The organism is Sphingobacterium sp. WOUb80 (genome assembly GCF_050058145.1).
Lineage (GTDB): Bacteria > Bacteroidota > Bacteroidia > Sphingobacteriales > Sphingobacteriaceae > Sphingobacterium.
The window spans coordinates 4671392-4729062 of the sequence record NZ_CP165617.1 but is presented as its reverse complement, the minus strand read 5'-3'; the positions used below and the strand labels follow the sequence as shown (position 1 = coordinate 4729062).

The window sequence follows — 57671 nt, the reverse complement described above, 5'->3', positions numbered from 1 at the left end:
TGTTGTGCAATCGGCAGAAAATGAGGTTTTAAGAGAATGGAAGTCGTCAGGTTTTTTCCGGGTTCGCTGATCCAGGTACTCCCTCGTTGCCCCTTGCCTTGGAATTGTTCTTCTGCTAAAATGGCAGTCCCTTCTGCTAGTGGCTTGAAATTTGACAATAATTCTCTAAGATAATCGTTTGTAGAGGCGACTTTGTCAAGATATATTGTATTTTGACCGATGATAAGTCCCGAAATATTGTTATTTTGCAAACTGAAAGTATTAAATAAATATTAAGTCAAAACTATCACATTTTTTAATGAGTAAAAATAAAAGTTCAGAATTGTCCCAACGTCTATCAGAAATTATCGTTTACGGTATGCAAGAAAAGAAAGCAAACGAGATCGTTCGCTTGGATTTAAGAGATCTTCACAGTTCTGTTTCTGATTATTTTGTGATTTGTCATGCCGATTCTAACATTCAGGTCAATGCGATAGCAAAGAGTGTCGAAGAAGAAGTCTATAAGGCATTTGGTCAAGAACCCCAATTTAAAGAAGGACAATCAAATGGAGAATGGTTGATTTTGGATTTTGTGGATGTGGTTGTACATATCTTTAAGACCGAAAAAAGAGCGCACTACGGTATCGAGGATTTATGGGGAGATGCAGATATACAGCATTTCCAAAGCGCTTAATTGCCCTCAATTAAAAATTTATAAAGAAAATATAATTACGATATAATGAAAAAAATCCCGAGTAGTAAGGTAAGCCCAAAACCGCCAAAATTTAATTTTGTGTGGCTTATGATTGCCATGTTTTTAGGTTTTTTTGCCTTACAATACGTTTTTGGAGAAAGCCCAGCTAAGGAAGTTAGCTATAGTGATTTTGAAACACGCATGTTGAATACAGGCTCTGTAGAGCGCCTTGTCGCTTACAAGAAGAATGACCTTGTAGAGGTGGAGGTTTATCTAAAAAAGGGCTGGAAAGATAACCCAAGTTTTAAAGATGCTACAAAAACCGCTGATCCGCTTCCAAGTCTATCAGGACAAGAGGATAAGGGGCCGCAATATATTTTTAAGGATGCTTCTCCTGACGTTTTAGAAAAGAAATTAGCAGCGTCGCAAGCGGAGTTGACTCCCGGAACACCAAAGGTTCAATTGACCTATGATGACCGCTCTAACCCATGGGCTAGTTGGTTTGTTACGTTTATGTTGCCATTGTTGGTATTGGCAGCGATCTGGATTTTCTTGATGCGTCGTATGGGCGGTGGTGCCGGCGGCGGCGGCGGTGCAATCTTTAATATAGGTAAATCTAAGGCTCAGTTATTTGATAAAGAATCGCAGATCAATATCACATTTAATGATGTTGCAGGTCTTGAAGAGGCAAAACAAGAAGTTATGGAGATTGTGGATTTCTTGAAAAATCCACGTAAGTATACAAATCTGGGTGGTAAAATTCCGAAGGGCGCTTTGCTTGTAGGGCCTCCAGGAACAGGTAAGACTTTATTGGCTAAAGCTGTAGCCGGTGAAGCTCAAGTGCCGTTTTTCTCATTATCCGGATCTGACTTTGTAGAAATGTTTGTCGGGGTGGGAGCGTCGCGTGTTCGTGATTTGTTTAAACAAGCTAAAGAGAAAGCTCCTTGTATCATTTTTATCGATGAGATCGACGCTATTGGTCGTGCTCGTGGTAAGAACTCGATGATGGGAGGAAATGATGAACGCGAAAATACATTAAACCAGCTATTGGTTGAAATGGATGGATTTGGTACTGATTCCGGGGTTATTATTTTAGCTGCGACAAACCGTATCGATGTATTGGATACAGCGCTATTGCGTCCTGGACGTTTCGACCGTCAAATTTCTATTGATAAGCCAGATTTAATTGGTCGTGAGCAAATTTTTAAAGTGCATCTAAAACCATTGAAGTTATCTGCTGAAGTCGATGCAAAAAAATTATCTGCACAGACTCCTGGTTTTGCCGGTGCGGAAATTGCGAATGTATGTAATGAGGCGGCTCTTATAGCGGCTCGTAAAAATAAACCTGAGATTGATATGCAAGATTTTCAGGATGCGGTTGACCGTGTGATCGGAGGTCTTGAGAAAAAGAATAAAATCATCTCTCCAGAAGAAAAGCGTATTGTTGCTTATCATGAGGCTGGGCACGCTATTGCCGGCTGGTTTTTAGAGCATGCTGATCCGTTGGTGAAAGTTTCCATTGTGCCACGGGGCGTTGCTGCTTTGGGATATGCACAATATCTTCCTCGCGAGCAGTTCTTATATACTACTGAGCAGCTTATAGACAGCTTATGTATGACGATGGGTGGCCGTGTAGCTGAAGATATTACTTTCGGAAGAATATCAACAGGTGCTCAAAATGACTTAGAGCGTATCACACAGCTTTCTTACGCGATGATTGCCATCTACGGTATGAACGATAAGGTTGGAAACGTTTCTTTCAGAGATAGTTCTGAAGCATCTTTCCAAAAGCCATATTCTGACAAAACGGCAGAGTTAATTGATGCTGAAGTTCGTAACTTGATCAACGATGTCTATGCACGCACCAAACAGTTATTGTTGGATAAACGCGAAGGACTGATCAAAATAGCTGAAAAGCTGTTGGAGAAAGAAATTCTTTTTCAGTCTGATCTAGAAGAGATATTGGGTAAAAGGCCATTTGAAACGAAGACTACTTACGAGGAGTTTGTGAATGGTGCCGATGGTGGAGGTGTACCTCAGACTGATCTGCCGCTGGATGTCCATCCTGACGAAGCGAGATCCAGTGAAGGTCATAGTTCGGAAAATCCGTCAAATAATTTGAATTAATTTGAATGTTGCAGCGCTAGAGCCTTCTAGCGCTGCATTTATATACTATTGCGCCATGAACGTGAAGAACGCAACTGCGAAGGAGGTAATGTTAAAACGGGTACGTCAGGCATTACTGCAAAAGAATGATAATCCACATCCCAATTTCAAAGAAACACCCCTTTATAAAGAAGAGGATGAATTGGTGGATATTGTTTTTGTTCGCGAATTGACTGCTGCGGGTGGTAAGTTTCTTTATTGCGATGGTGAGATCGGTCTGATTGAAAATTTGATTTCACTGACTGAGGCAAATGATATTAAAAATATATACGCTTGGGAACAAGGTGTGCAAAATCTGCTCAGTCCATATGGTTTTCCTTTTTTAAAAACGGAGAAAGATTTTGAATTGGCAAATGCTAGCATTACATCATGCGAGGCATTAATTGCACGCAACGGCAGCGTGATGGTGAGTAATGCAAATGCTTCCGGACGTAGGTTGAGTATATATCCTCCAATCCATATTGTCATTGCTAAAGCTTCTCAATTGGTTTGGGATCTCAAAGATGCTTTAGCTTACATGCAAAAGCGTTATGGTCAAGAAATCCCGACAATGATCTCTACGATTACTGGTCCCTCTCGGACAGCAGATATTGAGAAAAGATTAGTCTTGGGCGCACATGGGCCAAAGGAACTTTACGTTTTACTTTTAGAAGATAGATTCTAGGAATACTTATGTTATTATTTTATTTACAACACATGCCTGTGGCGAGTATTATTTTCGTTCTTACCCTCGCTACCAGTATCTATACGTTTTCACATGAGCAACTTTTCGGCAAGCTAATGCTGCACCCTTATAGCATTGCCCGTAAACGGAATGTATATACCATACTGACCAGTGGTTTTGTTCACAAGGATTGGGGGCATCTGTTGTTTAATATGCTGACCTTCTATTATTTTGCATTTGGTTTGGAGCGTATACTCGCTGAGGCAAGTCCCTATGGACATCTCTTATTTGCCGTCATCTATATAGGTAGTTTAATATTGAGTGATATACCAACAATTATTCAGCAGAAGAATAATCAGGGCTATTACAGTTTAGGCGCCTCCGGTGCTATTTGTGCTGTTTTGTTTAGCTATATCCTTTTTGATCCGAAAGTGACTATTGGAGTGATGATGATTATACCTATGCCAGCTTACCTGTTTGCATTTTTATTCTTAGGCTATTGCATCTGGGCATCCAAAAAAGGACAAGATGGTATAAACCATGATGCCCATTTCTTTGGCGCTTTATCGGGACTAATTTTGACGATTATCTGTTTTCCTTGGGTTATTAAACACTGTTTGGCGCAGTTCTAAAATTTTCCGCCCCAAGTTTCCCTATCTAAATTCCTGTATTGGATTGCTTCTGCGATATGGTGATTTGCGATGGTTGCACTCTGTTCCATATCGGCGATTGTGCGTGCTACTTTTAATATTCTGTCGTACGCTCTTGCGGAAAGGCTCAGGCGTTCGATAGCCGTTTTAAGCAACTTTCTTCCAGAGGCATCAATTTGACATATTTCTCTTGTTAATTGTGTGCTCATTTGCGCGTTGCAATGAATGTCGGGAAAGGAATTAAAACGTTCTTTCTGAATTTCACGTGTTTGAATGACCCGTCTTCGTACAGTGCTGCTATCTTCGGCCATACGCTTGGTGCTCAGCTCGTCAAATGGTACTGGAGTGACTTCGACGTGCAGGTCGATACGGTCTAAAAGTGGTCCTGATATTCTGCTTAAATAGCGTTGCACAGTATTGCTTCCACAGATACATTCTTTTTCGGGATGGTTGAAATAACCACAAGGACATGGGTTCATGGCGGCTACAAGCATAAAACTTGCTGGATAATCTACTGTAAGTTTTGCTCTCGAGATAGTAATCTGGCGTGATTCAAGCGGCTGTCGCATGACCTCAAGAACACTCCTCTTAAATTCCGGCAATTCATCAAGAAATAATACACCATGATGGGATAAAGAAATCTCACCTGGTAAAGGATTGGAACCCCCACCTACCATAGCTACATCCGATAGTGTATGGTGCGGAGCACGAAATGGGCGTGTAGTCAGCAAGGAATCTTTAGCTTTCAGGTTGCCAGATACCGAGTGTATTTTGGTGGTTTCCAATGATTCGGTCATGTTGAGCGGGGGCAGTATGGTGGGTAACCTTTTTGCTAACATAGTTTTCCCTGCTCCTGGAGGGCCTATCAAGATCAGGTTATGACCGCCTGCCGCCGCAATTTCCAGTGCTCTTTTAATGTTTTCCTGTCCTTGGACATCGGAGAAATCGACATCATAGCTAGTGGCATCGGCCTGAAAATAGGATTGGATATCAACTTTTGTTGGCTGAATAGCAGTTGTGTCATTTAGGAATGTAATCACTTGGGTCAGATTTTCTACGCCGATCACATCGATATCCGTTACAATAGCGGCCTCTTTTGCATTTTCTTGGGGCAGTATGAGCCCTTTAAAGCCCTCCTTGCGGGCTTGTAAGGTGATCGGTAAAACCCCGCGTATCGGCTTAATGCTTCCATCTAACGATAATTCCCCCAAAATAAGGTAATCTTCCAGGTGTTTGCTTGTTACTTGTCCGGAGGAGGCTAATATGCCTATTGCAATTGATAAGTCATAACTTGAGCCCTCCTTTCGCATGTCTGCAGGTGCCAAGTTGACAACAATCTTTTGGCGTGGCATGTGAAGCTGACAGGAAGTAATGGCACTTTCGACACGTCTTAGGCTTTCTTTTACGGCATTGTCAGGGAGTCCTACAATATAATAATGCAGACCTGTGGACACGATCACCTCAACGGTAATTGTACATGCATTGATTCCATAAACAGCGCTGCAATAGGTTTTATTAAGCATAATTCTTATAATAGGTTGATTTAAAGATACTAAAAAACCCGATGGGTTAATAATCGTTTGGTGAATTATTGAGAGTCAATCGAAGTTTGTCAAAAAATGATTATATTGTAAGATGTAGTTTCTCGTAAATAATAGATTAAAAGCAGTATTTGGCAAACGATTTGCTTTGTTAATTGTATTATTAACGAGGGCTAGATTCATCGTAATAGAATTAGAAATTAAAACGAAAAAGAAATGAATGACACAAGTAAAGTAGCTTTGGCGTTGTTAGCGGGTCTTGCTGCAGGTGCAGCTCTAGGAGTTTTATTTGCTCCAGACAAGGGGTCGGATACGAGAGATAAAATCAATGATTCGTTAAGCGATTTGAGTGATGCTATTCGTGAGAGAGCGGAAGAACAGTTCGATCAATTGAATGATTTTAAAGAGAAGATTGTTTCTACATTGAAAGGAAAATTAAATCAGACCGAAGAAGTGCTAGATGATGATATCATCGAACATGCATAATTCGCAGATTATTCAGATGAGTAATTGGTGTAGAATACATATCATCAGGCTATTTCTAGGTATAGCTGTTTTACGATAATTGATCTCTCCTCATAATGTTGAGTGTGGAGAGATGTGGGCATTAAGCTGCAATATAGTTCGTTTTTAAGCTAAACGTTGAAATAGCCTGAATAATTTTAAGATGCATGGAAGAAGAAAAATTTTCACTTAGCGGTACTTTTCAAAAAACCAAAGAGTACATTGACTCCCAATTTAAACTTGTCAAATTAAAGACAATCGAACGATCGTCTCGATTGATAGCAAGTCTTGTCGTTGATGCGACAAAGTTGATATTCACTTTATTTGTCCTGTTTTTTTTATGTTTGGCTCTGGGCTTTTGGCTCGGTGAGTTATTAGGAAGCTACTCATTGGGCTTTTTGGCAACAGCAGGTATTTTTTTAGTGATTATTATCTTAATACGGGTATTTGAACCTATGCTGGAATCCAAATTTATGGATCTTTCTATTCGTCGTTTTTTGGCTAAATGGAACGATGAGATCGAGGAGGAAGAAGAAGAATTGCATAAGGACAAACTTGATAGAGAAAGGGCTACAAATGAACAATAAACAGACTAAAATACGTAATCTCCAGGAGCTGAAAGCTGAAATATCCCGTTTAAAGGCGCTTAAGAATGAACAGGAAGTATACCTTAAGACCCAATTTACGTTATTAAATAATAAAATTGAGGCTCCAATTCGATTTTTTAATTCATTAAAAGACAATATCCCTGGGGTAAATATTATTCAACAGCTATTCTCCAAAAGTAACAATCCAGATTCTGACTGGCTGACGAAGACTTTACGTATTGGTGTGCCTTTTATTATGAATAGACTGTTTTTAAAAAATACCGGAGTTCTCAAGAAGGCATTAATGTTACTCTTGTCGGAACGCGCTGTCGGTCAAATCAATCAAGATAAAATTAGCGGCCTAATCAGTAAACTGACAAGCTTTATTCGGCCCAAAAAGAAGAAGAATAAAGGTGCACAAACTGAAGCTGCTATTATAAAGGACGAGGTAAATGAATATGGAATTCCTTCCTATAGCGAAACCTATTAGTCTTGTCCTATTAAGTTCAGTCAGCAGCACTTGCTTCTTTTTTCAAAAAATCCTCGTAAGCTAATTGAATACCTTCGCGGAGATTAACTTTATGTTTCCAACCCAATGCATGTAATTTTGTTACATCCATGAGTTTTCGCGGTGTTCCGTCTGGTTTGGAGCTGTCGAATGAGATTGCTCCTTTATAACCAATGACGTCCCTAATCAATTCGGCAAGGTCCTTAATGCTTAAATCTTCGCCAATGCCTATGTTGACAAATTGTTTCTCGTCATAATTATTCATTAAAAAGACGCAGGCATCTGCCAAATCGTCGGAAAAAAGAAATTCCCTTAAGGGAGTCCCTGTTCCCCAGATAACAACCTCAGGAAGCTGATTGACTTTTGCTTCATGAAATCTCCTGATCAATGCTGGTAAGACATGTGAATTCTGTGGATGGTAGTTGTCGTTTATTCCGTACAGATTCGTCGGCATAACGGAAATATAGTTGCAGCCATATTGATCACGAAAAGCTTCTGCCATTTTTATCCCTGCAATTTTGGCAATCGCATAAGGTTCGTTTGTTGGCTCAAGTGTGCCGGTAAGTAGCAAATCTTCGTTCAAAGGTTGTGGTGCCATTTTTGGATAGATACAGCTTGAACCTAAAAACATTAATTTTTTAACCTTATTATCGTAAGAAGATTTGATGACGTTATTCTGTATAGCCATATTCTCATAGATAAAATCAGCGCGATAGGTATTGTTCGCCATGATCCCTCCAACTTTGGCTGCGGCTAAGAAAACATAGTCCGGTTTTTCCTGATCGAAAAAATCAGCGACCGCTTGCTGGTTACGCAAATCTAATTCGGAGGATGTGCGTGTGACAATATTGTCGTACCCAAGCTCCGATAATTTGCGATAAATTGCCGATCCAACCATTCCGCGATGGCCAGCTATATAGATTTTAGCGTCTTTCTCCACGATAAGTTATTGATTCCTGCAAACTTAGATAAATTGCTTTTTATATGCAATATAATTCGCCCTTATGGATGCTATTTATTCATTCATATGTGTGCTATTGGACTTCGGATTGTTCCGTAATAGGGGGTATTGGTGCTGTCCTTCAGATTTATTTTTTTTAGCGGGAATATAAGATTATTTTTGCGGGATATTTATTAAAAAATGGGAAAGGACAAACTACGTAAATTTGCTGAAGTTGCTACTTTTGAAAATGTAATCCAACTCGACGCAGGCAAAGAATATAAAGGAAAATGGGCTGAGAAGCAATTTGGTAACAATAATCCAGTTGTTTTGGAGCTTGCTTGTGGTAAAGGTGAGTATACTGTTAATCTAGCGAGGTTGTTTCCGGAGAAAAATTTCATCGGTATCGATTTTAAGGGTAATCGTATTTGGCGTGGAGCCAAAACAGCTTTGGAGGATGGAATTCGGAATGTTGCTTTTCTTCGGATACAAATTGAGACTATCCTTGAACATTTTGCGGAAAATGAAATTGATGAAATCTGGATAACCTTTCCGGATCCACAACCGCAAGATAGTCGTGAGAAGAAACGATTGACTGGGCCGAAATTTTTGGACCGTTATAAAATCATTATGAAGCCTGAGGGAATGATGAATTTGAAAACAGATAATGATGGTTTCTATGCCTACACACTGGAGCAGATTGGGATACAGAATTTAAAGAAATATAAAGAGACAACCGATCTTTATCATTCAAACTTGGTTGATAACGTTTTGTCTATTAAAACATACTACGAACGGAAGTATCTGGCGCATGACAAGAACATTAACTATGTGAAGTGGAGCTTCGAAAAAGCCTAAGTGTCAAAATTTTTGTTTTAGTAATGAGCCCAAACTTTCGTTTGGGCTCATTTGTTTTTTAGCAGGTGAGGATACTAAAGCTTTGATCGCTCGGTTTAAGCTTAGTTGGCAACGGTGCCTATTAATAGCTATTCTTTTGTTTTAGTTATGCGAGGAAGTTGTCGTATGCTTCCAGTATTGTTGTCGTATTGTTGCATTGTGGATACAGTATCCATGTAAAATACTAAATAGGTGCTTGATGAGCTAAGAGATTACCTTAAAATTTCCTTTGAATCCCTCGGTTTAGCGGTCTTTCTATCGCTATTAGGTGTCTTTTATGATATGTTCACTCGTGTTTTTTTATTTTGATATGTAGTTTTAAATAATTTCGATTTATTTCGTTTTTTAAAATATTATTAATTATTTTCGATTTGAAAATAAAAAATAACCAAAGAAAGATCGCTTTAAAGCGTGCCTAATGCGTGATAATCCCTTCAAAGTGGACTACAGAGCATTTTATTAAAATTTGAAACCGTAATAGTGTGACTAAAGGAAATGCTATTCGAAATAATTGTTAACAAAAAGAAAACATTAAGTTAAAGCAAACTTTTTGTTAGGGATATATTTTTGTGCCAAATTGAAAATTAACAATTTACACCAATAACTATGTTTAGTATTAACCCTATCCAAATTAATCTGAGGCACTCCTCCTCGAAAGTGCTATTTGCAGCATTATTAATTGCCTGCAATATGGATGTAGCTGGGGCAGCGGTTCCATTAGAACAGGGCCACGGCGTTTTTCATTATTTTAATCAAGGGAAGATTAAAATCAAAGGACAAGTTGTAGATAATAAAACCAAGGAGCCACTGGCTTCAGTATCGATACTTTCAGGCGGAGTGACGAAGGGTTCTACGGATCGGAACGGAAATTTTGAAATAGATATCGAAGTCGGCGGGAAAATACGCTTTCAGATGATTGGTTATGAGGCTCAAACAAAGACTTACGAGGCCGCTCAAGCCAACGTTCATATTGGGTTAAATCCGACATCTGAGGCGCTTGATGAGGTTGTTGTGACGGCACTAGGGATTAAAAGACAAGGGAAGGAACTGGGATATAGTGCAACTGTTGTAAAAGGCGAGCAATTGACAGATGCTCTTTCCAATAACTGGAGCGATGCGTTATCAGGAAAAGTAGCAGGGTTGAATCTGATGCGTTCAAATGCAGGTCCCACTGGTTCGACCAAGATTATATTGCGAGGGGAAGCTGACCTTAATGGAGATAAAGGAGCTCTGATTGTTGTAGATGGTGTTGTTGTAAATGATGGTAGTGGACGGCGAACAGCTAATCTGGGAGAGAATACTTATGGTACTGGTTCCGATAATATGCCCGCTGATTATGGTTCGGGCATTGACGACATCAATCCGGAGGATATAGAGAATGTGACTGTACTAAAAGGTGCGAGTGCGGCAGCTTTGTATGGACAACGTGGGGCAAATGGCGCTATTATGATTACGACCAAGTCCGGTGCCAAAGGGAAAAAGGGAATAGGTGTTACTTTTAATTCAAATACCTCACTGGAAGCCATCAATCGGATGCCTGATTTGCAATATGAATACGGACAGGGATTGGCTGGCTCAAATTATTACTCTTATGGAACCACAGAAGATGGTGTTAGTACATCTGGAACAAGTTCGGCCTATGGACCTAAATTTGATGGACAATATTTCTATCAGTATGACCCTGCTACGCAAAAAGTTGGAACGGAAAGAACGCTTTGGCGGCCATATGATAACTTGAAGTCTTTCTTCGATGTCGGAAAAACATTTACCAATTCGGTCAGTATTGATGGTGGAACGGATAAAACAACCGCTCGGTTCTCGGCGACGAACGTCAACAATACTTGGATCGTTCCCAATACAGGATATAAACGTAACACAGTGGCCTTGTCGGTAAACTCTAAGGTTAGCGACAAGTTGCAAATCAATGCGAAAGTGAACTACACCAATAAATGGTCTGACAACTTACCTGGGGCTGGATATGGAAATCAGTCGCTAATGTATTGGTTTATCTTTTGGCAACCGAATGCCGATATGAATTGGTTAAAAGATTATTGGGTTCAGGGCTCAGAAGGACAGAAAATTAAATATCCATTCTCTTCTTATCCTGAAAACCCGTTTGCTATATCACAAGAATTTATCAATGGCATGAATAGAAACGGAATAACCGGAAATGTTCAGGCAAGCTATCAATTTAATAAAAATTGGAATTTGATGTTGCGTAGTTCCATGGATATGGCCTATGAAAATCGAGAGCAAAAACGTCCTTATGATGCCGGTGCAAAAATGCCCTTTGGTAGTTACCGTACGCAGTCAATCTTTTCTCACGAAACGACCTTAGATTTTTTATTAAAATATGATAAGGAAATCAATAAAGATTGGAAGGTTTCAGCAACGGCAGGAGGTAGTACGAACGACAATCGCTACAATAAAGATGAGATGCGTGCGGATTCGTTAACTTATCCAGGAGTTTACACCATGGCCAATGCAAAAGGGCAAGTGCTTAGCCTACCTAATAAGAGTCATGAACAACGAAATGGTATGTATGGTTTGTTTACTGCCGCATATAAAAATTTTCTATTTGTGGACGGAACCTATAGGATTGATTGGGCGAGTACATTGGCTTCAGCTCTTGCTCCCGATAAAAAGACTTATTTTACATATCCTTCCCTAAATGCAAGTTTTATAGCCTCTGAAATATGGAGATTGCCTCGTGTTATTAACTATGCAAAACTGAGAGGTTCCATATCCGGTGTTGGAAATGGGGGAAATAGACCTTACTTAATTGATGCATCCTATGAAACTTCGGGACCGCAGTATCCAGGTGGGTTACAGATTCCTTCGTTGATTGTAAATCCCTATTTACAACCTTTAAGAACGCGTTCAGTCGAATTTGGAACAGAGATACGCATGTTTAAAGACCGTTTTGGCTTTGATTTAGCAGTTTATCAAAGTAATACATCCAATCAGCAACTACAGCGCGTAGTTGATGCATCCACAGGAGCACGGTACAAGATGGTAAATGCAGGTGAGGTACGGAATAAAGGAATTGAACTCGCTGTAGATGGTATGCCGATCAAAATTAAAGATGGATTCAGCTGGAAGGTTTTTGCAACATTTTCCATGAATCAGAATAAAATTATGTCTTTAGCGGACTCTTTGATGGTTCTGCAAACTGGTCCTGTCGCTGGCGGACAGCTTGTTGCTAAAGTTGGTGGATCCATGGGAGATTTGTATGGCATTGGATATAAGCGATCGCCAGATGGGCAAATCGTTTATGACGCGAATACCGGTGTTGCATTATCGACTGATGAAGTTGTCTATCTTGGAAATACCATTCCCAAAGGTAAACTAAGTCTTGGACACGAATTTAGATATCAAGGTTTCCGGTTGAACTTATTGTTTGATGCGCAATTTGGTGGGGTGGCACATTCATTGACTCATTATAAATTGGCTGAGCAAGGAAAAACAAAGAATACGCTTCCTGGGCGTTATAGTGGAATTATAGGAAATGGAGTTGTCCAAAATGCAGATGGAACTTATCGGAAAAACGATGTTATTGCGACGGATATTGATGAGTACTACCGCTCTCACTATGGGCAGGATAATGCGGAGGGGAATACCTTTTCCACTAATTTTATCAAATTTAGAGAGGCCCGATTTGATTATTCTTTTTCCAAAGCTTTTGTTAATCGTTTAAAATTACAAAAAGCATCTGTTGGCGTATACGGTAGAAACCTTGTGATCTGGTCTAATTGGCCAAATTTTGATCCTGAATTTGGAACATTGTCAGGATCAGATATTGTCAAAGGGTTTGAAATTGCCCAATTCCCTTCAACTCGTACCTATGGTGTTAACTTAATTGTCGGATTTTAGTTCAAAGTCATTATGAAATCAACTATAAAACTTTTTGGATTAGCTTGCCTTTTCCTTTCATTAACAGCCTTACTGCAATCCTGTGATAGGAACTTTCAGGAAATCAACACGAATCCCAATAATAGTACAAAAGCTTATCCTTATCAGTTTATGCAGGCTGCATTTAGGGATGCGGTAGCCTCAAATATGTCACGAAATCGTTCGTTGAACAATGAGTTAATGCAGGTAAGCGTGAATATTGGCGACGGTGAATACCGCATCTTCCGTTATGATATTAGAAATACCGTCGCAGACGGGCCATGGAATTCTTTATATATTGAACTGAATAATATTAATGAAATTTATAAGCTTGCGGATGGTGGTATGAATGATAATGCCTCCTATAGGGGGATATCATTGATCATGAAGACATGGATATTCTCTATATTGACAGATACTTATGGAGATATCCCATATAGTGAAGCATTAAGAGGACAGAGCGATGAAATTATCGAACCGAAGTTTGATTCACAAAAGGATATTTACATGGATCTTTTCAGACAGCTTGATACTGCGAATGTACTTTTGACTAAAAATACGGGTATAAAGGGAGAGTACGATCCTATTTATGCAGGCAATATCAGTAAATGGCGGAAGTTTGGCAATTCACTTTTCTTAAGGTTATTACTACGGGTATCGGGGAAACAGGATGCCGAAGTAGCTAACTATGTGAAAGCCAAAATTTCCGATATTTTAGTTGATAATGCATCTACTTATCCGATCATGACAAGTAACGATGATTCGGCTGTATTGAGATGGACCGGAACTATTCCTTTTGTTTCTCCATTTATGGATGTGCGGGCGCAGGATTTTAGAACACCTTCTTTAGGTAGTTTCTTTATTGATAATCTGGTCGCATGGAATGATCCGCGTATAAATATTCCTACTTACGGTTCCAATGGTGTCAATCGACTGGGTATTGCCCCTGTGAGTGGAAATTTTGTAGGGGTTCCAAGTGGATATGCTCCTGGTGAGGGATGGGAAAAACAATCTTACTTTTATTCTTACGATCAAACCGTCAATAATATTGCAGTTAGAACGATGATGAATGAGCCTTTGACAGGTATGATTATGAACTGCGCAGAGATGCAATTTATTAAAGCTGAATTGGCTTTAAAAGGTTTCTATACGGATAAACCGGGAGATCTTTATAAAGATGGGGTGATGAAAGGGATCACAACTTGGCTGCCTACTTATACAGAGTCTATTGAAGATTACTTAAATAATGGCGATATAAATTGGGATGACAGCTATAGTTTTGAGAAAAAGATGGAAATGATTCATTTGCAGAAGTATTATGCCCTATTATTTGTAGACTGTCAGCAATGGTTTGAATTTAGAAGAACTGGCTATCCTAAATTGCCTAAAGGAACAGGCTTGAAAAATAATGGTGAGATGCCGGCAAGACTAAATTATCCGATCTATGTTCAGTCGGCAAATCCAACGAATTATAAGTTGGCTGTGCAAGCACAAGGTCAGGATGTCATTAGTACGAAAGTTTGGTGGCAAAAGCCATAATAGGATTCACAATTTTAATGCGTAGATAATGAAAAAATATATTCTTTACATAATAACGGGATTCATGGGCGCTTTAACCCTTGGTTCTTGTAACAAGGACGGAAATTATCCAGGTGGGGTAGTTAGTTCCTATATCGGTCTTTTTGATGTCAGGAGCATTTATAAAGGACAGCCTGTACAAGTTAGTCAGGATAATTTGGACGGATCTACAACAATTGCTGGTGTCGTTGTTTCCGATCATCGCGAAGGAAACTTTCCTGAGGGATACTTAGTCATCCAAGATCGTAGGCGCTTGAACCAGCTGCGTGGTATAACAATACCTTTGGGAAAGGCTGCTGAAAATTACGTGATAGGGGATTCGTTGGAAATCAATATTGTTGGTAGCGAACTAACAAGGGAAAATGGCATTCTTCAGCTGAAAAACGTTGCTGAATCAAATATCGTAAAGATCGCTTCAGATAAGCCAATCCCCAATAATCGCGTGACTGCAAAAGATATTTTGGCAAATCCAGATAAATATGAAAGTACGCTGGTTGCGATCGTAAAAGGTGGTTTTAATCCATTGCCTGCTGCTGGAGACATTTTAGAGGGACAGAAAACCCTGAATGATGGGTTCGGAAATTTAAATTTGGAGACCAAATCATCAGCAAAGTTTGCTAAGAGAAATCTAAGTGTTTTGGCCAATTATTTTGGCGTGATCTTTAACAAACAGGATTCAGAGGGAAAACTTATCCCTTATGAGGTTTTGCGTAAAGAATCGGATATTCAGGAATTGAGTTCGGTGATTGAGCACACCCCTGTGGCTATTTCTGGTTTTGCCAGCGATGTAAAAGGTGGGGATGGAAACTATGAATATATTCAACTTTTAGCCATTGAAGATATCGATTTTTCGAAAACTCCTTATGCTGTTATTGTTAGTAATAATGCGAATGCATCTACGCCAACAGGTGTTCCTGCGAAAGGCTGGGCGACAGGTGGAATGCGAACTTATAAGCTGAATATTACTTCTGGAACTGTTACAAAAGGCCAGTATTTCTATGTAGGCGGAAAATATAAATTGATCAATGGCTCGAGCTCAACAGATATTTCGAATGCAAAATGGGTCGTTAATTATGATTATGTTGCCAAGGATGGTTTCGATGGTATTGGGACCAAAACCGGTGGACTCATGGCTAATAGTGGTAACGCATTTGGAATAGCGGTATTTAATACGACGGCCGTGACAGAAGCAACAAAACCTGTGGATGTTATGTATATCTCTGGTGGCGGTGCATTGACAGATGGAACGAAAGGTTACCGTATTACAAACAATGATTTTTATGATGTTATCGATCCACTATCCTTAAAGTCACAACCTTTTTTTATGGCGGGAACCAATAATATCTTCTTAAAATATAATACAGCTGATGTAGGTTATTTTGTTAGTTTAGGAGGGGTGTATAACACATCTTTAGCACGATGGACTTCTGCTCGATCTCAGAATAATATCGAGATGACCAAGGCTTCCACGCTGAGCGAAATCGAAAATGAATTATCAACGAAAATTGAACAATAGATTATATCAATAAAGGGGCTGCGGCCCCTTTATTGATTATATTGATGGTATGTCGGTCTCCAAAAATTGGTAAAGCTAAAACATATTTTTATTATCTTCATTATATAACTATAAACGAAGACTTATGAACTTAACAGATTTAGTTACAGGTGGAGTAGGCTCTAAAGCGATAGAGACTATTTCAAAAATTACTGGTGTCAGTGAATCTAAAGCAAAATGGATTGTAGCGGCAGCAGTTCCTTTGATGATTGCAGCATTAAATTACAATGCGAAAAACAAAGGGCAAGCGGAAAATATTGACAATGCTATTGATCAGCATAGTAACAGTGGTATACTCGATAAAATTGGCGATCTATTCGGACAGGGAGGAGCTGATCAAGCCGGTTCTGAAGACGGGAATAAGATTGTCAACCATATGTTTGGTCAAAATACCGAAGTAGTAACCCAGAATATTGCGGATAAAGCAGGCTTGAGTTCCTCACAGGTAACAGGGGTACTGGCCACACTGGCTCCTATCGTCATGGGATATTTAGGGCAACAAAAGCAGGCTTCAAGTGGCGGTGGTATTGGCGATCTGATCGGTTCTGTGCTAGGAGGTGGAACACAACAGAATGCAGGTGGCGGTATGTTGGGGGGGATTTTAGGCTCTTTTTTGGGCGGTGGTCAAGAAGAACAAGCGCAAACAACGGAGCAGCCCACAGCGGGAGGTAGCATTACGGACATGTTGGGTGGACTAGCAGGCAGTTTTTTTGATAAAAATAACGATGGACAGGCGAAGGGCAATATTCTTGATTCAATCGCCGGTATGTTTGGAAAATAAGCTGTGTTAAGCTATTATTTGTTTTGGAAAAGCGAGCATGAGCTTAAGCGGAGATGATACAGATTCTAAAAAGTATGAGGTCGGAAGTTCTACACTTCCGACCTCATACTTTTTGTCCAATTCTTATTAATCTTCAACCGATACTTTCGGAGGAAAATTTTTATGTTTTCTTTTGCTGATTTTATCAATATTGACAGGTTGAGGAACCTTAACATAATATCCTGTACCGTCATATTCACGTTTATTGGGATTTTCTTTACATGCTGGCGAACAGCATCCATCCATCTCCCAACCACACTCATCACATTGCGTGAAATGTTCATTACAAGTTGGGTTGGCGCAATTGATCATTTTGGTGGTTTGCTTGCCACAGTTAAAACAAGTTGATACCACGGATGGGTTGACAGAATTTACATCGACAGTAACACGATTGTCGAAGACGTAGCATTGACCTTCAAAATCTTCGCCACCAGCTTCTTTTCCGTATTTGATAATTCCGCCATGTAGCTGATATACATCCTCGAAACCTTCTTTTAACAAAAGAGCAGAAGCTTTCTCACATTTGATACCGCCTGTGCAGTACGTCAATATTTTTTTTCCTTTATATTGTTCAAGCTCTTTGATTTTCTCTGGGAACTCGCGGAAATTTTCAATATCTAGAGTAACGGCATTTTTAAAATGACCAACATTGTGCTCGTAATTTGAGCGTACATCCAATACAACCACATCCTCCTGATCTTTCATCGCTAAGAAATCTTTGGGTTCAAGGTGCACACCGGTTTGACGGTTGGGGTCAATTTCTTTTGGATCTCTCAAGCCAGAGTGAACGATTTCGGCTTTGTAACGGCAATGCATTTTAATGAATGACGGTTCATCTACAGCGTCAATTTTGAACTCTGTTTTATTGAAACGACCATCGGCATAAATGGCATCCATATAGCTTTTACAAGCCTCTACAGTGCCCGAAACAGTTCCATTAAGACCTTCATCAGCGACAATGATACGGCCAACCAAGTCCAGAGATTTACAAAATTCTAAGTGATCTGATGCAAATTTTTCGGCATCCTCGATAGGGCTGTAACAATAGTACAGCAAAGTTTGATATTGTGTCATGATATTCATTGATACCGCTGCAAACGGCGTTTAATGCTAAAAATAAATTTAGTGCAAAGCTACAAAAAATAATAAGTGGAATAAAATGACCTTCGTCACCTTTTCTTCAAAGGTTCGAGCAGGTATTCTAAGCCATTAAGCTTTATTTCATAGAGTGTCGCTAACTGCTGGCCTAGCTTTCCCTTTGGAAAGCCTTTTTGGTTATACCACACAAGATAGGGCTCAGGAAGGTTACATAAAGTGTAGCCCTGATATTTGCCAAAGGGCATCTTGACTGTAACAAGCTCGGTTAAAATTTCAGGATTCAACATTAGTCTTGAGGTTTTCCATAATTAAGACGGTACCAAACCGCTTTTAGCGCAATGATGCCATGATTGAATACATTGGGAATGGTCCCATAGTAGTGTTTGAAAATAGCAAAGCGCTCTTTCAAGGATTCCTTATGTCTTTGTTTTGACATCCCGCCCACAAGATACCGGGCAACATATTGCTGTGCATTGACCGTTTTTTTTGCCTTTTTGGCACAACGAATAACCCAGTCAATATCAGCACATAGTTTATAATTGAGATCGTATGGCTCGGCAATTTCCCGCTTGATATAGATGGCCTGATGGCATATATTCATACCATAGCGAAAGCTTTTCCAGTCGAAATGAGCCGGAACTTTATGCCTACGTTCACCAATAATATTTCGATTGTCATCTACGAGGATAGTTTCACCGTAAAGAATATCGGCATCATCGCTCAGTTTGGCGAGGTTCTCAATGCTGTTGAGATCATAGATCTCATCTCCGGAATTTAGAAAAAGAACATAATCACCTGTTGCTAATGCTAATCCTTTATTCATGGCATCATAGATCCCCTTATCCTTTTCGGAGAGGATGACGGCGATTTTATCCTTGTATTTTTGGATGATCTCTAATGTTCCGTCGGTTGATTGTCCATCAATGACAATATACTCTATATGATCATAGCTCTGATTGACAACAGATTTCAGGGTGTGTTCTATGTCACGCACATTGTTGTAAACGACAGTTATAATCGAAAATTTAGGATGAGCAGACATACTTTATTTGTTGAATTCGTTAATTTTCTTTTTGAGGAATCGGATGCCACGATTGAATAAAGATCCTTTCCGATGTGCATAGAAATACTTGATGGCTTCGTAAGCTTGTTTGTTTTCCGAAATTTCCGCTGGAAAATAACTTACCGGATTTTCCGCTAGTGTAACCTGATATGTAGCTTCTGCAGCTGTATGTGTACCCGAACCATCGTTGCCAATATTCTGTGTCATCGAATTCCTTGGATACAAAACTAATCCATTTTTTTTGAATACAGAAGCATACCAGCGTATCGCCCAAGAGTTGATCTTTCCGGCCTTAAATTCCTGCACTTGTTTCCAGAAGTTTTCTTTTCCTTCGATACTAAATTGATGAATTTGTTCTGCTGTAAAGTCTGACACGAGTTCATCAATATTAGGATTAAAATGTTTCCATGCACGATCCCAGGTTGCCCAGCCCCAGCTATTGGCAACTCTGAAAAAGAATGTTTCAGGCAGCTTATTTAAGTCCTTCAATGGGTAACCGTATCCACTGATCTCCATGACTTGATCTTCATCTTTATAATGCGTGAGGGCTTGATTGAAATAATCCAGGGCAAACGCAGAAGTTTCCAGGTCATCTTCTAAAACAATAATCCTCCCATGTTCATTGACCACTTTTGTAACACCATCGATCACATTGGCGGCGAGACCCCAATTTTCCGCTCGTTCTACGATGACAACCTGCTTGAAGTCCCAGGGTTTATGGATAATTTTCCGGACTTCGGCAACTGCATCGATGGAGTTTTCGTTTTTCGCTGCGTCCGAATAGATGTAAAGTGTCGTTTGGTCTGCCTGTTTATTTTTTTCTAAGGCTGTAAGCGTTCTTATCGTATGATCGGGACGATTATATACAAAAAGTATGACTGGAGCAATACTGTTCATGTGTCAAAATATTTTGTTGAATGCTTTTTTGTTGGCTTGTCGAGTGCGATAAACAGCGCTTGTTTTAACCAGCAGTCTAAAGGCAATGCTGAAGTAGCTTTTTGCTTCAAAAGTATGGCCTTTCAAAAGTGAAGAGCACATTTTTTTTAAACTTGCCAGTACCGCCATCGTAAAAGCTTTTACAAAAGTATAATTGATATTGCAATATTCAGTCAGATGATAGACAAATTCGCTTTTCAGAAAAGCTTTGCGGTCTGTTTTGCGCTGCTGCCTATCGTGATAGGCCTTGGCTTCTTCGGCCAGAACAATGTTTAAACCATAGTAGTTGATGCGGTTAGCATAGTCCTTGTCTTCCCCATAATGAAAAAAGATCGGCGCGAAACCGCCTACTTTTCGGATGACAGGATTGGGCATAAACCAGAATGCAGCATTTACGAATGAACAAATCCGATAGGAATCTTCGGTACGGGCCTGTTTGGTATATACAGCAAAACCATGGTCCAGTGTTGTTTCGGTTCCATCGTAGTGAATCGGTGAGATAATTCCGATATTTTCCGCGTTAACTTTCATTAAATTGGCAATACAGTCCCGATCCAGCCAGGCATCCTGGTTGACCAAAAAAGCATAATCATATTCTTCCTTCAAAACGATGTCAAGTCCGATGTTGTTGGCCTTTCCAAAACCCAAATTTTCGGAACTTTCTATTAGTCTTACTGTCGGATATGTTTCTTTTATGATCTGTGTAGTATTGTCTCCCGAATTGTTGTCGACAACTAAAATATCTGTTGGATAACTCGATTCCAAAAGGCTGGGTAAGCACTTGTGGATCCAAGGCTCAAAATTATAAGAGACGATTATGGTGAGAATCCTGGCCATCTATTTTTTTCGGATAACTGTTAGGAAATAGTGGAATAATTCCAACAAAATGCTGGGTTTAAAGATTCTATTGACAATGATATATGCGCATATAGCCACTCCAATTGTACTTGCAAACCGAAGATAGAGATTAGCGATAGCTGCGGTGGCATAATGGGCTGATAAGCAACTTATAGCTGCCAATAGCGCATAAGCAAAAATATCTGTTAGAAGATAACGAAATGAATAGTTCATATAAGGTTTGGCTGATATGTACCAAACGAATATCCAGAGGGCATTTAAAGCCGAAGTTAATCCTATGAGTAGTTCTAAGCCTAGTGATTTGCCAAAGAAAAGAATAGCGATTTGGAGCAGACCAAAAACAATGATATTCCTCATGTAGACTTCGGGCTTTCCTTTGCTAATAATTAAGTTGGAAAAAACATTGCTAACTGAGTCGAATGCGGCTCCAATACAAAATATTTGGAGAAATATGGCGCTTTGTGCCCATTTATCGGTGATTGCAATGGTAATGAAATCCTGCGCTACCGTGGTTAAGCCAAATAACATTGGAAAGGCTAAAAAGGCTGTAAAGGAAATCAGTTTGCGAAAAACCCGAACTTGCCTATCCTTATCGTCTTCTATTTCCTTTAAAATCGGTTGAGTCACATTATTGACCATATTCGTCAATATATTTTGGGCCATGATGCTCCAACGATTAGGATTCACGGTATATCCCAGCTCTTCAGCGGTATAATGCCGGCCTAAGATTGCTGCATATATATTTTTGTTGATGTTGATAAAAATATTGGTGACTAGTATTTTACTGCTAAATCCTAAAATGTCACGAATAGGTTTAAAATCGAACTGGAAAGTAGGCCTGAATTTGGAAAAATACCAGAATCCGAGCATATTGAAACCACTATAGGAGACAATTTGGATCGCATATGCCCAATAGGCATAGTCCTTATAAGCTAAATAAACTCCGACTATATTGGATGCAATCAGAGCAAACGTGCCTGTGATGACTCTTTCTTTGATTTTTAAATTCCGGAACAGGTAAGCGTTGTGTGCAATGCCAAAGCTGCCTAACCAAAAGGATAAAAAGGTAAATCTGCTTAGCTCTACAAGTACTGGTTGATTATAGTATAAGGCGATAAGAGGAGCTGCAAAAAATAAAACGATATAAATAAATGTTCCAATTCCTACGCTTGTCCAGAATACCGCGTTATAATCTTTATGTTCAACTTCTTTTTTGTTAACAATCCCATACACAAACCCACTTTCTTGGAAAGCAGAAGCGAGGACAGAAAAGATGGTGATCATAGCTACTAAACCATAATCTTCAGCTGTTAGCTTACGGTTTAGTAGGATGCCGAACCCAAAGCCCAAAAACTGCTGGATGATACTGGCCATACCACCCCATAGCAGTCCTTTTGTTGTTTTTGATTTTAAAGAGTCATTTTTCGTTTGCGATGACATGCTAAATTAAATGAGCGGCAATATTAAAGTATTGCAATTGTATTCGCAAATTCTTTTAGGGAAACATCAGTTGGATTGACATCGGTAATCAAATATGAGATATCACGTAACGGTACGACTTTCATTTTTTGAACTGAATTAAGTTTTTCCGCAATACTCAGAATAGCTACTTTTTTTGAGCATTTAATCATTGCACGTTTGATTTGTACCACTTCCCAGTCGGAGTCCGTCACCCCATCTTCTACCGAAAGCGAGTTTGTTCCCAACAGACAAAGATCGACTTTAAGATCTGCCAATTCATTGGCTACTTGGGCACCAGACACAATGTTTGTGTTACGCGAAAGTTTTCCGCCAACTAAAATGACTTCAAGATTTGGCTTTTCGGCCAATTCTAGTGCAACTAATGGACTTATAGTGAAAAATGTACACTGCAGATGATCAGGTATTGTTCTTGCCAATTCAATTAAGGTTGTTCCACCTCCGACCAAAACAGTCATACCGTTTGAGATTAAAGTGCTTGCTTTCTTGGCAATTTCTTTTTTTGCCTCTTTGGCATACACGTTCCCATCCTGGAAGGGGAATTGAAAAGATTTTGATAATGCCCCACCATAAACTTTTAACACTTTACCGTTCTCGGCGAGTTCATTTAAGTCGCGTCTAATTGTATCTTCAGATACATTCAGCTGAACACTTAGATCAGAAGATAAAACTTTGTTATGTAGGTTAATCTGATGTATAATGAATGCTTGTCTTTCTTCCTTTAACATTGGCTTGTGGTTTTTAATCGGAATTTAAAATTAATTGAAAAAAATCAGTCTAAATGTAGTGAAAATTATTCTTCCTTTTTATCAATTTTTGTGATGCCCGCCTTGAACCGTGGTCTGAAGCCTGTTGGTTTGTTGGTAACAGGTTCTTGGGGATCCGAATTGTTATTTTCTGGTTCAGCGTTTATAGTTGTTTCTGAACTGATTTTCTCTATTGGTGCGGCCTGCGGCACTTGTTCGGAAGTTTCTGTTTTCGTCACACCTGCTTTAAACCGTGGTTTGAAGCCTGTTGGTTTGTTGGCAACAGGTTCTTGGGTATCCGAATTGTTGTTTTCTGGTTCAGTGTTTATGGTTGTTTCTGAACTGATTTCCTCTATTGGTGCGGCCTGCGGCACTTGTTCGGAAGTTTCTGTTTTCGTCACACCTGCTTTAAACCGTGGTCTGAAGCCTGTTGGTTTGTTGGTAACAGGTTCTTGGGGATCCGAATTGTTATTTTCTGGTTCAGCGTTTATAGTTGTTTCTGAACTGATTTTCTCTATTGGTGCGGCCTGCGGCGCTTGTTCGGAAGTTTCTGTTTTCGTCACACCTGCTTTAAACCGTGGTTTGAAGCCTGTTGGTTTGTTGGCAACAGATTCTTGGGTATCCGAATTGTTGTTTTCTGGTTCAGTGTTTATGGTTGTTTCTGAACTGATTTTCTCTATTGGTGCGGCCTGCGGCACTTGTTCGGAAGTTTCTGTTTTCGTCACACCTGCTTTAAACCGTGGTTTGAAGCCTGTTGGTTTGTTCGCAACAGGTTCTTGGGTATCCGAATTGTTGTTTTCTGGTTCAGTGTTTATGGTTGTTTCTGAACTGATTTTCTCTATTGGTGCGGCTTGCGGTGCTTGTTCGGAAGTTTCTGTTTTCGTCACACCTGCTTTAAACCGTGGTTTGAAGCCTGTTGGTTTTGGCGCTGATGGAGTAGTTTCGTCAGTCACTTCTTCGGATGCAGGAGTAGTTGCTGCTGCGTCAGGAGCTTTAGTGACTCCGGCTTTGAATCGTGGCTTAAATCCTGTTGGTTTTGGCGCCGATGGAGTAGTTTCGTCAGTCGCTTCTTCGGATGCGGGAGTACTTGCTGCTGTGTCAGGAGCTTTAGTGATTCCCGCTTTGAATCGTGGCTTAAATCCTGTTGGTTTTGGCGCCGATGGAGCAGTTTCGTCAGTCGCTTCTTCGGATGCAGGAGTAGTTGCTGCTGCGTCAGGAGTTTTAGTGACTCCGGCTTTAAACCTCGGCTTAAATCCTGTTGGTTTTGGCGCCGATGGAGTAGTTTCGTCAGTCGCTTCTTCGGATGCAGGAGTAGTTGCTGCTGTGTCAGGAGCTTTAGTGATTCCCGCTTTGAATCTCGGCTTAAATCCTGTAGGAGCAGAGTCAGTCTCATTTTTAGCAGAATCAGGTGCTTCGGTGGTTTTAGCCTCATCCACTGCAGGTGTAATTGCAGCTTTGAATCGTGGTTTAAAGCCTGCTGGTTTTGTCGCCTCAGCACCGGAAGTATCGGTTGGCGTATCAATGACCGCTTGTTTTACTGCAGGTTTTGCGGCTGGAGTTTCTTCCTCTTTCAGATGGAAGCTTTTTCGAAGCTTATTGAACCAAAACTTTTTGCTGTGGTCAAAACTCTTTTCTCCCATAGCAGAATAATGTGCTTTGAACTCTTCAAATAAAGGTCCATCTGCAGCTTTTAAAGCTTTCAAATCAATTTTCTTTTTTATGAAAAATTCTTCAAAAGTCATTCTGATATGAGTTTGATTTAGTCTATTACAAATGTAGTAATTTTTCTGACGGCGCTGCGCGGCGTGTTAAATAAAAAAGAGCGACTAGCGCTCTTTTTTATTATTTGATAAATTCAATAGCTTAAGCCATGTTATGGTAAACTGCTTGAACATCGTCATCTTCTTCGATTTTATCGATCATCTTCAGTACATCAGCAGCTTGTTCTTCCGTAATATCTGAATGCGATAAAGCAATACGTTCCAATTTTGCAGATGTTACTTCAATTCCTTTTTCTTCCAGTAATTTTTGCATATTACCAAAGTCTTCAAAAGAAGTTTGAACGACAGCAACATCATTGCCCTCTTCATCAGATTCCACGTATAATTCTTCTAAGCCCCCATCGATCAACTCTAATTCAAGCTCTTCTAGGTCCAGTTCATCTGTCGCAGCAAAACGGAAAATGGACTTGCGGTTGAAAATAAAATCCAATGATCCTGTTTTGCCCAATGAACCACCAGCTTTTGTAAAATAGCTGCGGATATTTCCTACTGTGCGGTTGGTGTTATCCGTTGCTGTTTCAATTAAAACAGGGACACCATGAGGACCATAGCCTTCGTATACATATTCTTCGTAACCTTTTGAATCTTTTTCTGAAGCACGTTTGATGGCGGCTTCAATACGATCCTTAGGCATATTTACTGCCTTGGCATTGTGTATTGCTGTACGAAGTCTCGAGTTAGTTTCAGGGTGAGGGCCGCTTTCTTTAACCGCCATGGCGATTTCTTTACCTAAACGTGTAAATTGAACGGCCATTTTGGCCCAGCGTTTGAATTTCCGCTCTTTTCTGAATTCGAAAGCTCTTCCCATTGTTATATTTTGTTTTTAAGATTTTCAATCATGTCGACTGTCATCTTCTGGATGTCAAATTCTGGCGTCCAGTTCCAGTCTTTTCTTGCATAAGAATCATCTAGACTAGCAGGCCATGAATCGGCAATCTGTTGTCTCGGATCGTTCTCGATGTAAGAGATTGCAAAATTAGGAAGAATTTTTTTAATTTCTTGTGCAAGTTCTTTCGGAGTAAATGTAATACCGCCAAGGTTATAACTGTGGCGAATGCTTAAACTTTCTTTAGGTGCATCCATTAGTTCAAGTGTGCCACGGATGGCATCCTCCATGTACAGCATTGGTAAGGCCGTGTTTTCAGATAAGAAGCAGGCGTAAGTCCCGGTTTTCAATGCTTCATAAAAAATATCGACAGCATAATCCGTCGTTCCGCCTCCTGGTTCCGTTTTCCAGGAGATGATACCAGGGTAACGGACACTGCGAATATCCAGACCACGATGTTCTTGATACCATTCGATAAGACGCTCACCTGCAAGTTTGCTGATACCATAAATGGTGTTTGGATCCATTACGCAATATTGCTCGGTATTAGTTTTTGGGGAGTGAGGCCCAAAAACAGCGATTGAGCTTGGCCAAAATATCTTTGAAACTTTATAGTTAACAGCCAGGTCAAGAACATTCAACAGACCATTCATATTCAATTCCCAGGCCTTTTCAGGATATTTTTCACCGGTAGCCGAAAGCATGGCAGCCAGTAGGTATACTTGAGTAGGTTTATATTGTTGAAATAATGTCTCAAGTCCATTTTTGTCAAGAACATTAGCGATTTCGAAATTTTCGTCAGGGCTTTTAATCTGTGGTTCTCTAATGTCAGTGGTTACAACATTCTCTGCACCAAATTTTTTGCGCAAGGCGATAGCTAATTCTGTGCCGATTTGGCCATTTGCACCAATGATAATAATGCTTTCTTTCATTTGTAAGTTTTATTTTATGAAGCTCCTGCTTTCATTATATGGAGTGTCCATGCTCAAGCATATAAATGAATCGCTTCGCTCGTTTCTTCCCATCGATAGGATAGGATTTAGCCTCACATAATTTACGTTTCATCGTGTAATGAAAAATGAAATTTCAACCATGGCGGTTTATGATGCAAATATAAAGGCTTTTCAGTATCTAACAACTTTGCCGTCTTGAAGAGAGCAAGGAAAAAATGTTAATTTATAGACTCTTGGGGCTGTTTTTATGAGATTTTAAACTGTTTCAATCGTTTGTTCTTTTTTTTTGAATAAGCAGTGAAAATTTTTATTTTTTTTGAATTGCCTTAATCCTAATTTTTAGCAACAGCTATAAGATGCGGCGATTCCTTTTTTAGTAATTATTGACGAAAAATTCTAAATGTTGTGACATTTTTAGCAGAGGGAGTAATATTTTGTTATTTTAATAGTGGAATTGGGGAATATTTTTTAAATTTGAAGAATTCATTCTTCGAGAATCAACTAAAAACAAAATCAAATAACAAATTTTATATACACAATTTAAACACAGACAAAAATGAAAGTGGCAGTAGTCGGCGCAACAGGCCTTGTAGGTACTGAGATGCTAACCGTGTTGGCGGCGCGAAATTTCCCAGTAACAGAATTAATTCCAGTAGCTTCAGAGCGTAGCAAGGGTAAGGAAATTGAATTCAAGGGAAAGAAGTATAAGGTGGTTACACCATCTGAGGCTATTGCTTTGAAACCTGATGTTGCGTTATTTTCTGCTGGCGGTGATACCTCGAAAGAATTCGCCCCTAAATTTGCTGAAGCTGGAATTACAGTGATCGACAATTCTTCGGCATGGCGTATGGACCCAACGAAAAAATTGGTTGTCCCAGAAGTAAATGGCGATGTGTTATCTGCTGAAGATAAGATTATTGCAAACCCGAATTGTTCAACGATACAAATGGTGGTGGCTTTAAAACCATTACATGATAAATATAAAATCAAGCGTGTTGTAGTTTCTACCTACCAATCTGTAACAGGTACTGGTGTTAAGGCCGTTAACCAATTGATGGATGAACGTGCCGGAAAAGATGGTGAAAAAGCTTATCCTTATCAGATTGATTTGAACGTTATTCCTCATATTGATGTTTTCCAAGAAAATGGATACACAAAAGAGGAGATGAAAATGATTTTGGAAACAAATAAAATCATGCGTGATGATTCTATTAAAGTAACTGCAACGACAGTGCGTATTCCTGTTATGGGCGGACACTCTGAGTCATTGAATATCGAATTTGAAAATGACTTTGATTTGAATGATGTACGTGCAGCTTTAGCAGCACAAAGTGGCTGTATTGTTGTTGACGATCCTGCGTCACTACAATATCCAATGCCAAAGGATGCACACGGTAGAGATGAGGTTTTTGTAGGACGTATCCGTCGTGATGAATCTCAGCCAAATACCCTTAACATGTGGGTAGTAGCAGATAACTTACGTAAGGGGGCTGCAACAAACGCAGTTCAGGTAGCGGAGTTATTGGCCGAAAAAGGATTGATCTAACTCAAGTAGATTCCATAATAAATATTGAGCCCCCACGAATTCGTTCATGGGGGCTCTTTTTGTCCCATCAGCAAATCACAATTTATATACGTATGATTTGGTCTTTGATGCCGGGGCTTGCAATTATGGCGTCAATGTTGTAGGCTGAATTGAGAACTCAATCTTGTCATTCAACGGTGCATAGGCTTCTTTGCTTTGCTCTTCCAGTCGATCTGGAAATAGAATGCCGAAAAGATGATCTGTTTCGTGCTGAAAAATAACAGCAGTAAAACCCTCGATATTCTCTTCGATAACTTTACCTTCTTTATTGATGTATTGCAGGCGGATCGCATAACTCCGTAATACATCCTCTTTGCGATTAGGGATAGAAAGACAGCCTTCGGCACCTTTACGTTTCAGTTTGGAGCGCCATAAGATTTTAGGATTTACATAAAATTCAAATGGTTGATCTGGTTTGTCAAATCGCTGTACCCAGATTAGATTTTTATTTATACCGATTTGTGGCGCTGCGATGCCTACACCGGGATGATTGGGATCACGTACCGTCGCAAACATTCTTTTGGAAAGTGATTCAATCAATGGGTCGTTGTATTTGACATCACTGCTTGTCGCTTTTAAAACTTTCAGATCTTTTTCGTCCGTTGTCTGCAATACCCGAAGAATTGCATTTTCACCGCCAGATGAAATGATTTTCTTGTCGGCAGCACTGAACTCCTGACCCGAATTAAGATTGACTGGCCTTTCGTTTTTTGGCTTATGAAATGCTTTTTCTCCTGCCATAATTTTTGTTTCTAAATTGTTTTCAACTGGGGGAACCGGACAACGGTAACCGTTACTATAAGCGCAATAGGGGTTATATGCTTTGTTAAAATCTATCTCAACGTTGTCCCCTTTTATATCGTCTGTGGATAGATCAATATATCGGCCACCACTATAACTTTCCTGGCCATTTGTTAAATCTAAAAATGGCAAAAATAAATGTTTTTTGTATGCAGGATTTTGAAATAATGCGACGCTTTGGTAGACATTCAGTACACGTTCTTTACCTTGAAGGATAAATGTTATGATTCCGTATCTTTTGTATTCATTGCTTGTGCCGTCGTAGGTCGGCATACGGAACACGGGTTCATCAAACAAAATTTCAATTTTTGCTTTGACTTTATAACTTGCGTCTACTGGAAAGTAATCCAAAAATGCCACTTGATCTGATTTCAATGGGCCATATTGTTCTTTCGCCAATTCAGCGGCTTTTTCTTCACGAAGAGTGGTAATTTGTTGCTCGTATTTAGTTTGTGCATGCGTGTTCAAGCATAAGGCCAACAGGAAACTGGCGACAAGTGTTTTTTTCATTTGTTAAATATCTTTCTGTCCGATTTTTATGATTTAATAATGTGCCGCTTCTTGCCAACATTAGACTGTGACAAAGTGTAAAGGAAGAGATTATAGTTTCAAAAATCAAGATCGTTTGTCGTAGCAAAATCGACAATCAAAGTTATTACTTGATTTCGATTATTCAAAACGTTGTTTTTCATTGTTTAGCACCGTTGTACCCAATCTTAAAGAGTTGAAATTTGACGTATTCAACGATCCATTTCCATGCAATAGCTGTATTCATTTTCTCAGTAAGCCAATTTCACTCTCAAGATCAATGTCTCCAGGACTAAAATAGTCATTGGGATTTGATCAGGTATATACTGGTATAGCAAAGATCTATATACTTCGACATTACCTTAGATTTTATATAGCTATAAGTTAGATTTTAGTTAGGGTTTACTTAGGTCTTACCTATACTATACCTAAACTAACCCTAACTAAACCCTAAACTAACCCTAAGTAAAAGTAAAACTAAAGAGCATACAAGAGACCGCTATTTTAGTGTACGTAATTTAATCCGGATTATCCTAGAGTATAAATGGAACTTCATGCATATATCTCTCAATACTCATATCTAAATTGTACTTTTGTAAAAAAAGCATCTCCATGAGATTGATGGCATTTGATTACGGTACAAAACGAATAGGGGTTGCGGTGACCGATCCCATGCAAATTATTGCGACGGCATTGACGACGGTACACCCACAGGATATCTGGACATACTTAGCCGATTATTTACAGACTGAACAGGTGGAAACTTTTGTTGTCGGAAAGCCACGGCAGCTAGACGGGACTGACTCTGAATCGGCGCAGCATGTTGTCGGTTTTGTTCGGAAGCTGAAAAAGACTTATCCTGCAATTGCTGTGGCAGAGATTGATGAGCGTTTTACGTCTAAAATGGCTTCGGCAGCGATTGCACAAAGCGGAAAAAAGAAAAAGGATCGCCAACAAAAGGGATTGATTGATACTGTGTCTGCAACGATCATTTTGCAAAGCTACATGGATAGCCGTAATTTTTAGATACACAACGACTAATACGTCAAACAAGAATGAATAAAAAATAGAAGGATGAAGAGCATATTATTTTTTACTGAGGATACGGATTTCAAATTAAAAGAAAAGGGGAAAATCCGTCAATGGATTGCTGATGCCATCAAAGGCGAAGGATTTAAACGTGTAGGCGAATTGAGCTTTATCCTTTGCTCGGATGCTTACTTACTTGAAATCAATAAGCAATATTTAAATCACGACACCTATACGGATATCGTTACTTTTGATTCCTCCGAAGATGATGACACCATCGCCGGCGATATTTTTATCAGTGTGGAACGTATTCAGGAGAATGCCGAAAAATTTAAGGTTGATGTGCGTGACGAGCTTCATCGGGTTATTATTCATGGTGTCATGCACCTGTGCGGTTATCCCGATAAAAAACCGGCAGATAAAGCCAAGATGACCGCCAAGGAGGATGAGTATCTCGGTAAAAGAAACTTTTAACAGACTCCTTCGTATACTCATTAGGGTTCGCAGTTCGGTGAACCGGCTGAAGGTTCTATTTTACTCGAGAGAAGGAGGTAATACATAAAAAAAGCGCTTTACAATTTGTAAAGCGCTTTTTTTATGGTGTTTCTAACGACTAGAATCTTTCAAATTGAGAGAAGAAGAAGTTTCCTTCGATAGCAGCATTCTCATCTGAATCCGATCCATGGATAGCATTTGCATCGATTGATTTTGCGTATTTGTTACGGATCGTACCTTCAGCCGCATCAGCAGGGTTAGTAGCACCGATCAACGTACGGAAATCTTCAACAGCATTATCTTTTTCTAAGATTGCAGCAACGATAGGACCTGAAGTCATAAATTCGACCAACTCACCGTAGAAAGGACGCTCTTTGTGTACTGCATAGAATGCACCGGCTGTTTCTTTAGAAAGTTGAATGTATTTCATTGCAATGATTTTAAAACCACCAGCAATAATATCGTTTAAGATTGCACCGATGTGACCGTTCGCTACAGCGTCAGGTTTGATCATCGTAAATGTTCTGTTAGTTGCCATTATTTTAATTTTTTTGCAAAATTAGATAAATTGCTTTTCATATGCAATATCATTACGCTTCATATAGACACAATTCTTGATAAACTTAATAACTTAATATCTCCTTAACCGTGAAATTCTTGCATGCTGCCCCGAATCTCTAGGTGTAAGGCAACTGGTATTCCTTCATGTTCTGCAACCATATCTTTTGGGTGATAATGTAACAAAGCCGGTGAACCTGACCATTTCAAGAAAAGTAAAAAAACAATTGATCTAAGTTCAATGCGAATATGTAACTTTGTGTTATTATGGCATTAAATCTAACAGTAGACATCGATAAAGATTCAGGCTTTTGCTTTGGAGTGGTATACGCTATTGATATGGCGGAGGAGATTTTGGAGGAAGAGGGGTATCTTTATTGTTTGGGAGATATCGTTCATAATGATGAGGAAGTTGCTCGATTGAAAGCAAAAGGCCTACGGATTATTGATCATGCCGTACTGCCGACCTTGAGCAATGAAAAGGTGTTGATCCGTGCCCACGGTGAAGCCCCCGAGACTTATCGTGTTGCTTTGGAAAATAACATTACCTTGATAGATGCTTCGTGTCCTGTAGTGCTTAAACTGCAAAACCGTATAAAAACGTCGTTCGACCAAGAGGAGAAAATTTTAATCTTTGGGAAGCACGGACATGCTGAAGTGATCGGTTTGCAGGGGCAGACAAATAATGAAGCCTTAGTTTTTCAGGATATTTCCGAATTGGATCAAGTCGAATTGCCGGCCTCATTTACCCTATACAGCCAGACAACAAAAAGCGTGGATAAATTTTATGCCATCAAAGATGAATTGATCAAGCGGGGGTATGAAGTGAAAGCTAATGATACCATTTGTCGACAAGTTTCCAATCGATACGAAGATCTTGGCGCTTTTGCCAGACAATACGATAAAATCGTTTTTGTATCGGGCAAGAAATCCTCCAATGGAAAGGTGCTGTTTGAAGTTTGTCAAAATGCCAATCCCGCTAGTTATTTTATTTCTGATCCCGCTGAATTAGATGCATCGGTCTTTGCTGAAAACGATCGTATTGGTATCTGCGGCGCTACTTCAACGCCAATGTGGTTAATGCGCGACGTAAAAGCAAGTTTAGAAGCGTTATAGGCGCAATTACCCGTCACAGATATTTCATAATTCCACGGTTTAGATCCGGAGTGCATTCTTTTTTGCGTAGCTTTGTAAGCTATGAGCAATAAAGGCAAAAAAGGAATTCTTTTAGTACAATTGGGTACACCTGATAGTCCCACTACTCCAGATGTAAAAAGATATTTAACGGAGTTCCTAATGGATCCGCGAGTCATTGATATTCCTTATTTTCAACGAACCTTATTGGTTAAGGGAATCATTGCACGTACACGTGCTCCCAAATCTGCCAAAGTATACGAAACGATCTGGGATAAAGAAACGGGATCACCTTTGATGCACTACAGTATTTTGCAACGCGACCTGTTACAGGAAGCATTGGGGGAAGAATACCATGTTGAATTAGCGATGCGTTACCAAAACCCGTCAATTGAGGCTGCATTGAAAAATATGGAAGGCCTATTTTTGGAGTCCATTCGTGTAATTCCTTTATTTCCACAGTACGCTTCAGCTACATCGGGCTCGGTCATTGATCGTGTCATGGAGCTAATTCGCAAATGGAATTACCTCCCGGAGATTAGTTTCGTAAGCAATTTCTGTACAGATGATTTAATGGCAGAAACTTATGCGGATCATGCCCGCAGGCACGATTTGGAAAGTTTTGATCATTTTGTCTTTAGCTATCACGGACTTCCTGTGCGGCAGCTTGGAAAAGTAGATCCTACAGGTCAGCTTAAATGTCCTGAATCAGGTTGTGATTCCTGTAAAACGACAGCGAATTCATACTGTTATCTCTCTCAATGTTATGCGACAACACGGACGATAGCTGCCAAGCTCGGATTAAAAAAAGAACAATATTCGCTCTGCTTTCAATCCCGTCTAGGTAAAGAACCCTGGATACAGCCCTATACTTCCGATTTGTTGCACGACCTTGCCGCGAAAGGTTATAAGAAGTTATTAATTTTCAGTCCTGCTTTTGTGGCGGATTGTATCGAGACCATTGATGAAATTGGCGTGGAATATGCTAATGAATTTAAACATTTAGGTGGGGAGGAAGTGTGTTTGGTAGAGAGTCTTAATGATGATCCCAAATGGATCGAATCTTTAAAACAATTGGCGCTTAATGCCAAGAATTAAAATAGGTAAAAGATGTTGTTCGTAAATGCTTGTGTATTACTCATATTAGATTTTTATATTTTCTTTGCGCTCCGCGCAACAAAGATCAAATTTCCCAAAACAAAAGTATTTTCCATTCTATGGTGGTCTTATTCTGTTTTACTGCTATTAGGCGTTTTTATCTCCGCGCAATTTAATATTCCGCTGATTGTTCGGTCGGTTATCTTGGTCGCTTTCTTTCTGACTGCCGCATCAAAGATATTTTTCTTTTTGATTTTGTTGATTGATGATATCAGACGTGGTGGTGTATGGTTGAAGCGTCTGTTCGCAAAAAAGAGATCTGTTGAGGATTTAGTCGAAGATGCTGGCGACCCTTTACCGGAAAATCCAGTGAAAGGTATTAGCCGATCCGAGTTTTTGACCAAAGCTGGTATTCTAGTGGGTGCCTCACCCTTGATACCATTGAGCTGGGGTATTATTTCAGGAGCTTACGACTATCGTGTCAGAAGAGTTCCATTGTATTTACCCAATTTACCCAAAGCATTCCACGGAATGACCATTGCACAGATCTCCGATGTGCATTCTGGCTCGTTCTATAATAAGAAAGCCGTCACGGGTGGTATTGATATGCTTTTAAAGGAAAAAGCCGATGTGACTTTCTTTACAGGTGATATCGTGAATGCTCAGGCTTCTGAAATGCGCGATTATCAGGATATTTTTGCCCGTGTGAAATCCGACTTAGGTGTATTCTCTACGCTGGGTAACCATGACTATGGCGATTATTATTATGGGAAGGAAGATTCTCCTGCAAAACGCAAGAACCTCCAGGATGTTATCGATGTTCATAAAGTGATGGGTTGGGATCTTTTGATGGATGAAAATCGCAAGATCAAGGTCGATGGTGAAGAACTTTGTATTGTCGGTGTTCAGAATTGGGGGACAGGTCGTTTTCCGAAACATGGCGATATCAAGAAGGCTTTAATGGGGACCGAAGAGCAGCCCGTTAAATTACTGCTGTCTCACGATCCTTCTCACTGGCGTGCTCAGGTACTGGATACAGATGTAGATGTGATGTTTGCAGGACATACACACGGTATGCAATTTGGTGTAAGGTCAGAGATGCTGCAATGGAGTCCAGTACAATATATCTATAAAGAATGGGCAGGACTGTATCGCGAACAGCAGAATAAACGATTATATGTCAATGTTGGCTATGGCTTTTTAGGTTATCCGGGGCGTGTTGGAATTCTGCCCGAAATTACCATATTCGAATTGTTAAAAGCACAGGACCCAAAGTTTAATGCATAAAAAATCCCCTTTGACTTTTGAGTTAATATAGCTATTATTGTGTATTCTGTACACCAGTTATACAAGACATGCAATCAACTTTAAACTTTGGGGACTCTCCCCACACACGTGTGAATATTCTTACCGGGGAAAAAGTACTTGTCTCTCCGCATCGTAGTAAAAGACCTTGGCAAGGGCAAGTAGAGGAGCTTCCTGGAGATAACAGACCGGAATATGATCCGCAATGCTATTTATGCCCGACCAATAAGCGGGCTGACGGTGACGTTAACCCGGATTATAAAGAAAGCTTCGTTTTCGTGAACGATTTTTCAGCTTTATTAAAAGATACAAGCCAGCAAGAATTTAATGAGGACGAACTGTTTGTCGCAGAGACTGAAAGAGGAATCTGTAAAGTCATTGCATTCACCCCACGTCACGATCTTACGCTTCCAGAAATGGATCAGGTAGCTATAAAGGCTGTGGTTGATCTTTGGCAAAAAGAGTTTGTAGAACTATCCAAGGTTGAATGGATCAAATACATCCAGATTTTTGAGAATAAAGGTGCAATTATGGGCTGTAGTAACCCGCATCCACATGGACAGATCTGGTCACAAAACCATTTGCCTGTAGAAATTCAAAAAGAATGTGTTCAGCAACAGAACTATTTCGATAAATACCAGCGCACCATCCTGTCAGATTATGTGAAAGCCGAACTAAGAAAGGAAGAACGAATTATAGACGAGAACGATTCTTTTGTGTCTTTAGTGCCTTTCTGGGCTGCTTGGCCTTATGAAACAATGATTGTCAGCAAACGATCTATCCAAAACATTGCAGGGTTTGACGAAAAAGAAAAGACGGATTTTGCCGCCATACTCAAGCTATTGACAACGCGTTACGACAATCTCTTCAAAACATCCTTCCCCTATTCTGCAGGAATGCATCAGGCGCCAGTAAATGATGGTGACCACCCGGAGTGGCATTGGCATATGCACTTCTATCCACCACTGTTACGTTCTGCTACCGTAAAAAAGTTTATGGTTGGTTATGAAATGCTAGCAAATCCACAACGTGATATCACACCGGAAGTTGCCGCAGAACAGTTGCGAAATTGTTCGACAGTACATTATAAAGCTAAATAAGATGATAACAAAAGATACAATTGTAAATAAATTTAAAGAACACTATCAAGAAGAACCGCTTGTGGTTTCTTCCCCCGGACGCATTAATATTATCGGCGAACATACAGATTACAATGATGGTTTTGTATTGCCTGCAGCGATTGATAAAGCAATTTATGTTGCTGTAAGCAAGCGTTCGGATGATACGATCGTATTGTATGCAGAAGATTATCAGGAACGCCACGAGGTGAAATTAGCGGAGATCGCTATTTCAGAAAAACATTGGCCAAACTATATTCTCGGTGTAGTCGATCAGTATCAGAAACGTGGGGCAGCTTTAGGTGGATTTAACCTTTATATCGATGGTGATGTACCGCTTGGGGCCGGATTATCATCATCAGCTGCTGTTGAATGTGCGGTGACGCTGGCACTTAGTGAATTGTTTGATCTGCAGGTCGAGCAACTGGATATTCCACAGATAGCCCAAAAAGCTGAACATACGTATGCTGGTGTGATGTGTGGTATCATGGATCAGTTTGCATCGGCCTTTGGGAAAGAAAAAAATGTTATCAAGTTGGATTGCCGTACATTGGGTTTCGAGTATGTTCCACTTGATCTTAAAGGTTATGAAGTTGTATTATTGAATACAAACGTAAAACACTCATTAGCTTCTACAGCTTACAATACACGTCGTGAACAGTGTGAGCAAGCTTCTGCCTGGGTGCGGGAAAAATATCCAACGGTTAAGAATTTGCGTGATGTAACCGTCGAGATGCTCGATGAATTGGTTAAGGACAAGGATGCTGACATTTACGCTAAGGCAAGCTTTGTTGTCCGTGAGAATGAGCGTGTAGAGAAATCTTGCGATGCACTGCGTTCGGGCGATGTTGTTCAGTTGGGACAGTATATTTTTCAAAGCCATGAGGGGTTGAGCAAGGTATATGAAGTCAGCTGTCCGGAATTGGATTATTTGGTAGATTATGTCAAGCAGTTTCCTGAGGTGATCGGTGCCCGAATGATGGGTGGTGGTTTCGGTGGTTGTACGATCAATATCGTCAAAGAAGGTGTATTACCTTCAATTTTGCCAACACTCGAAAAAGAATACAAACAGAAATTTGATAAAGAACTTTCGGTCATTCAGGTCAGGATTGCCGACGGTACACGGGTACTTTAATAAAAAATAGGTACAGTAAGGGGAATAACATTAACGTGCTATTCCCCTTATTTTTTGCCCTTTTTGATAAAGACTTAGCACATAAGTGTTAGTTAATTTGATCTAAAGCCTGTTTTAAATCGGCAATTAAATCATCGATATGTTCGATTCCAACAGAGATGCGCAACATGCCCTGCGTAATTCCCGAAGCTTCTTTCTGTTCCTTCGTATGATGACCACCCCACATGCTGGCTGGATGCACAATAAGAGACTCCACGCCACCTAGACTGGCCGCGTTGATAAATATATGGAGACCATTGATGAATGTCTGCGCATTTGAAAAAGCTTCTTCTTCATCTTTACCGTTCAGCTCCATACAAAGCATACCCGAAAACCCGCTCATTTGTTGGGCTGCGAGCTCATGTTGGGGATGATTGGGTAACCCGGGGTAACTGACCTTCTTAATTTTTGGGTGCTGGTCCAAAAATTCGGCCAGCTGAATGGCATTTGCATTAATCTGTTTCACACGTAGACTTAACGTTTTCAATCCGCGTAACAATAACCAGGAGTCAAGCGGTGCAAGTGATGCCCCCAAAGCGACCGATCGCTTCCATACACGGGCAATATAGTCCCGCGTACCGCAGACGACACCAGCAGTGAGATCACTATGTCCGCCTAAATATTTCGTGGCGCTGTGGACAACGACGTCAATTCCAAAATCTGTCGGTGTTTGGTTGATAGGGGAGGCAAAGGTGTTATCGACCATACTCTGAATCCCATGCTGTTTGGCGAGTTCTCCGATCGCTTTTAGGTCGGTGATATGGAGATTAGGATTCGATGGAGTCTCTATATAAATCAGCTTGGTATTTGTCTGAATAGCTTCTCCAAACGCTGCAATATCTGTTTGATCCACAGCTGTAACTGTGATGCCATAATCCGTTAAGAATTCCTTAAAGAAAATAGCTGTACCTGAATAATGTGCATGTTGGGCGACAATATGATCCCCCGATTTGACGATGGCTAATATGGCGGTACTAATAGCTGCCATACCTGTTGCAAATACCAGTGCATCCTCCGTTTTTTCCAATTTTGCGAGGATGGAGGCTACTTGGCTATTCGTCGGGTTGCCATGACGATGATAAAAATAAGGGTGTTTCGGTTCGGTAGCAGCTTTGATGTATTCCGTAGGGTCAGGATCTGCAATGTAGGTGGATGTCTGATAGATTGGAGTAGTTACTGCAGATGTCTGGTTGAATTGCTGTCCCTCATGGACGAGTATCGTTTCGGTATTGGTTGCCATACTAATAATGTTGATTGATGCTTTGTATTGCCTTAAGTCTCCATAACACGAACTTGTCGCATCTTTGATCGTAAGGAACCTTCAATTCGTTTGAAAGCATTGTTGGTGCAAATAGCCCCGAAGAAGGTTGTCTTGTCTATCAAATATAAATAAAATCTACGTATTGAGTAGATTTTATTTATATCGGATGCATCAATACATATTACAACATTTCTTTCAGAAGGCTCAACGCATATCCAATAGTATTCACATTGTTTAGCGCTAAACGTAGCTGGCCTTTGACTTCTTTGAGGTTGCTGATCTCTGGATGGCTTTGTACAAAGGAAAGTACGCGGCCAAACTGGTCTGATTCAAAGTAGCTGGATTTTGGATTGTTGACAAAATAACCTTTCAATGTATGCTTTTTATACGCTATTTTTTCGAATCCGATCGTTTTGCCAAACCACTGTAAACGAAGGGTATTGAACAATTCAAAGACTTCTCGTGGGATAGGACCAAAACGATCTTCAAGCTCTTTCTCAAAGGCTGCCAATTGCTGCTCGTTCTCCAGTTTGGAGAGTTCCGTATATAGATTATACCGTTCCGTAATATTCGTTACATATTCATCGGGGATCAATACCTCAAGGTCTGTGTCAATCTGCGTAAAGGATACATACTTTCGTTCCTTCTCATCAGCGAATACTTCTGAAAACTCATCCTCTTTCAGTTCCTGAATAGCTTCGTCTAAGATTTTATGATACATTTCGAAACCGATCTCGGCAATAAAGCCCGATTGTTCGCCACCCAAGAGGTTGCCCGAACCACGTATATCTAAATCGCGCATGGCAACATTAAATCCAGAGCCCAGTTCAGAAAATTCTTCTATCGCAGAAAGTCGTTTATAGGCCTCCGAAGTTAAAGTCGACAATGGCGGACTCAGCAGATAACAGAAGGCCTTTTTATTGGAGCGACCGACCCGGCCCCGCATTTGGTGCAGGTCACTGAGGCCAAACATATGCGCATGATTAATAATAATCGTATTCGCATTTGGAATATCAAGACCCGCTTCAATAATCGTTGTGGCGATTAAGACATCAAAATCGTGATTGATAAACTTGAGCATCACATCCTCCAGTTCATCGCCCTCCAATTGGCCATGTGCAACACCGACACGGGCTCCTGGAACCAGTTTGCGGATCAAATTGCCCAGCTGTGGAAGATCTGCCACACGGTTATGGATAAAGAATACCTGTCCGCCGCGATCAAGTTCGTAACTGACGGCTTCACCGATCAATGTTTCATTGAAAACGTGGAGTTCGGTCTGTACAGGCTGGCGGTTGGGTGGCGGAGTCGAGATGATACTCAGATCGCGGGCTCCCATCAATGAAAAATGCAAGGTCCTCGGTATAGGTGTTGCTGTTAATGTCAGCGAATCCACGTTCGCGCGCATGACTTTCAATTTTTCTTTTACGGTAACGCCAAACTTTTGTTCCTCATCGATAATCATCAGGCCGAGATCTTTGAATTTCACATCTTTGCTAACAAGGCGGTGTGTGCCGATGATAATGTCTATTTTTCCTTCAGCGAGCCTGGCTAAGGTATCTTTAATCTGTTTCGTTGTCTTGAAACGGTTGATGTAGTCGATCGTGCATGGAAGGCCCTTTAGACGCTCCGAAAATGTCCGGAAATGCTGCAATGCCAGGATAGTAGTCGGTACCAGAACAGCAACTTGTTTACTGTCTGCTACAGCTTTGAAGGCCGCACGGATGGCAACCTCCGTTTTTCCGAAGCCAACATCCCCACAGATCAGCCGGTCCATCGGATGCGGCGATTCCATATCTTTTTTTACATCAGCAGTAGCCTTTTCCTGATCGGGGGTATCTTCATAGATAAACGAAGCCTCTAGCTCATTCTGTAAGTAACTGTCCGGTGAAAATGCATTCCCATGTTGTGCTTTGCGTTTGGCATAGAGCATGATCAGGTCGCGTGCAATATCTTTAACCTTTTTCTTGGTTGTCTTCTTGAGTTTGTCCCAGGCATCTGTACCCAGTTTATTCATTTTGGGGACTGTGCCCTCTTTACCCGAATATTTGGAGATGCGGTTTAAAGAGTTGATGTTCACATACAGAAGATCATTGTCTGCATAGATCAAGCGGATCATTTCTTGAGATTTACCGTTAACATCTACTTTTTCCAAGCCGCCATAACGGCCGACACCGTGATCAATATGAGTGATGAAATCTCCGGGTTTGAGATCCCGCAAATCTTTGAGCGTGATTGCCTGCGAACGCTCGTAAGCTTTCTTACGTTTGTATTTATAATACCTGTCAAATATTTGGTGATCCGTATAGCAGGCCAGTTTTAAACTGTCGTCTCTAAAGCCTTCCCGTAAAGCTTTATGAATTGGAATAAAGGTTGCCGACTTATCGAGGTCTTCTAGGATGGTATAAATGCGCTCAACCTGTTTTGTTGAATCTGAAAAGATCAGATTCTGGATGCGCTGGCCTTCATTTTCTTTGAAATTATGGATTAAGAGATTAAAATCCTTATTGAATGAAGGTTGCGGATGGATATCGAACTTGAGGCTTACTTCGGATTTATAAAAAAACTGTTTGCCGAATTCGATGACGGGGAACTCGAAAAATAAGGCATTGAGGTTTTTCTCATCTGTAAATTCATGGGCTGGATTATGCCATTCCGGGTTGTCCTTTTTCTGCTTATCTGTTAATCCCGCCCATAATTTTTCTGCTTTCTTTAGGCCATCTTTAACAATATCCAAGGTAAATTGAGCATCTTTGATCCAGATCGTAGCGTCCTGATCTACATATTCCAATAAGGAAATGTGCTGGGATGTCAGGAATTTCGCTTGGACATTTGGTACAATGGTTACTTTGTGGATTTTTTTGACAGACAGTTGGGACTCAATGTCAAATGTCCGTATGCTTTCGATGTCATCGCCAAAGAATTCAATACGGTATGGGAGGTCATTCGAAAAAGAATAGATATCTACGATGCCACCGCGTATTGCAAATTGCCCCGGCTCATACACAAAGTCAACGCGTTCGAAATCATATTCGATTAAAAATTCGTTGATGAAATCAATGCTTAAAGCTGTATTTTCAGTTATTTCCAGTGTATTCTTATCCAGATCATTCCGGTTGATTACTTTCTCCGCAATAGCTTCCGGATACGTAACTACCATTTTAGGTAATTCGGATGTGTGGTTAAGTGAACTTAACGTCTCCGCACGTTGCAATACATTGGCAGAGTCAGTTTGTGTAAAATCAAACGATTTGCGATAAGACGAAGGAAAAAAAAGAACCTGTTTATCCAGCAGGCTTTCCAGATCACTTAAAAAATAAGAAGCGTCTTCATGAGTCGGTAAGATAAAGACCATCGGACGTTCTTGTAAGTTGTAAGAAGATACGGCTATAAATGCGTCCGAAGATCCAATAAGCCCTTTCAGCTGGATCTTGGGGTTTTTGGACTGCATGGCCTTGGTAAGCGACTGGACAGTTTCGCTTTGGCTGTATTTTTCTAATATTTCTTGAATTCCCACGAGCAAAAATTTCGAATAATTGCGAATTTAACGAAATAGTATCAAGTATTGGGTATGAAGTGCTAAATTTTTTGGTAAAAAAATGGCTGACTTGCTCGTTAAGAAGGAGATACTTTAAAGCCTTTCAAAAGTAACAGGCAGATTAATCTGTACTGATTTTATTGGGCCAAGTAAAAGGTATAGGCAAAAGCGAGCAACACCAACAATGTGGCCAAGTAAATTAATTTGTATTGCTCGTAAGCTGTAACATGAAAGGATCCAATTTTTACACGGTTTTTACTATTTCTCATGGTTAATTTAGGTCGATATCAATCTTCTGTTCACTAATATAGCTTTTTAGTGTTGTATTACCAAAAGCATCTAGTGTATTTTGAAAATCTTCCCGATAGTCAAACTGAAAGTCTTCATGAAGTTTACTGAATTTACCTACCGCATGTTTTATTCGGCCTGTAATGTATTTATGCAATTTATGGGCAGCAGACTGGTAGGAGGAGTCAAAAAGCCTGTCGTAGTCGGCAATGGCACGCTTCAGGATATAACATCTAAATTCTACTTCGCTGTTTTTGTCCTTGGTGACTTTTTCGTGCTCATTCACTAAACCGCTTGCCTGCTTCACCAGCTTGCTCAACGCAATAAAGTTACTGTGATGTGCTGTGTTGGCGATCTGGCTTAAACCAATATCGAACAATTGCGCCAGTTGCTGGCGTAGCTTCTCAATACGATCTTCTAAATCATATTCGTTTTCCAGTAATTGGAAATGCAATTGCTTGATCAGCATTTTGTCCTTGCTTATCAGGCGTACGAGGAGTTTGTCTTTTTCCTTTTGTGGTAGGTCAAGGACAGCTTTCTTTAGTTCGGCATCTTGATGTAAGGACATAATCTGTGTTTTAGTGTAAAAGAGTTGTTGAGCGAAAATTCAGGCACACTGACAGCGCGCCTGAATAAATTTCTCGTTTCATAAGCCGGAATTTATGTAGGCAATAACTACCAACATATTTATCGCCGCTTGCTATTAATACAATATTCTGAACTTAATTGTATTGTCGATCTGTTTGAGTTGTTTCAATAGATCTTTATCATATTCGCCTTGTATATCGGTTACCGCATAGCCAATGTCACTTTTGGTCATTAGAAATTGGGCAACGATATTGATGTTATTTTGAGCATAGACCTTATTGATCTGAGCCATAATTCCGGGAACGTTTTGGTGGATATGCAACAATCTTGTTACCTGTTTTACTTTTGGTAAAATCAGATTTGGGAAGTTCCGACTTAAATAAGTATCACCATTGTTGATAAAATCGGCCATCCGCCGAGGTATAAACTCGGAATTTTTCTTTTTATTTTTCTTATCATCGAAAACGACAATACCTTTAGCATTGCAGATATCTTTATTGATATGCCCTCTGATATCGCCCAAATATCCAATCGTTTTTAACTTGTCTGCATGTTGGAGTTGCTCATCACTGATATCGATATTGTCCCCCAATAGAAGCATTCCTACATCCTTCACATATTTTTCTTCAAAGGTATCTTTTGTGCGGATTGAAAAGCCATCTCTTTTTAAGATATGAGCCGCTATTTCTGGTACATCTCCCACGATCAAACAAAGGATACGATTTTTAGGATAGGATATTGCACGAGGCAGATCATTTACATATAAGAACTCATCAAAACTAGGTGTGATGAAGTCTGCTTTCTCAGTGACACTTTTACGCTGGATATTCTCCGTAAAGGCAAAGAATTTTTCGATTAACCCCGATTCTTTCAGTTGAAAATCTGAATAACCGTCACCAATACCAAATAGTCTTCCTTCAATATTTAATTGTTTTAATAATTGCACTTTTCCACCTTCATTTGATAACGGATTCTCTTCATCAAAACCGATGATATTACCTTCTTCATCAAATCTGAATGTATTGGCATAGATATTTTCAGTCTTGATATGATACGGTGTTACAACAGGCGTAATAAACTCCTTAAAACCTCCCGAAACAATCCATGCGGTGTCGGCATGCTTCTTAAAGAATTCACGATTTCGGGAAAAAGAGGTTGAAACCTTTTTCTTAAGATGCGAAACAAGTTTATCCAGATGAGATTTATTGGCATTTAAGAGTTTTACGCGTCCTGCCAAAGCCTCTCGGAAAGATAGTTTACCCTCCATGGCAAGATTGGTGTACCGCTCAATTTCGTGATAGATAGACTCGCGATCCGGATGATTCTCAAGGGAGATCCGTGCAAGTTCGTCAAGTGCTTCTACTTGTGTAAATGTACTATCAAAATCAATGATGTAATAGTTTTTCATTTTATTATTTTTTTATGAAACGATCAAGAGTAATAGCGCTGAATGCTGATCTCCGATATCGGTAGGTTTCCGACGGTTTCAAGGTTCGGTTGTTTGTTATGTTATAGTTTTACTGTTTGTTATACAAATCTGCAATTTCCTTTAGCGTTTGTTCCAAAGGCCGATAACTGTGGTTTAGAAGTTCCTGGATTTTAGCGTTGGAATACTGCAATTTGGCACTTGAAGCCGCCGCAGTTTCTTTTGTCAATGTCGTATCCGATTTTTTAAATACGGAAAGCATACTGGAAACAGTGGAGGCAATTTGCAGTAAGGTCTCAGAAACTTCGATTGTCGGTTCAGGCCTATTCATTAATACACTTGCCACGCTCAGCAGATCCTTGTTGCTTATATTGAGATGATTGATGATATAGCGCTCAGCGGTAATATCATCTTTTTCCATTAATTGAATCATGATCGCAGCAACATCTTCAACGTCAACAACGCCAACACTTCCTTTTGGGTAAAATCGTAGACCTTTATTGATCATCGAAAAAATAGCTCCAGAGCCTTTGTCGTTGGCCGAAGCACCTAAAATTACTGAGGGGTTGACAATAACTGCATTTAGACCTTCGGTAATGCCACGCCAGACCTCCATCTCCGCCTGATATTTTGATAACGAATAGTTGGATGTCAATGAATTGTGTTCCCAATGGTCTTTCTCGGATACCGGCAGGTTGTCTCTATTTGTCCCTAAAGCTGCGATGGAACTTACATGGAGCAGACGAATGCCCTTTTCAAGGCAAAGATTGACCACGTTTGCTGTTCCTTCCACATTTACGTTAAAGAGTGATTTAGCATCTTTTTTTTGATAAGAAACCAATGCTGCACAATGGAATACTTTGGTGACCCCCTCGAGCGCATCTTCCAATTCAAAATAATTGTTGATATCTGCATCGATCCATTGAATCAGCGAAGATGCTAACAACGGAGCCGGAATAGTCGACTGAGCTCTTTTGATGGCAATCACGTCAATTCCCTGGTCTATCAACTGCCTGATTAATGTAGACCCTAAAAAACCTGTTCCTCCAGTTATTAATATCACTTGATAAAGATACTGTTAAAAATAATGTTTTCAAAAGTTAGTTAATAAATGGATATTTGTGTGAATTGTATCCTGAAAAAACCGTCATGCTTTCGCAGGTATCAAACACCATGAAAGCCAAGGTAGATTCTTTCAGTCCAATTAAAACAGTTGCTTTCAGAACAAATAGGAGATTTTACAAATTATAGCTTATGTCATCACTGTCCGTATTCTTTAGCCCGATTTCAATTACAGGTTTTGCTCCTGAGCATGGGTTCTTGAGTTCTCAACTTGGAAACGTTATTCAAGCCTATGAAACAGATTTTCCGAGCTGGGAAGCGGATAAACAACCTCAGTTGGCTATTGTCGGTGTGGAAGAAGACCGTGCATCCATGAATAATAATGGAACGGATAAAGCACCGGATGCTGTACGGAAACATCTCTATGCGCTATATCAGGGCGATTATAAGATGAATATCGTTGATTTGGGAAATATCAAAGCCGGTAATACAATTCAAGATACTTATATCGCTTTAAAATCTGTTGTGGAGGAACTGGTCAAAGAAAATATTCTTCCGATTATCATTGGTGGTGGACAGGACCTTACCTATGCGCAATATTTGGGGTATCAAAATTTGGAACGAAAAATAGAATTAGCGATTATCGACGCACGTTTTGACCTTGATCAGGAAAATGCCGACAATGTGAGCCTAAATTCCCGATCTTATGTGAACCATATTATCTTGCATCAGCCAGACTATTTATTCAATTTAAATGCCATAGCCTATCAAACCTACCTCGTCAGTAAAGAGTCTATCAATATGTATGATAAACTATTTTTTAACGCGACACGATTAGGTATGATTGCTGGTAAAATGGACCAATCTGAGCCTTTGATCCGAGCGGCAGATTTAATTAGTTTTGATATTGGAGCCATTCGGGCCTCCGAAGCACCGGGAAATGCCAATGCCATGCCGAATGGACTATATGGTGATGAGGCTTGTCAGCTTGCCCGCTATGCAGGGATGTCGGATAAATGCTCCTCCATTGGTTTTTATGAATTCAATCCAACATTTGATCCAATGGAGCAGACAGCAATGTTAGTCTCCCAAATGATCTGGTGCTTTATTGATGGTTACTACAACCGTAAACAAGATACGCCGCTGTACCCCAAATCATCTTATATCATTTACCGCACGACACTGGAAAACGAAGAGCATGAATTGGTCTTTGTGAAAAGTAAAAAATCAGACCGTTGGTGGATTCAAGTGCCTTATTTTGGGTCCAAATCTGTTAATGAGCGTTATTACCTTGTGCCTTGCCGTTATGAAGACTACCAATTGGCTGTTTCAGGTGAAATGCCCGACCTATGGTGGAAGACACACCAAAAGTTACAATAGTTTACCGCTAAGTGGGACATAGGTATTACGCCTTACCATAAAGAAGCGTATAATACACCGTGCAAAAAGATAACCGATTGGTTTTATCGGTGTTTTAATAGCGCTAATCCATTAAATTTAGGACGTTATAGGTTTAATTAAATGCAATGATGGCAAAACAAACCTGCTCAGGTAAGTATACACCATCTTCAGAAAATACAAATCATGGAAATATTTTTCTTTGCGGGAATCGTTTTGTTATTGGTCATTTTGATCGTATTGGTGCTCAAAAAGAATACCGATACCAGTGCTGGTCCTGCGTACAATAAGGAGGTTGAAACACTAAAAATTGAGCTCGCTAGATCGCAACAGCGGGAACAAAGTTTGCTGGAAGAACGTCTTATGCTAAAAAATGAATTGGATAAGGAACGGGAGAATCTTCTGGTCGCAGAGCGGTCTTTAGAAAGTACACGTTCATTTTATGAGGCGCAGCTCGATAAATTTCAGGAACAGAAGAATGAAATTGCTGAGATTAAACGACAATTCAACAATGAGTTTCAGGTCATCGCCAATAAAATATTAGAAGAGAAGACACAAAAGTTTACAGAGACCAATCATCGTTCACTGGGCTTGATCTTGGATCCATTGAAAGAAAAAATCAAATTGTTTGAAGAGAAAGTCGATAAAAATTACAATCAGGAAGCAGCTGAAAGGAATTCTTTAAAAGGGGTTGTCCTCCAGCTGGTCGAACAGAGTCTTAAAATTAAAGACGAAGCCAATAGCCTAACCAAGGCATTAAAAGGGGATACCAAAAAGCAGGGCAATTGGGGCGAGGTAATTTTAGAGCGGGTTTTGGAGCGTTCGGGACTTATGCGCGATCGGGAATTTAGACTGCAGGTGTCTCTTATGGATGCAGAGGGCAGAAGAATGCAGCCCGATGCGATCATCGATCTTCCCGAAGATAAACATCTGATTGTGGATTCGAAAGTTTCGTTGATTGCCTATGAACGATGGGTCAATGCTGAGACGGACGAGGACCGTGCAATTTTCGCAAAGCAGCACGTACAGTCTGTGGAAAATCATGTGAAGGAACTTTCCGCAAAAAACTATCACGAGTTATATGGTATAGAGTCGCCAGAATTTGTGTTGCTATTTATGCCAATAGAGTCTGCTTTAAGTATGTCTGTGGCCCAAAAACCAGATTTGTTTAGCGAGGCTTGGGATCGCAAAGTTGTCATCGTCAGTCCTTCTACATTGTTGGCAACCCTTCGTACCATAGCAAGTATCTGGAAACAGGAACGTCAGACCAGGAATGTAATTGAAATAGCGAAAGAAGCGGGGAGCCTTTATGATAAATTTGTGAGCTTTCTGAATGATATGGAACAGGTGCAAAACCAGTTGGAACGCGCATTAAAAAGCCATGAAGATGCAACTAAAAAGCTTTCTACAGGAGCTGGTAATGTGATTGGAAAAGTGGAGAAATTAAAACGTTTAGGGGCTAAGGCAAATAAACAGATCGATTCCAAATTTTTGGATGAGGAAGATTAACAAAAACGGGCTTGCCGAAAGGCAAGCCCGTTTATAATTTTTAGCTGTGAAATGCAAAACCTGCTCTGCTAACTTATGCTAGCGATTCTACTAAAGTTCTTTCATTCGCTTATTGATGGAAACATCAACATACGTATCCTTTAAACGATCGACAGCTTCTTTTTGAACAGTGACATTGGTGTCTGATTCGTAATCATGAATGGTCCTTTGGTTTTGGACTTCGTTGTCATATGGATCCTTTCCTGCCAGCAGTTTGACAATTACAGGTAAACATTCCAGAAAGACAAAAAGCAGCGCAATAAAAAATACAGCATTTGCATTCGACTCGTTGACTTTGCCATTGGCATCATATCTGAGGTTGCCTAGGGCCGAGTTGCGGTCTGCAAAACCAGCGACATTCACAGCGCTATCCAGTGAAGCGTTCGATAAGACCTTTTGATCCAATATACCTTCAAATTTTTGTTTCTGGCGTATCGCGTTTTGCTGGGTCGTTATTTTACTTCGCAATGTATCCAAATAGCCCTCTTTTTTCTTCAGTTCTTCTTCTTTCATTTTGGCATAGGGGCCATAACCCATGACACCAGATGTTTCGGTTGTTTTGTTCCCGAATATCTCGTAATTCAATTTTGTACGGTCATTTTTAATACTGGCTTCCAATGAATCACGTTCTACTGTAATCGATTTTAAAAGTGAAACCTCATTGGCATATTTTTTATTGAAAGTACTGTTGAGTGTGTCAATTTTAGCGCGTTGATCTGCAAGAAAACGTACACGAAGGTTTTCTCGAATCTCTTTATCGAAGATTTTTAGCTCCAACGGTCGAGAGATAACTAGGCCAATCAAAATTGCCAATAGAATTCGAGGAAGAGCCTGCAGAAGCTGCATAAGGCCACTTTTGGATTTATTTATACTGAGTACAATATAGCGATCCATATTGAATATCGCTAAACCCCAAATGATGCCAAATACAATGGCCAAAAGCCAGTCAAATGCTCCCCCACTAAATACGAAATACATGGCATAACCACCCGAAAGGCTGGCAAACAATCCCGTAAAAAAAATAGTAGCACCTATGGCTGTGTACTTACTATGTTCTTCCGGATATTTTTCAAGAGTTTCTTGATGTACCCCCGCACATCTCCAAAAGAAACGGTTAATATCGCTCATTAAAATATTTTTATCCAAATTGACAGATTATTTTTAACAAGGTTTATGAATAAGTTTTTGTTTTACAATAGGATGACGGTTTTTCGACTCTAATACCTCACCCTAAGTGGCGCCTATGCTTTTGCCTAATTTTATTATCTTTGGGAAAAAATCAGGAATAATCAGATAATATGAAGAAAAGACAACTTTTGCCATTCTTTGTGATAGTGGCAACTGCATTTGTTGGTTGTGAGGAAAAAAAAGTGATGACAGATAATCCTCTTTTATTGGCTTACGAGACCCCGTTCAATGTACCTCCTTTTGACAAGATCAAAACGGAGCATTTTAGGCCAGCTTTTGACGAGGCTATAAAAATACATAATTTGGAAATTGATACGATAGTCAATAATCCCGATAAAGCAACATTTCAAAATACCATAGTCGCTCTCGAAAATGCGGGTGGATTATTGAACAATGTATCTACAGTATTCTATAATTTAAACAGCGCCAATACAAATGACAGTATTCAGGCGATAGCGAAAGATCTGGCACCGATCTTATCGAGTCATTCCGATGAGATTTCAATGAATACCAAATTATTTGACCGTATTAAAACAGTTTGGAGTAGCCGAAGTACACTTGGACTGGACGAACAAGACAATAAACTGTTGGAAGAAACTTATAAAAGTTTTGTCCGTTCGGGAGCAAACCTTAAGGATGCTGATAAAGAAAAAATGAAGAAGATTAATGCTGAACTTTCAACATTAACAACGCAATTCGGACAAAATTTGCTTGCTGAAACCAATGCCTATACACTGGTAGTGGATTCCGCCAGCCAATTGGAAGGCTTGCCAGAATCGTTGAAAACGGCAGCAGCTGAAGAAGCCGTAGCAAAAGGAAAGAAAGATAAGTGGGTGTTCACTTTACAGAATCCTTCCATTATGCCCTTTCTTCAATATGCAAAAAATCGTGAATTGAGAAAGCAACTTTGGGAGGCCTATCAGCTACGCGGTAATCAAGATAACACCAACGATAACAAGGCGATCATTCAAAAAATTGTCAACCTTCGCCTTCAAAAAGCAAAATTATTGGGTTATTCTTCACATGCGGCCTATGTACTAGAGGAGTCTATGGCGAAGAATCCGACCAATGTCTATGCGCTATTAAACAAACTTTGGACGCCCGCTTTAGCAAAAGCGAAAGGTGAAGAAGCAGATATTGCGAAGGAAATTAAGGCCGAAGGCGGTAATTTTGCTGTTGCTCCTTACGACTGGAGATATTATACAGAGATTATACGCAAAAAACGGTTTGCGCTTGATGAAGATGAGATTAAACCTTATTTGAGCCTTCCTGCAGTTCGTGAAGGTGCGTTTGCCGTAGCCAATAAATTATATGGTTTGACATTCGTCGCCTTAAACAATGTCCCAACTTACCATAAAGATGTGGAAGTGTATGAAGTTAAAGACAAAGACGGTTCACATTTAGGTCTCTTATATGCTGATTTCTTCCCACGCGAATCAAAACGAGGCGGTGCCTGGATGACTTCTTACCGTAACCAGTCGACAAAAGATGGCAAACGTGTTGCTCCTGTAATTTCCATCGTATGCAATTTCACAAAACCAGTGGGAAAAAATCCTGCCTTGTTGACATTTGATGAAGCGACGACCTTGTTCCATGAGTTTGGGCATGCTTTGCATGGTCTCCTTTCCAATGTAAGATACCGCTCAATGGCGGGAACTTCTGTACCACGTGACTTTGTTGAACTACCTTCACAAGTGATGGAAAATTGGGCTGCAGATCCCGAAGTGTTAAAAACATATGCTAAGCATTATAAGACCAAAGAAGCAATGCCAGATTCATTGATTCAGAAAATGGAAAAGGCCGGGACCTTTGATCAAGGATTTGCAACCGTTGAATATCTTTCCGCTGCGTTGTTAGATATGGATTATCATGCTACCACAAAAGAAATTTCAAAAGACATTAATGGCTTTGAAAAAATGGCAATGAAAAAAATAGGTATTATTGATGCTATTATTCCGCGTTATCGGAGTACATATTTTCAACATATCTTCGCCGGTGGGTATTCTGCAGGTTATTATGCTTATATCTGGTCTGAAGTATTGGATTCGGATGCTTTTGCCGCTTTCAAGGAAAAATCATTGTACGATCAAGTGACAGCAGATTCTTTCCGTAAGAATATCCTTGAAAAAGGAGGTACAGATGATCCTGCTAAAATGTACCGTGCATTTAGAGGTGCGGATCCGGATCCAAAATATCTATTGAAAAAAAGGGGATTAAACTAAGGCTCTCTAGTCAAAAAAGGCGATATAGAAATATATCGCCTTTTTTTTTTGTTCAGACACTTGTTATTCTAAAAACTATTCTTACATTTGAATATTATTTATAATGAGTCTAAATAAATGCAAATAAGTATGTGTGATACAAAGATTCTAAGCCAAAGAGGGGATACCCATATCAGTGTTTGCCATAAGTGTCAAACCTATTATATATGGCAACAAAGTTTTGTACTGACATTTACGAAGAACAAATTCTTCGATTTTCTCAATATCACAAGAAGTAATGGCGATGAGCTTTTCTTTAGCACATTTCCGGACGGCGAATTTCGATTGATCATGAAGACGCCTTATCCAGATATCGTATTTTCATTTGACGAAGAACAATGGCAGAATTTTAGAGATGCGCTCCAGGAATCGTACTATATGAACGAGTTCTATGGGATGCTGAATAATTAAGATAAAAAGTCCTGTTGCATCGCTTGTGTTTCATCTCTCTTTCCTTATGCGTTGACAACAGGCACAAACAAAACCCTCAGTTATATTTGCATACATATACGTGAATATATCCTGAGGGTTCTTATTTTATCAATATTTTGATTACTCGCCTATTGCGTAATATTTAAAATCAAGGTTTTCAAGTTCCTGACGGTTCAATAGTTTACGTCCATCGAACACAAATGCGGGCTTTTTCATATGCTCCTTGATTTTGGCCCAGTCATAGCTCTTAAATTCATCCCATTCGGTTAATACGGCAATTGCATGCGCATCATTGCAAGCCTCATAGGCGGTGTTAACAACTTTTACCAAGGTTCTGTTTTCTTCCGAAGAGCGGGTGTTCAGGTAATCTAGGTCGGCATAGATACGTTCAGCAGAAACTTTGGGGTCATAGATCGTGATTTCAGCTTGTTCACTCAATAGATAATCTGCAACATAGATCGCTGCAGATTCACGCGTATCATTCGTGTCTTTTTTGAATGCCCAGCCCAAGAATGCAATCTTTTTGCCAGATACGGTATTATACAATGTTTGGATAATGTTGTCCGCAAATCGCTGTTTTTGATAATCATTCATCAAAATCACTTGATCCCAATATTCGGCAACTTCTGTGAGACCGTAACTTCGTGCAATATAAACTAGATTGAGGATATCTTTTTGAAAACAAGAGCCACCAAAACCTACAGAAGCTTTCAAAAATTTGGATCCAATCCTGGAGTCCATACCGATCGCTTTGGAAACTTCGTCGACATTCGCACCTGTTTTCTCGCAGAGTGCCGAGATGGAGTTAATGGAAGAAACCCGCTGTGCCAAAAAGGCGTTGGCTGTTAATTTCGAAAGTTCTGATGACCACAGATTGGTTGTCAGGATCTTGTCGTGACTTACCCAATGTGCATAGATATCAACCAATGCGGCAATGGCTTCATCATTCTCGCCACCGATCAGGACGCGGTCTGGATTGATAAGATCCTGTATGGCTGTTCCTTCTGCTAAAAATTCAGGGTTTGAAAGAATATGGAAATTGACCCCATTTCCTGTATTGTCAAGGATACTTTTTAAAGCTGCCGCTGTGCGAACCGGTAAAGTCGATTTTTCAACAACAATTTTGTCGTTTTTGGCAACAGCTGCGATCTGGCGTGCGCAAAGTTCAATATACTTTAAATCTGCTGCCATTCCCTTTCCTTTGCCGTAATTTTTAGTCGGCGTATTGACCGAAATAAAAATCATATCGGCCTCATCGATAGCCTTTTCAATATCGGTTGAGAAAAACAAATTGCGATTACGTGCTTCTGCAACGATTTCCTGTAACCCGGGTTCATAGACAGGAAGGTTATCAAGATCTTCATCGTTCCAGGCCGCGATCCGAGCCGCATTGACATCGACGATCGTAATCTCAATATGTGGGCATTGCTTTGCAACAACTGACATGGTAGGTCCACCGACGTATCCAGCACCGATACAGCATATTTTCTTGATTGTTTTGCTCATTTTGATTATCTTAATCAGCTATAAATTGAAGAACAAACTTAGATAAATTGCTTTTGATATGCAATACAAAGCACAGCATATCAAAACAATTTATTTATAGGAGCTGGTTCATCCATTGTTTTTCCTTCTAGTAGTTTCATTGTCCTTTTGTGATGCTATTAAAGAAGCCATTTCGTAGTGGAGATGCAAAAGATTTATTCTAATTTTACATTAAAAAAGAAACGGTTTGATAAAGCAGGAAGTTATTGATAAAGTACTGGAAACAGCACGGATAGAAGAGGTGGTAGGAGACTTCGTTGATTTAAAGAAACGGGGAACTTCATTGATTGGAAATTGTCCATTTCACCATGAAAAAACACCCTCCTTTCACGTTTCTGTTTCAAAAGGAATCTATAAATGTTTTGGTTGTGGTGTTGGTGGGGATTCTCTCAAGTTTGTTATGGAGCTGGAGAAATTCTCTTATCCAGAAGCCATTCGTTATTTAGCCGATAAATATTCGATTCAAATCGAGGAAGTTGAGCGCTCACCTGCCCAGCTAGCGGCACAGGATAAACGTGAAAGTCTATATGTGCTAAGTGCTTGGGCCAGTAAATTCTTTGCCGAGCAACTCTGGAAAACCGAAATGGGACAGGTCATCGGACTCAACTATTTCAAGGAGCGTGGCTACCGTGAGGATATCATCAAAAAATTTGAATTAGGTTATTCGCCTGAGGAATGGACGGCATTGGTCGATAAAGCACAGGTAGCCGGTTTTCACCCAGATTATTTGGCCGCGAGTGGTTTGGCTATTGAACGCGATGATAAATCTTTATATGATCGTTTCCGTGGCCGGGTCATGTTTCCGATTCATAACCTGACAGGGCGTGTCATTGGCTTTGGTGGTCGGACGCTAAAGACGGATAAAAAAGTCGCCAAATATGTAAACTCTCCTGAAAGCGAAATCTACCATAAATCCGACGTATTGTATGGATTGAATTTTGCCAAGAAGGCAATTATGGAGGAGGACAACTGCTATTTGGTAGAAGGCTATGCCGATGTTCTTTCCGTTCATCAGGCTGGAGTGGAGAATGTCGTTTCATCTTCTGGAACGTCTTTGACAACAGGGCAGATCAAGCTGATTTCTAGATTTACGAAGAATGTGACTATTCTTTATGATGGAGATGAGGCGGGCATTAAGGCTTCTTTGCGTGGTACAGATATGCTGCTCGAAGAAGGCTTAAACGTCAAGGTATTGCTTTTTCCCGACGGTAATGACCCCGACTCTTATGTGCAAAAGTTTGGTGCCACAGCTTTTAAAGATTATGTCAAATCCAATCAGCAGGATTTCATTTTCTATAAAACGAATATACTTCTTCGCGATGCTAATAACGATCCAATCAAGAGGGCAGAGGTTATTCGCGATGTTGTCGAAAGTATTGCGTTGATTCCTGATGAAATTAAGGTTTCTGTTTTTATCCGGGAATGTAGCAGCCTTTTGGATATTGAAGAGCGCATTTTATTGGCTGAACTCAATAAGATTAGGCTCAATAGAGCAAAGAAGGCGGATAAGGATGCTGCTCGTAAACCTCAGAGTCCAGCGCCAAATGCAGGGATGCCACCGTTTGGCATGGACGGCCCACCTCCGGATTTCTTCATGACCGACGATGAAAGAGGAGGAGTAGCTCCGATGGAGAATGTTGAACAACCGGTACAACTCACTTCGGAAATCCTTCAGGAACGCGAGATTGTACGTATTCTGATCAACTATGGTGATTATCTAGCAACCTGGGAAGGCGACGGGGATATTCCTGTTGCAGGCCTTTTATTGGGAAATATTAGCGACATTGAATTTAAGGATAAAGCCGCAGCTTTTATTCTAAAAGCTTATCGAGATGCTGCAGAAAATTATGAAATTCCCGATGCCAAGCAGTTTTATTCAAATCCGGATGCGACAATATCCGATCTGGCAATTAATAGTGTTGCCAGTAAATATTCGCTCAGCGAAAATTGGAATGACGATAAGCGTAAAATTTATGTCACGCAAGAATATGAGCATTTAAAACAGCTTGTTGTTACAGCGATTTATCGGATCAAAAAACGTAAGATTGAGGCCGAAATGCACCATATCCGGGAAGAAATGAAACATGAACAAGATGTGGCAAATCTGGAAGTCCTTATTTTTAAATATCAGAAGCTAAAAGAAGCCGAGCGGTTGTTGGGCGGCTTTCTGGGAAATACAATTGTAAAGTAATCAATTGATATGGCCAAACATCTTGAAACGGGCGAATGGGGTGAACAAATGGCTATGGAATACCTTGTGGAGAAAGGCTATAAAATAGTGTTAAGAAATTGGCGATTTAAGAATTTAGAAGTAGATTTGATTGTCATGGACAAGGATACCTTGGTATTTGTTGAAGTAAAAACGCGGTCGGGAACCGATTTCGGCGAACCCTACGAATTCGTAGATATAAAAAAACAACGACGACTGATTCGAGCAGCACAGGCTTATATTCTTAAAACGCATTATGCAGGGGAGCTCAGATTTGATGTTGTCGCGATAACAAGATCACCCCAAGTAGCACTTCATTATATCAAAGATGCATTTTGGGATAGTTGAGGACACGTACTTATAAATAATTATACATAGATGAGAAAAATCACTTATTTTATGGCAATTGCAGCGCTTGCTTTTGCTTCTTGTAAGTCAAAAAAATCCAGTTTAGAATTTGCATCTCCTGGAGCAAATCAAGCTGTTTTGAAGGGTGCTCAGGTGCAATTGAAATTAAAATTTGAATCCGTATCAATGGATTCTGTCGCTTATTTTGTCGATGATAAACATGTGGGGTCATCAACTGACACTACGGCAATTACGGTCGATACCAAAGACATGGCTTACGGCACACGTAATATTTCCGCTTTGGTGTACAACGCAGGAAAACCCGATTCTGTTTCAAGTACATTTTATGTTGTACCTGCAAATGCAAAGAATTATGGTTTTGAGGTTGTCAACAAATATCCACACGACACAACAGCATTTACACAAGGACTACAGTTTGCCGATGGCATTCTTTACGAATCGAACGGGCGTTATGGCGAGTCGAACCTGAGAAAAGTTGATCTAAAAACAGGTAAAGTGCTGAAAGAGATCAAATTTGATGAAAAGACTTTTGCGGAAGGAATGACATTGGTTGGTAATAAGTTATTTATGTTGACTTGGCAACAGGGAGAAGGGTATGTCTTTGATAAAAACTCTTTTGTAAAGGAAAGTTCCTTTAAATATGAGAATAGTAAAGAAGGTTGGGGGCTAACTTACGATGGACAGCATTTGATAAAGTCTGATGGTTCCAATAAGCTGTACTTTCTGGATGCAACGACCGGTAAGGAGTTGAATGTTATCGGAGTTTACGATGAAGCTGGACCGGTGGATGAACTCAATGAACTGGAATTTATAGACGGAAAAGTCTACGCCAATGTCTATCAAAAAGATGTTATTGTTATAATCAATCCTCAAACAGGAGCGGTAGAAGGGCGAATTAATTTGGTGGGTATTTATGAGCATACTTCCGCTTACGATAATGAATTGAATGGTATCGCTTATGATCAAGCGGGAAAACGTCTCTTTATAACAGGTAAACTGTGGAATACATTATTTGAGAT

The 57671-nt window shown here is 40.0% G+C and carries 50 protein-coding genes (2 of these 50 running past the window's edge); 27 read left to right on the top strand and 23 right to left on the bottom strand.

The annotated features are described in order from the left end of the window. A protein-coding gene (locus AB1Z56_RS19605) for a biotin--[acetyl-CoA-carboxylase] ligase (RefSeq protein ID WP_426789928.1) crosses the window boundary here: on the bottom strand, window positions 1–251 show its start. The gene continues 520 nt to the left of window position 1, outside the view; 251 of the gene's 771 nt are visible here — the first part of the coding sequence; it begins with the start codon at window positions 249–251; its stop codon lies beyond the left edge, outside the window. Between the two features lie 47 nt (window positions 252–298). On the opposite strand from AB1Z56_RS19605, the gene rsfS reads away from it, so the two are divergent. The 4 genes from rsfS to AB1Z56_RS19585 are packed head-to-tail and all read left to right on the top strand — an operon-like array spanning window position 299 to window position 4135. Next, window positions 299–673, top strand: a complete 375-nt coding sequence (gene rsfS, locus AB1Z56_RS19600; protein ID WP_309365363.1) for a ribosome silencing factor — start codon at window positions 299–301, stop codon at window positions 671–673. Window positions 674–718: 45 nt separating this feature from the next. Continuing rightward, window positions 719–2800 (top strand): ATP-dependent zinc metalloprotease FtsH, encoded by a 2082-nt coding sequence (gene ftsH, locus AB1Z56_RS19595; protein WP_309365365.1) that lies wholly within the window; start codon window positions 719–721, stop codon window positions 2798–2800. A 55-nt stretch (window positions 2801–2855) separates the two neighbouring features. Then, on the top strand, window positions 2856–3503 hold the full coding sequence (locus AB1Z56_RS19590) for a LutC/YkgG family protein (RefSeq protein WP_309365367.1): 648 nt from the start codon (window positions 2856–2858) through the stop codon (window positions 3501–3503). Between the two features lie 8 nt (window positions 3504–3511). Beyond that, entirely contained in the window at window positions 3512–4135 is a 624-nt protein-coding gene (locus AB1Z56_RS19585; protein ID WP_426789927.1) for a rhomboid family intramembrane serine protease, read from the top strand. Here AB1Z56_RS19585 and AB1Z56_RS19580 read toward each other — a convergent pair. Then, window positions 4132–5676: a YifB family Mg chelatase-like AAA ATPase gene (locus AB1Z56_RS19580; protein ID WP_426789926.1), complete on the bottom strand. Its 1545-nt coding sequence runs from the start codon at window positions 5674–5676 to the stop codon at window positions 4132–4134. The genes AB1Z56_RS19585 and AB1Z56_RS19580 overlap by 4 nt on opposite strands. 234 nt (window positions 5677–5910) lie before the next feature. Here AB1Z56_RS19580 and AB1Z56_RS19575 point away from each other — a divergent pair, with 234 nt between their 5' ends. From AB1Z56_RS19575 to AB1Z56_RS19565, 3 genes are all read left to right on the top strand, one after another. After that, window positions 5911–6180 carry a YtxH domain-containing protein gene (locus AB1Z56_RS19575; RefSeq protein ID WP_075990249.1) on the top strand — a complete coding sequence of 90 codons (270 nt, stop codon included), beginning with the start codon at window positions 5911–5913 and terminating at the stop codon, window positions 6178–6180. Window positions 6181–6365: 185 nt separating this feature from the next. Beyond that, window positions 6366–6785 (top strand): hypothetical protein, encoded by a 420-nt coding sequence (locus tag AB1Z56_RS19570; protein ID WP_293900582.1) that lies wholly within the window; start codon window positions 6366–6368, stop codon window positions 6783–6785. Continuing rightward, entirely contained in the window at window positions 6775–7275 is a 501-nt protein-coding gene (locus AB1Z56_RS19565) for a hypothetical protein (RefSeq protein ID WP_293900585.1), read from the top strand. Before AB1Z56_RS19570 ends, AB1Z56_RS19565 begins: the two co-directional genes overlap by 11 nt. Window positions 7276–7291: 16 nt before the next feature. On the opposite strand, the gene fcl is transcribed toward AB1Z56_RS19565, so the two are convergent. Then, window positions 7292–8233, bottom strand: a complete 942-nt coding sequence (gene fcl / locus AB1Z56_RS19560) for a GDP-L-fucose synthase (RefSeq protein ID WP_426789925.1) — start codon at window positions 8231–8233, stop codon at window positions 7292–7294. 201 nt (window positions 8234–8434) lie between these two features. On the opposite strand from fcl, the gene trmB reads away from it, so the two are divergent. From trmB to AB1Z56_RS19535, 5 genes are all read left to right on the top strand, one after another. Next, the gene (trmB, locus tag AB1Z56_RS19555) at window positions 8435–9091 is read left to right on the top strand and encodes a tRNA (guanosine(46)-N7)-methyltransferase TrmB (RefSeq protein ID WP_309365378.1); all 657 of its coding nucleotides are present in this window, start codon (window positions 8435–8437) and stop codon (window positions 9089–9091) included. 645 nt (window positions 9092–9736) lie between these two features. Continuing rightward, on the top strand, window positions 9737–13003 hold the full coding sequence (locus AB1Z56_RS19550; protein ID WP_426789924.1) for a SusC/RagA family TonB-linked outer membrane protein: 3267 nt from the start codon (window positions 9737–9739) through the stop codon (window positions 13001–13003). A gap of 12 nt (window positions 13004–13015) precedes the next feature. After that, window positions 13016–14560, top strand: coding sequence for a SusD/RagB family nutrient-binding outer membrane lipoprotein (locus AB1Z56_RS19545; RefSeq protein WP_426789923.1), 1545 nt, complete (start codon window positions 13016–13018; stop codon window positions 14558–14560). A gap of 28 nt (window positions 14561–14588) precedes the next feature. Continuing rightward, window positions 14589–16115, top strand: a complete 1527-nt coding sequence (locus AB1Z56_RS19540; RefSeq protein WP_426789922.1) for a DUF5689 domain-containing protein — start codon at window positions 14589–14591, stop codon at window positions 16113–16115. A gap of 124 nt (window positions 16116–16239) precedes the next feature. Continuing rightward, window positions 16240–16935, top strand: a complete 696-nt coding sequence (locus AB1Z56_RS19535; RefSeq protein WP_293900603.1) for a DUF937 domain-containing protein — start codon at window positions 16240–16242, stop codon at window positions 16933–16935. A gap of 126 nt (window positions 16936–17061) precedes the next feature. Here the strand turns inward: AB1Z56_RS19535 and AB1Z56_RS19530 are convergent, their stop codons facing one another. From AB1Z56_RS19530 to AB1Z56_RS19485, 10 genes are all read right to left on the bottom strand, one after another. Continuing rightward, on the bottom strand, window positions 17062–18048 hold the full coding sequence (locus AB1Z56_RS19530; RefSeq protein ID WP_426789921.1) for a rhodanese-related sulfurtransferase: 987 nt from the start codon (window positions 18046–18048) through the stop codon (window positions 17062–17064). A gap of 95 nt (window positions 18049–18143) precedes the next feature. Beyond that, window positions 18144–18359, bottom strand: coding sequence for a DUF3820 family protein (locus tag AB1Z56_RS19525; RefSeq protein ID WP_046673143.1), 216 nt, complete (start codon window positions 18357–18359; stop codon window positions 18144–18146). After that, window positions 18359–19114 carry a glycosyltransferase family 2 protein gene (locus tag AB1Z56_RS19520; protein WP_426789920.1) on the bottom strand — a complete coding sequence of 252 codons (756 nt, stop codon included), beginning with the start codon at window positions 19112–19114 and terminating at the stop codon, window positions 18359–18361. Before AB1Z56_RS19520 ends, AB1Z56_RS19525 begins: the two co-directional genes overlap by 1 nt. Before the next feature lie 3 nt (window positions 19115–19117). After that, window positions 19118–20032, bottom strand: a complete 915-nt coding sequence (locus AB1Z56_RS19515) for a glycosyltransferase family 2 protein (RefSeq protein WP_426789919.1) — start codon at window positions 20030–20032, stop codon at window positions 19118–19120. A 3-nt stretch (window positions 20033–20035) separates the two neighbouring features. Continuing rightward, complete coding sequence (locus AB1Z56_RS19510; protein WP_293900618.1) at window positions 20036–20908, bottom strand: glycosyltransferase family 2 protein; 873 nt, start codon at window positions 20906–20908, stop codon at window positions 20036–20038. Further along, the gene (locus tag AB1Z56_RS19505; RefSeq protein WP_426789918.1) at window positions 20909–22369 is read right to left on the bottom strand and encodes a lipopolysaccharide biosynthesis protein; all 1461 of its coding nucleotides are present in this window, start codon (window positions 22367–22369) and stop codon (window positions 20909–20911) included. Window positions 22370–22392: 23 nt separating this feature from the next. Continuing rightward, window positions 22393–23136, bottom strand: a complete 744-nt coding sequence (locus AB1Z56_RS19500) for a DeoR/GlpR family DNA-binding transcription regulator (protein ID WP_046673148.1) — start codon at window positions 23134–23136, stop codon at window positions 22393–22395. A 65-nt stretch (window positions 23137–23201) separates the two neighbouring features. After that, the gene (locus AB1Z56_RS19495) at window positions 23202–24896 is read right to left on the bottom strand and encodes a hypothetical protein (protein WP_426789917.1); all 1695 of its coding nucleotides are present in this window, start codon (window positions 24894–24896) and stop codon (window positions 23202–23204) included. 121 nt (window positions 24897–25017) lie between these two features. Then, entirely contained in the window at window positions 25018–25743 is a 726-nt protein-coding gene (locus AB1Z56_RS19490; protein WP_293900627.1) for a YebC/PmpR family DNA-binding transcriptional regulator, read from the bottom strand. Window positions 25744–25745: 2 nt separating this feature from the next. After that, window positions 25746–26693 carry an NAD-dependent epimerase/dehydratase family protein gene (locus AB1Z56_RS19485; RefSeq protein WP_145330317.1) on the bottom strand — a complete coding sequence of 316 codons (948 nt, stop codon included), beginning with the start codon at window positions 26691–26693 and terminating at the stop codon, window positions 25746–25748. Between the two features lie 577 nt (window positions 26694–27270). Between AB1Z56_RS19485 and AB1Z56_RS19480 the strand changes: the two genes are divergently transcribed. Continuing rightward, entirely contained in the window at window positions 27271–28260 is a 990-nt protein-coding gene (locus AB1Z56_RS19480; RefSeq protein ID WP_088163260.1) for an aspartate-semialdehyde dehydrogenase, read from the top strand. Between the two features lie 123 nt (window positions 28261–28383). Here the strand turns inward: AB1Z56_RS19480 and def are convergent, their stop codons facing one another. After that, window positions 28384–29610 carry a peptide deformylase gene (gene def, locus AB1Z56_RS19475; RefSeq protein WP_426789916.1) on the bottom strand — a complete coding sequence of 409 codons (1227 nt, stop codon included), beginning with the start codon at window positions 29608–29610 and terminating at the stop codon, window positions 28384–28386. A 630-nt stretch (window positions 29611–30240) separates the two neighbouring features. Between def and ruvX the strand changes: the two genes are divergently transcribed. Next, window positions 30241–30654, top strand: a complete 414-nt coding sequence (gene ruvX / locus AB1Z56_RS19470) for a Holliday junction resolvase RuvX (RefSeq protein ID WP_426789915.1) — start codon at window positions 30241–30243, stop codon at window positions 30652–30654. A gap of 48 nt (window positions 30655–30702) precedes the next feature. Then, window positions 30703–31131, top strand: coding sequence for an rRNA maturation RNase YbeY (gene ybeY / locus AB1Z56_RS19465; protein ID WP_293900643.1), 429 nt, complete (start codon window positions 30703–30705; stop codon window positions 31129–31131). Window positions 31132–31270: 139 nt separating this feature from the next. On the opposite strand, the gene AB1Z56_RS19460 is transcribed toward ybeY, so the two are convergent. After that, window positions 31271–31690, bottom strand: a complete 420-nt coding sequence (locus AB1Z56_RS19460) for a nucleoside-diphosphate kinase (RefSeq protein ID WP_077437233.1) — start codon at window positions 31688–31690, stop codon at window positions 31271–31273. Window positions 31691–31977: 287 nt separating this feature from the next. On the opposite strand from AB1Z56_RS19460, the gene AB1Z56_RS19455 reads away from it, so the two are divergent. The 5 genes from AB1Z56_RS19455 to galK all read left to right on the top strand — a co-directional run bounded on the left by AB1Z56_RS19455 (window position 31978) and on the right by galK (window position 37500). Further along, on the top strand, window positions 31978–32826 hold the full coding sequence (locus tag AB1Z56_RS19455) for a 4-hydroxy-3-methylbut-2-enyl diphosphate reductase (protein WP_426789914.1): 849 nt from the start codon (window positions 31978–31980) through the stop codon (window positions 32824–32826). A gap of 81 nt (window positions 32827–32907) precedes the next feature. Beyond that, entirely contained in the window at window positions 32908–33942 is a 1035-nt protein-coding gene (gene hemH, locus AB1Z56_RS19450) for a ferrochelatase (RefSeq protein ID WP_309365408.1), read from the top strand. Window positions 33943–33954: 12 nt separating this feature from the next. Next, on the top strand, window positions 33955–35229 hold the full coding sequence (locus AB1Z56_RS19445; protein ID WP_426789913.1) for a metallophosphoesterase: 1275 nt from the start codon (window positions 33955–33957) through the stop codon (window positions 35227–35229). 68 nt (window positions 35230–35297) lie between these two features. Further along, complete coding sequence (locus AB1Z56_RS19440; RefSeq protein ID WP_313269414.1) at window positions 35298–36347, top strand: UDP-glucose--hexose-1-phosphate uridylyltransferase; 1050 nt, start codon at window positions 35298–35300, stop codon at window positions 36345–36347. 1 nt (window position 36348) lies between these two features. Continuing rightward, window positions 36349–37500, top strand: a complete 1152-nt coding sequence (galK, locus tag AB1Z56_RS19435; RefSeq protein WP_309365412.1) for a galactokinase — start codon at window positions 36349–36351, stop codon at window positions 37498–37500. Between the two features lie 88 nt (window positions 37501–37588). Here galK and AB1Z56_RS19430 read toward each other — a convergent pair whose 3' ends face one another. The 6 genes from AB1Z56_RS19430 to AB1Z56_RS19405 all read right to left on the bottom strand — a co-directional run bounded on the left by AB1Z56_RS19430 (window position 37589) and on the right by AB1Z56_RS19405 (window position 45703). Continuing rightward, on the bottom strand, window positions 37589–38779 hold the full coding sequence (locus tag AB1Z56_RS19430; RefSeq protein ID WP_426789912.1) for a trans-sulfuration enzyme family protein: 1191 nt from the start codon (window positions 38777–38779) through the stop codon (window positions 37589–37591). A 202-nt stretch (window positions 38780–38981) separates the two neighbouring features. Next, the gene (gene mfd / locus AB1Z56_RS19425; protein WP_313269420.1) at window positions 38982–42317 is read right to left on the bottom strand and encodes a transcription-repair coupling factor; all 3336 of its coding nucleotides are present in this window, start codon (window positions 42315–42317) and stop codon (window positions 38982–38984) included. Between the two features lie 158 nt (window positions 42318–42475). Next, entirely contained in the window at window positions 42476–42607 is a 132-nt protein-coding gene (locus tag AB1Z56_RS19420; RefSeq protein WP_309365418.1) for a hypothetical protein, read from the bottom strand. 2 nt (window positions 42608–42609) lie between these two features. Continuing rightward, window positions 42610–43194 carry a hypothetical protein gene (locus tag AB1Z56_RS19415; protein ID WP_309365420.1) on the bottom strand — a complete coding sequence of 195 codons (585 nt, stop codon included), beginning with the start codon at window positions 43192–43194 and terminating at the stop codon, window positions 42610–42612. A gap of 135 nt (window positions 43195–43329) precedes the next feature. Further along, entirely contained in the window at window positions 43330–44622 is a 1293-nt protein-coding gene (locus tag AB1Z56_RS19410; protein ID WP_088163251.1) for an HAD-IB family phosphatase, read from the bottom strand. Between the two features lie 109 nt (window positions 44623–44731). Then, entirely contained in the window at window positions 44732–45703 is a 972-nt protein-coding gene (locus AB1Z56_RS19405) for an NAD-dependent epimerase/dehydratase family protein (protein ID WP_426789911.1), read from the bottom strand. 191 nt (window positions 45704–45894) lie between these two features. Between AB1Z56_RS19405 and AB1Z56_RS19400 the strand changes: the two genes are divergently transcribed. Together AB1Z56_RS19400 and rmuC are read left to right on the top strand one after the other, a co-directional pair. Beyond that, complete coding sequence (locus AB1Z56_RS19400; RefSeq protein WP_313269427.1) at window positions 45895–47082, top strand: formimidoylglutamase; 1188 nt, start codon at window positions 45895–45897, stop codon at window positions 47080–47082. Window positions 47083–47286: 204 nt separating this feature from the next. Next, the gene (gene rmuC, locus AB1Z56_RS19395; protein ID WP_309365428.1) at window positions 47287–48609 is read left to right on the top strand and encodes a DNA recombination protein RmuC; all 1323 of its coding nucleotides are present in this window, start codon (window positions 47287–47289) and stop codon (window positions 48607–48609) included. A gap of 90 nt (window positions 48610–48699) precedes the next feature. On the opposite strand, the gene AB1Z56_RS19390 is transcribed toward rmuC, so the two are convergent. Beyond that, window positions 48700–49776, bottom strand: a complete 1077-nt coding sequence (locus tag AB1Z56_RS19390) for a DUF4407 domain-containing protein (RefSeq protein ID WP_313269432.1) — start codon at window positions 49774–49776, stop codon at window positions 48700–48702. Between the two features lie 170 nt (window positions 49777–49946). Between AB1Z56_RS19390 and AB1Z56_RS19385 the strand changes: the two genes are divergently transcribed. Continuing rightward, window positions 49947–52058, top strand: coding sequence for a M3 family metallopeptidase (locus AB1Z56_RS19385; RefSeq protein ID WP_426789910.1), 2112 nt, complete (start codon window positions 49947–49949; stop codon window positions 52056–52058). A 129-nt stretch (window positions 52059–52187) separates the two neighbouring features. Then, window positions 52188–52508 (top strand): hypothetical protein, encoded by a 321-nt coding sequence (locus tag AB1Z56_RS19380; protein ID WP_309365434.1) that lies wholly within the window; start codon window positions 52188–52190, stop codon window positions 52506–52508. 141 nt (window positions 52509–52649) lie between these two features. Here the strand turns inward: AB1Z56_RS19380 and AB1Z56_RS19375 are convergent, their stop codons facing one another. Further along, complete coding sequence (locus AB1Z56_RS19375) at window positions 52650–54035, bottom strand: nucleotide sugar dehydrogenase (RefSeq protein WP_309365436.1); 1386 nt, start codon at window positions 54033–54035, stop codon at window positions 52650–52652. A gap of 226 nt (window positions 54036–54261) precedes the next feature. Here AB1Z56_RS19375 and dnaG point away from each other — a divergent pair, with 226 nt between their 5' ends. The 3 genes in view from dnaG to AB1Z56_RS19360 are tightly spaced (at most 30 nt apart) and all read left to right on the top strand, a layout consistent with a single transcriptional unit that may run on beyond the window. Further along, window positions 54262–56265: a DNA primase gene (gene dnaG, locus AB1Z56_RS19370; RefSeq protein ID WP_309365437.1), complete on the top strand. Its 2004-nt coding sequence runs from the start codon at window positions 54262–54264 to the stop codon at window positions 56263–56265. 9 nt (window positions 56266–56274) lie between these two features. After that, window positions 56275–56631: a YraN family protein gene (locus AB1Z56_RS19365; RefSeq protein WP_309365439.1), complete on the top strand. Its 357-nt coding sequence runs from the start codon at window positions 56275–56277 to the stop codon at window positions 56629–56631. Between the two features lie 30 nt (window positions 56632–56661). After that, a protein-coding gene (locus AB1Z56_RS19360; RefSeq protein WP_426789909.1) for a glutaminyl-peptide cyclotransferase crosses the window boundary here: on the top strand, window positions 56662–57671 show its 5' portion. 19 nt of this gene lie beyond the right edge of the window; the window shows 1010 of its 1029 coding nt (coding positions 1–1010); it begins with the start codon at window positions 56662–56664; its stop codon lies off the right edge, out of view.

Coding starts and splice junctions, on each gene's coding strand:
- rsfS (WP_309365363.1), top strand. CDS start 299: ATGAGTAAAAATAAAAGTTCAGAATTGTCCCAACGTCTATCAGAAATT.
- ftsH (WP_309365365.1), top strand. CDS start 719: ATGAAAAAAATCCCGAGTAGTAAGGTAAGCCCAAAACCGCCAAAATTT.
- AB1Z56_RS19590 (WP_309365367.1), top strand. CDS start 2,856: ATGAACGTGAAGAACGCAACTGCGAAGGAGGTAATGTTAAAACGGGTA.
- AB1Z56_RS19585 (WP_426789927.1), top strand. CDS start 3,512: ATGTTATTATTTTATTTACAACACATGCCTGTGGCGAGTATTATTTTC.
- AB1Z56_RS19580 (WP_426789926.1), bottom strand. CDS start 5,676: ATGCTTAATAAAACCTATTGCAGCGCTGTTTATGGAATCAATGCATGT.
- AB1Z56_RS19575 (WP_075990249.1), top strand. CDS start 5,911: ATGAATGACACAAGTAAAGTAGCTTTGGCGTTGTTAGCGGGTCTTGCT.
- AB1Z56_RS19570 (WP_293900582.1), top strand. CDS start 6,366: ATGGAAGAAGAAAAATTTTCACTTAGCGGTACTTTTCAAAAAACCAAA.
- AB1Z56_RS19565 (WP_293900585.1), top strand. CDS start 6,775: ATGAACAATAAACAGACTAAAATACGTAATCTCCAGGAGCTGAAAGCT.
- trmB (WP_309365378.1), top strand. CDS start 8,435: ATGGGAAAGGACAAACTACGTAAATTTGCTGAAGTTGCTACTTTTGAA.
- AB1Z56_RS19550 (WP_426789924.1), top strand. CDS start 9,737: ATGTTTAGTATTAACCCTATCCAAATTAATCTGAGGCACTCCTCCTCG.
- AB1Z56_RS19545 (WP_426789923.1), top strand. CDS start 13,016: ATGAAATCAACTATAAAACTTTTTGGATTAGCTTGCCTTTTCCTTTCA.
- AB1Z56_RS19540 (WP_426789922.1), top strand. CDS start 14,589: ATGAAAAAATATATTCTTTACATAATAACGGGATTCATGGGCGCTTTA.
- AB1Z56_RS19535 (WP_293900603.1), top strand. CDS start 16,240: ATGAACTTAACAGATTTAGTTACAGGTGGAGTAGGCTCTAAAGCGATA.
- AB1Z56_RS19530 (WP_426789921.1), bottom strand. CDS start 18,048: ATGACACAATATCAAACTTTGCTGTACTATTGTTACAGCCCTATCGAG.
- AB1Z56_RS19525 (WP_046673143.1), bottom strand. CDS start 18,359: ATGTTGAATCCTGAAATTTTAACCGAGCTTGTTACAGTCAAGATGCCC.
- AB1Z56_RS19520 (WP_426789920.1), bottom strand. CDS start 19,114: ATGTCTGCTCATCCTAAATTTTCGATTATAACTGTCGTTTACAACAAT.
- AB1Z56_RS19515 (WP_426789919.1), bottom strand. CDS start 20,032: ATGAACAGTATTGCTCCAGTCATACTTTTTGTATATAATCGTCCCGAT.
- AB1Z56_RS19510 (WP_293900618.1), bottom strand. CDS start 20,908: ATGGCCAGGATTCTCACCATAATCGTCTCTTATAATTTTGAGCCTTGG.
- AB1Z56_RS19505 (WP_426789918.1), bottom strand. CDS start 22,369: ATGTCATCGCAAACGAAAAATGACTCTTTAAAATCAAAAACAACAAAA.
- AB1Z56_RS19500 (WP_046673148.1), bottom strand. CDS start 23,136: ATGTTAAAGGAAGAAAGACAAGCATTCATTATACATCAGATTAACCTA.
- AB1Z56_RS19495 (WP_426789917.1), bottom strand. CDS start 24,896: ATGACTTTTGAAGAATTTTTCATAAAAAAGAAAATTGATTTGAAAGCT.
- AB1Z56_RS19490 (WP_293900627.1), bottom strand. CDS start 25,743: ATGGGAAGAGCTTTCGAATTCAGAAAAGAGCGGAAATTCAAACGCTGG.
- AB1Z56_RS19485 (WP_145330317.1), bottom strand. CDS start 26,693: ATGAAAGAAAGCATTATTATCATTGGTGCAAATGGCCAAATCGGCACA.
- AB1Z56_RS19480 (WP_088163260.1), top strand. CDS start 27,271: ATGAAAGTGGCAGTAGTCGGCGCAACAGGCCTTGTAGGTACTGAGATG.
- def (WP_426789916.1), bottom strand. CDS start 29,610: ATGAAAAAAACACTTGTCGCCAGTTTCCTGTTGGCCTTATGCTTGAAC.
- ruvX (WP_426789915.1), top strand. CDS start 30,241: ATGAGATTGATGGCATTTGATTACGGTACAAAACGAATAGGGGTTGCG.
- ybeY (WP_293900643.1), top strand. CDS start 30,703: ATGAAGAGCATATTATTTTTTACTGAGGATACGGATTTCAAATTAAAA.
- AB1Z56_RS19460 (WP_077437233.1), bottom strand. CDS start 31,690: ATGGCAACTAACAGAACATTTACGATGATCAAACCTGACGCTGTAGCG.
- AB1Z56_RS19455 (WP_426789914.1), top strand. CDS start 31,978: ATGGCATTAAATCTAACAGTAGACATCGATAAAGATTCAGGCTTTTGC.
- hemH (WP_309365408.1), top strand. CDS start 32,908: ATGAGCAATAAAGGCAAAAAAGGAATTCTTTTAGTACAATTGGGTACA.
- AB1Z56_RS19445 (WP_426789913.1), top strand. CDS start 33,955: ATGTTGTTCGTAAATGCTTGTGTATTACTCATATTAGATTTTTATATT.
- AB1Z56_RS19440 (WP_313269414.1), top strand. CDS start 35,298: ATGCAATCAACTTTAAACTTTGGGGACTCTCCCCACACACGTGTGAAT.
- galK (WP_309365412.1), top strand. CDS start 36,349: ATGATAACAAAAGATACAATTGTAAATAAATTTAAAGAACACTATCAA.
- AB1Z56_RS19430 (WP_426789912.1), bottom strand. CDS start 38,779: ATGGCAACCAATACCGAAACGATACTCGTCCATGAGGGACAGCAATTC.
- AB1Z56_RS19420 (WP_309365418.1), bottom strand. CDS start 42,607: ATGAGAAATAGTAAAAACCGTGTAAAAATTGGATCCTTTCATGTTACA.
- AB1Z56_RS19415 (WP_309365420.1), bottom strand. CDS start 43,194: ATGTCCTTACATCAAGATGCCGAACTAAAGAAAGCTGTCCTTGACCTA.
- AB1Z56_RS19410 (WP_088163251.1), bottom strand. CDS start 44,622: ATGAAAAACTATTACATCATTGATTTTGATAGTACATTTACACAAGTA.
- AB1Z56_RS19400 (WP_313269427.1), top strand. CDS start 45,895: ATGTCATCACTGTCCGTATTCTTTAGCCCGATTTCAATTACAGGTTTT.
- rmuC (WP_309365428.1), top strand. CDS start 47,287: ATGGAAATATTTTTCTTTGCGGGAATCGTTTTGTTATTGGTCATTTTG.
- AB1Z56_RS19390 (WP_313269432.1), bottom strand. CDS start 49,776: ATGAGCGATATTAACCGTTTCTTTTGGAGATGTGCGGGGGTACATCAA.
- AB1Z56_RS19385 (WP_426789910.1), top strand. CDS start 49,947: ATGAAGAAAAGACAACTTTTGCCATTCTTTGTGATAGTGGCAACTGCA.
- AB1Z56_RS19380 (WP_309365434.1), top strand. CDS start 52,188: ATGTGTGATACAAAGATTCTAAGCCAAAGAGGGGATACCCATATCAGT.
- AB1Z56_RS19375 (WP_309365436.1), bottom strand. CDS start 54,035: ATGAGCAAAACAATCAAGAAAATATGCTGTATCGGTGCTGGATACGTC.
- AB1Z56_RS19365 (WP_309365439.1), top strand. CDS start 56,275: ATGGCCAAACATCTTGAAACGGGCGAATGGGGTGAACAAATGGCTATG.